The sequence below is a fragment of the Streptomyces sp. NPDC038213 genome (assembly GCF_055600495.1).
Genome location: NZ_JBVJYM010000037.1, coordinates 1 through 55,490, shown reverse-complemented (window position 1 = coordinate 55,490; position 55,490 = coordinate 1). Strand labels below are relative to the sequence as shown.

Here is a 55,490-nt window from a genome sequence, read left to right as displayed (position 1 = left end):
GACGGCCGTTCCCTTCACGGGGGTCTCTGCGTGCTTGATCCAGGCGGGTGCCACTTCGATGGTGACCGTTCCCTCGCCGTGGCGCACCGCATTTTCCAGGAGGTTGCCGAGCACCTGGTCGATCTTGTCCGGATCGGCCCACAGGTCGGGCAGGGGGCTCAGGACGCGGACGAGGAAGCGCTCGGGCGCCTGCCCGTTGGCGGTGAGGGCCTGGACGTGCCGGCCGACGGCGGTGGCGACGTCCACGGGCTGGCGGCGCAGCTCCAGGCGGCCGGAGTCGATGCGGGAGATGTCGAGGAGTTCGGCGATCAGCCGGGTGACGCGGTTGGCGTCGGCGTCGACGGTCTCCAGCATGAGCCGCTTCTGGTCGTCCGTGAACCGCTCCCATTTGGCGAGGAGCGTGGCGGTGAAGCCCTTCACGGAGGTCAGCGGGGAGCGCAGCTCGTGGGCGACGGTGGCGATCAGCTCGGCGTGGCTGCGCTCGGTGCGGCGGCGGGCCTCGGTGCCGCGCAGGGTGACGACGAGCCGGCGGACGGGGCCGGTGGGGTGCTCGCGCACGTAGCGGGCGGAGACGAGCACCTCGCGGCCGCCGGGCAGCAGGAGGTTGCGCTCGGGCTGGCCGCGGCGGGTGGCGAGGCCGCCGTACGGGTCGGTCAGGGTCCACCAGCGGCGGCCGTCGAGGTCCTCCAGGGGCAGGGCGCTGTCGATCCGGGTGCCGAGGGCGGCGGCGGGGTCCACGGCGGTGATCCGGGCGGCGGCGCGGTTGAAGCACACGACGCGGCCGTGCTGGTCGGCGACGACGAGGCCGTCGGGCAGGTCGTCGGGGTCGACCGCGGAGTAGGCGGAGCGGGCGGGCTCCGCGGGGGCCGGTGCGGGGGCCGGATCCGCGGCCGCGGGTCTCTCCGCTCCCGCCGGCACGGCGGCCGCGGCGGGCGGCGGGGCCGCCGGGGAGCCGGCGGCCTGGTACCCGGCGTCGGGGCGCCCGGCGGCCGGGGCGGCGCCCGGCCGGGGCGCGCCCGGCGCCGGGGCCGGTCTGGCCTGGGAGGGGCCCGGCTGGGCGGGCACGGGTCCCGGCACGCCGGGGGGCACGGCCGCGGCCTCGTGCAGCTGCGGCGTGCTGTTCGTACCGACGGTCATGTCCCCGTACCCCACATCTCCGGTAGCGCCGTGGGCCCCCGGGCGGCCACATTACTAGCTGGGGGTCACGGAGCGGCACCCTCCGGGCGCCCGCTGTGCACGCGCGGATGCGTAGAGGCACACTGCGGCGGCCGTGGCGAGGTTCAGGCTCTCGGCCCTGCCGTGGATGGGGACGCGGACGACGGCGTCGGCCAGGGCCCGGGTCTCCTCGGGCAGGCCCCAGGCCTCGTTGCCGAAGACCCATGCGGTGGGGCCGCCCATGGTGCCCGCGTCGAGCTCGGCGTCGAGGTCGTCGGTGCCCGCGCCGTCGGCTGCCAGGATCCGCACGCCCGCGGCCCGCAGCCCCTCGACGGCCTGCTCGACGGGGACGCCCACGGCCACCGGCAGGTGGAAGAGGGAGCCCACGGAGGCCCGGACGGACTTGGGGTTGTACAGGTCCACGGAGGCGTCGGTGAGGATCACGGCGTCGGCCCCGGCGGCGTCGGCGCAGCGCAGCACCGTGCCGGCGTTCCCGGGGTCGCGGACGTGCGCGAGGACGGCGACGAGCCGGGGGCGGGCGGCGAGGACGGCCTCGAAGGGCGAGTCGAGGAAGTTGCAGACGCCGACGAGCCCCTGCGGGGTGACGGTCTGGGAGACCTCGGCGAGCACCTCGTCGGAGGCGTGGTGCACGCGGGCGCCCGCCTCGCGCGCCGCAGCGACGATGTCGGCGTACCGCTCGGCCGCCTCGACGGTCGCGAAGAGCTCCAGCAGCGTGGCGCCCTGCTCCCCGCGGTGGGCGACGGCCTCGCGGACGGCCTGCGGGCCCTCGGCGAGGAAGCGGCGCTCCTTCGTGCGGAAGTTGCGGCGCGCCAGTCGCCTGGCGGCCGCCACCCTGGGCGAACGGGGGGAGATCGGCTCGGCGGGGGTGGACATGTCTCGGCGGCTCGCTTCCGTGCGTACAGCGGGGTGCAGCGGTGGTGACGGGGTCCCAACGCACCGGACCCGCAGGCGCGTGGCCTGCGGGTCCGGGCTCCGGCTCGGAAGAGCCGGGGGGTTCGGCGCCTGGATACGGGATCAGGCTCCGGGAAGGTCGGGCCTGATCAGGCGGCGGCCTTCGGGGCGTTCACGTCGGCCGGGAGGGCCTTCTGCGCGACCTCGACCAGCGCGGCGAACGCGTTGCTGTCGTTGACGGCCAGCTCGGCCAGCATCTTGCGGTCCACCTCGATGTTGGCGGCCTTCAGACCCTGGATGAGGCGGTTGTACGTCATGCCGTTCTGGCGGGCAGCGGCGTTGATGCGCTGGATCCACAGCTGACGGAAGTCGCCCTTGCGCTTCTTGCGGTCGTTGAAGTTGTAGACCAGCGAGTGGGTGACCTGCTCCTTGGCCTTGCGGTACAGGCGCGAACGCTGACCGCGGTAGCCGGAGGCCGCCTCGAGGATCGCCCGGCGCTTCTTGTGGGCGTTTACTGCCCGCTTGACGCGTGCCACTTGTTAACTCCTTGTAGCGGGGCCGTGGTTGTCTTCACACGACCCGAAAATTCGATGGGGTCCCGGTCTCGACGTCCCGCTCCGCGCAGTGTGCGGGAGCGGAAGGACGTCACTTGCCGAGAAGCTTCTTGATCTTCGCGGCGTCGCCCGGGGCCATCTCGGCGTTGCCGGTGAGGCGACGCGTCAGCTTGGACGACTTGTGCTCGAGCAGGTGGCGCTTGCCGGCGCGCTCGCGGAGCACCTTGCCGGAGCCGGTGATCTTGAAGCGCTTCTTGGAACCGCTGTGCGTCTTGTTCTTCGGCATGGCGCCGTTTTCTCCTCGTCGGTGGCGCTCCCGCCGGTCCGTGGGGACCGGCGCCGGGAGCGTCAGTTGTGTCGGTGACCCGGGGCAGGCTGCTCCGGGATCAGGCCTCGGCGTTTTCCTCGGCGGTTTCCTCAGCAGCGTCCACGGCCTCGGCCGCAGCCTCGGCCTCCGCCCCGGCGGGGGCGTCCGTGGAGAGCGCCTGGCGCTCGGCCTTGCGGGCCGCCTGCGCCTCGCGGGCTTCGGCCATCGCCTCGGTCTTCTTCTTGTGAGGACCGAGAACCATGATCATGTTGCGGCCGTCCTGCTTCGGGTTCGACTCGACGAAACCGAGGTCCTGGACGTCCTCCGCCAGACGCTGCAGCAGTCGGTAGCCGAGCTCCGGCCGGGACTGCTCGCGACCACGGAACATGATCGTGATCTTGACCTTGTCGCCCTGCTTGAGGAACCGGACGACGTGACCCTTCTTGGTGTCATAGTCGTGCGGGTCGATCTTCGGCCGGAGCTTCATCTCCTTGATGACCGTGTGCGCCTGGTTCTTGCGCGCCTCACGGGCCTTCATGGCCGACTCGTACTTGAACTTGCCGTAGTCCATGAGCTTGCAGACCGGAGGCCGTGCAGAGGCCGCGACCTCGACCAGGTCCAGGTCGTACTCCTGCGCAAGCTCGAGCGCCTTGGCAAGGGGAACAATCCCGACCTGCTCGCCGCTCGGACCGACAAGTCGCACCTCGGGAACGCGAATCCGGTCGTTGATGCGGGGCTCGGTGCTGATGGATCCTCCTCGGTTGCACCAACGGCTGCCTGGAGGACAGCCGCGTGACGTCTGTGTCAGTCCGACCAACCGCGGGGAGGCATGAAAAATGCCCCGCTACGGTACACAGGCGGGAGCTCCATGGAACCGGAGCACCGCCGCATGAACCTCACGGGGCGCACTTCGGGCTGCTTTCCATCGTCCGTACGGAACGATGGATGCCGCCTGACCGGTGACCCGCCGTCCCTGGGGGCGGTCGGGTGGGAGTACGGAGCCTCCACTTGTGGGCCGGGGACACAGGTCTCCGGCCGGTCGTCACACAAGGTTAGCAGGAGGGCGGCGGTGGCGCTAACCGGGTGGCGGCGGGAGCGCAAGCACCGGGCGGGTGGGACGCGCGGGAGTCCCGCCGGGCGGGCGGATCCGGGGCGGCTTCGTCCGCTTCCCCCGCCCGGCTTATCGTGGGGGCATGACTGACGCGACGCCCCCCACCGGCACCGCGGCCGACCAGGCCCCGGACGCCCCCGACTACGACACCCTCACCCGCGATATCGCGGAGGTGCCCGCGGTCGAGGTGATCACGACGGTGGCCGTCCACCTGCTGAGCGCCGCCGCGGTCAACCTCGGCCTCGACAAGCCGGACTCCGAGTACAAGGACCTCGACGAGGCCCGCAAGCTGATCACGGCCCTGGCCGGCCTGGTCACCGCGAGCGCCACCGAGATCAGCTCCTTCCACGCGGCCCCGCTGCGGGACGGCCTCAAATCCCTCCAGCTGGCCTTCCGCGAGGCCTCGCTGGTCCCGGACGAGCCGGGCCAGGGGCCGGGCGAGAAGTTCACGGGCCCCGTCTACGCCTGACACCGGCCGGCTGCCGCCGACCGCTGAGCGGAACACCGAAGGGCCCCGGGGCGTACCCCGGGGCCCTTCGCGCTGCGCGGGCCCGCGTCCGCCTCAGGCCCGGGTGAAGAGGGGTTCGGCGGGGGGCTCGGGGGTGCCCGCCGGGAGCAGGGCCAGGTTCAGCCCGCGGACCAGGCGGGCCCGCAGCGTCTCGTCGGCGGCCAGGGCCTGCGCGACCCGGCGCGCGGCGGCCGGGCCGTCCGCCGGGGCGGCCCCGGCCTGCGGGGTCAGGACCACGGCCAGCACTCCGTCGGCCGCGGGGCCGCCCGGCAGCAGGTGCGCCCGCAGCACCGCGGGCTCCGCGGCCACGGCGGCCCGTACGGCCTCCCGTACGGCGGGGTCGGCCAGCGGGTCGGCGGTGGTGCGGCCCTCGGCCAGGGCGAGCAGGGCGGGGCCGGTCAGCTGGTACGCCACCGGGCCGGCCATGTCCAGGACGACGGTGTCGGCCTTCTCGTGGGCGGCGGCCGCGAGGGCCTGGTGCAGCGGGACCGCCACCGGGCGGGCCGCGGGGTCCCAGCGGGCGAGCGACTCCGTCGACGTGAACGCGGGCAGGGCCCGGCGGTCCCCGGCGCGGAGGGTGGGCACGGCCATGTCGCTGGTCTTCTCGCGGCGCAGCCCGGTCTCCGGGTCCTCCTCCACCTCGCCGAGCACGGCGACCACGGGGACCAGGAGGCGGGCGTCCTTGAGGGCCGCGAGGACCTCCGGTTCTGCGGACCGGTCCGCGGACCAGGCGGCCAGGGCGGCCGTCAGGCGGGGGTCGGCGGAGCCGTCGTCTTCGGCGAAACCGGGGTCGGGAATGTTCTTGAGGGCCACATTCCCGACCTTATCCCGCCGACCGGCACCCGCTGCGCGGGGCCTGTTCCCCACCCCGCCCCTTCCCGAAGCGGGGGCTCCGCCCCCACACCCCCGCGCCTCAAACTCCCCCAGACTTCGTCCGGGGGGACCCCCTGGCGAGGCTGGAGGTATCCAGCCCGCGCGGCGTTTGAGCGCACCGGGCGCGCAGCGCACGGAACGGGGTCCGGGGCGGAGCCCCGGTTTCGGGAAGGGGCGGGTCGGGGAACAGGCCCCGCGCAGCGGAGGGCCCGGTCAGGGCCGCGGTCGGCGGCGGACGGTCAGGGCCGCAGCGGCGGCCAGCAGCGCCAGACCCGTACCGCCCACCCCCCACGCCACCGCCGAAACCCCGTCCCCACCGGCCCGCACCACCGCCGGCCCCGGCCCGAAGTACCGCCCCGCATGCGCCGCAGGCACAGGCACCGCCGCCTCCCCCCGCAGCCGCCCCGCCGCCCGCAGCGCCGCCGCCGGGTCGACCAGGCCGTGTCCGCGCGCGTCGTTGCGGCCGCCGGCCGGCCGGTCCCGCGCCGTGTCCGCGAGGAGCTGCTTCACCTGCGCCGGCGAGAGCCCCGGGTACGCGGCCCGCACCAGCGCGGCCGTGCCCGATACGAAGGCCGCCGCGGCACTGGTCCCCCAGCCCTCGTAGTAGCTGCGGTCGGGGTCGGCGATCACGATGTCGACGCCGGGTGCGCTGACGGTCGCGTACCAGTGGCGGGTGGAGAAGGGGGCCCGGTTGCCCTGCCGGTCCACGGCGGTGACGGCGATGACCCCGGGGTACGCGGCCGGGTACGAGACCCGGTTGCCCTGCGCCCCGCCGTTGCCCGCGGAGGCGACGACCACGATGCCCTTGGACAGCGCGTACTGCACGGCCTCGTCCTCGGCCGCCTCGTGGTGCGCGGAGGCGCTGTCGTCGCCGAGCGAGAGGTTGATGACGTCGGCGCCGTGGTCGGCGGCCCAGCGGATGCCCTCCGCGAGGGCGCCGCCCTTGTGCCGGCGGGCCTTGGCCCGGCCGGGATCGCCCTCTTCGAGGATCACCCGCACCGGCAGGATCCGGGCGCCGGGCGCGATGCCGAGCACCCCCTTCCCGCGGCCGGTGCCGTGGCCCCGGCCCGCGATGATCCCGGCCATCGCGGTGCCGTGCCGGGCCCAGGAACGGTCCCCGCGGCCGGCGCCGAAACCGACGGCGTCCCTGCCTTCGAGTACCTGTCCGCGCAGGTCGGGGTGGGTGGCGTCGACCCCGGTGTCGAGGACGGCGACGGTGGTGCCGGTGCCGTCGGTGGTGCGCCAGGCCTCTTCGGCGTGCAGGGCCTCCAGGGCCCACTGCCGGTCGCGGATCGCGTCGGCGTGCGCGGGCGCGGCGGCGGCGCCCGCGGAGGCGGCGAGCCCGAGTACCAGGACGAGGGAGAGCCCGCGGCGGCTGCGGCCCCGGCGGGGCACGGGCCTGCGGGAGGGGCGGGGCGCGGGGCGGGCGGTGCTCACCGGGCGGCTCCCGGTGCGGGCGGGGGCGCTGCCGCGGCGGTACGGCGCAGGGCCCGCTCGATGCGGTCGGCGACGGCCTGCGCCTCGTGCCCGAGCCCGGCCCGGGCCACGGCCAGCGGACCGGCCCCGGCACCGAGGGCGGCACTGCCGGAGCTCGTACCTCCGGAGGATCCGCCCGCACCGGAGTCAGCGCCACCGTCGCCGGGCGCTGCGGTCGCGGTCGCTGCGGCGGTGGCCGAGGCGGCGGGCTGCGGCCGCTCGACCGGGCGCCCGTCGGCGAAGGCGGACACGGCGTAGACGACGACCGGCGCGTCGGGGAGGACGGACACCGTCCAGCTGGCGCGCCGGCGGTCGGCGATGCCGTAGGCCGCGGGCGCCGGGGCGGTCGGCTCGAAGCCCGTGCGCAGGGCGGCCATCGCCGGGGCCCCTGCCGGGGTGAACACCATGCCGACGCTGACCAGCGAGCTGCGGGTGGCGTCCGTGTAGGTGGCGCGCAGCAGCCGGGTGCAGCCGACCGCGGCCAGGGCGGTGTTCCAGGCCGGGCCGAGCGGGGTGCAGGCGCCGTCGGGTGCGACGCCGGTGCGGATCCAGCGGCGGTCGGCCCCGCCGGGACCGGCCCCGTCGCCGAGCAGGACGGGCGGGAAGAGGGAGTCGACGGGCTGTTCCCGCCAGAGTCCGGCGGCGCGGGCGTACGCCGCCTCGGCCGCGGGGACCTCCTGCGCCCGGCGCGCGGCCCAGCTCCCGCTGACCGCCCCGGCGAGCAGCCCGCCCCCGAGCACCCAGCACACCGCGGCCGCCACCCGCCGCCGCCGACGCGGTACGGACACCCCGGCGCCCGGATCTGCGCCGGCCCCCGCGCCACCCGGGGCGTCATCCACCCCGGACGCACCGGAGAAACCGGCCGGTCCGGGCTGAGGAACCGGGCCGGGCCGGGCAACCGGGCCGGCCTGAGCGGACGGGTAGGGCGCCGCGGGTTGAGCGGGCGGGCCGGGCGGGTCGGGCGGGCCAGGCGGGCCTGACGCCGTCTGCGGTTCGGCGGTCACGGCCCGGGGGTCTGGCGGAGGGGCCGGGGCGGTGGGGGTGTCCTCACCGACCGTCATGCGCATCCGCCCCCGTTCCACTGCACCGCACCGCGCGCGTACGCCCTGCGCCGCGTTCGCCGCGTACTCTACGGTGCTCCGCCGGGCCCGCGCCTCCCGCACGCACGTGCCGGACCCTCCCGCACACCCGAGCCGCACCCGCCCGTCGGCCCCCGCCCCGGCCCCGCCCTCCCGTCGCATCGCGTCGCATCCCGCCCCGCGGAACGCTCTACCCACAAGTAGCCGTATCTGGCACGCTGCGCGCATGACTTCGCCTGCCGCCGACAGGGCCCGTTACGACCGGGCCACCGCGCACCTCGACGCCCCGCTCGCGATCGTCGATCTGGAGGCCTTCGACGCCAACGCCGACGATCTGGTGCGGCGGGCGGCCGGGAAGCCGGTGCGGGTGGCGAGCAAGTCCGTGCGCTGCCGGGCCCTGCTGGAGCGGGTGCTCGCGCGCGACGGGTTCGCCGGGATCATGTCGTACACCCTCGCCGAGTCGCTGTGGCTGGCCCGCTCCGGTTTCGAGGACGTGCTGCTCGCCTACCCCTCGGCGGACCGGGCCGCGTTCGCCGAGCTGGCGGCCGATCCCAAGCTCGCCGCCGCCGTGACGGTGATGGTCGACGACCCCGCGCAGTTGGACCTGATCGACGCGGCCCGCGGCGACGGCCGGGAGGAGGTGCGGGTCTGTCTGGAGCTGGACACCTCGCTGCACCTCATGGGCGGCCGGGTGCGGGTCGGCGCGCGCCGCTCGCCGCTGCGCGAGCCGGCCCAGCTGGCGGCCGTCGCGCGCACGGTGGCCCGGCGGCCGGGGTTCCGGCTCGTGGGGCTGATGGCGTACGAGGGGCACATCGCCGGGGTCGGCGACGCGGTCGCGGGGCGCCCCCTGCGCTCGCGCGCGGTGCGGCTGATGCAGGGTGCGGCCCGCCGGGAGCTGGCGGTGCGCCGGGCGGCGGTGGTGCGGGCGGTGGAGGAGGCGGCCGGTCCGCTGGAGTTCGTCAACGGCGGCGGCACGGGCAGCGTGCAGAGCACGGCGGCCGAGGAGTGCGTCACCGAGATCGCGGCCGGCTCGGGGCTGTACGTACCGCGCCTGTTCGACAACTACACCTCCTTCCGCGGCCGTCCGGCGGCGCTGTTCGCGCAGCCGGTGGTGCGCCGGCCGGGGGTGGGCGTGGTGACCGTGCTCGGCGGCGGGTACCCGGCCTCGGGCGCCGCGGGCGCCGACCGGCTTCCGCAGCCGTACCTGCCGCAGGGGCTGCGGTACGACCCCCAGGAGGGGGCCGGCGAGGTGCAGACCCCGCTGCTGGGCGGCCCGGCGGACGACCTGCTGATCGGCGACCGGGTGTGGTTCCGGCACGCGAAGGCGGGCGAGCTGTGCGAGCGGTTCGAGGAGCTGCACCTGGTCGGGGGGGACCGGATCACGGCCACCGTGCCGACGTACCGCGGGGAGGGCAGGACCTTCCTGTAGGTCCGCGGGTCCCCCCTCCCCGTCGTCAGAGGCGTCGGCGCGGCCTAGTACACCGTGTCCTGCTGGTCCGGGACCGTGCTGCCGTCTCCGCGCAGCACGGGGCCCGGGGTTCCGTCGGCTCCGGTGTAGCCGCTGGTGGCGCACGGGTACGGGGCCGTGCGCTGCTTCTTCGGCTCGATGAACATGGGGTTGACGATCCAGCGGCCGTCGGCGTCGTCGTAGGCCCGGCACATCAGCTCGTTCTTGTTGCGGTTCACGGCCAGCCGCAGGAAGGTCGCGTCGCGCAGGAACGAGATGTCGGTGTCGGAGTCGCCCGCGGCGAACACCTGACGGCGGGCGGGCGGCTGCACCTTCTCGGCGGCGGCGCCCCGTACCCCGAAGACCTCCTGGTTGAGCCAGCACCGCTTGCCGTCGATGTACGTGATCATCGTGTCCTGGCCGTCGCGGACGCTCCCGCAGCCCTTGAGGTGCGCGGTGAGCCTGCCGTCGTACGCGAGGACGTTGCGGATGCCGATCACCCGGTCCGGGCGGATCCCGGTGCCCGCCGCCCAGACCTCGACCACGGGCTGGGGTGAGGCGGAGCTGATCCAGACGTCGAAGCCGGCCCGCTGGAGGGTGCGTACGAGGTCCTGCTGCTGCGTGTAGTAGCGGACCCAGCCGGTGGCGGTGGTGGTGCCGACCCGCTGGACGGCGCCGACGGGGGCGGCGAGGTTCTCGGCGCGCGCGGCGGCGGCGAAGGCGCGGATCTCGCGGGCGGTCCAGCCCTGGAGCAGCTGGGCGAGCCATGCGTAGCCCGGTTCGGTGGTGCGGCGGTTCCAGCCCGCGAAGGCGGGGGCGGCCGCAGTGGTGGCTCCGGTGCCGTAGACGGCGGCTATCTCGTCGGCGCAGCGGTCGGCGGCCGGGGTCGCGGCACCGGTGGGCAGGGGGGCGCCGGGGCGGGCGAGCGGGCCGCAGGCGGCGGCGAGGGCGCGGGCCGCGGGGGCGGTGAGGTGGCGGCTGGTGGTGGTCCAGTCCCCGCGCGCGGGCTGGCGGATCCGGCCGTGGCGCAGCATCCAGAACAGGGTGGCGTCGCCGACGTCGTTCTTGACGACGGTGTTGTCCCAGTCGAAGACGGCGACGGGCCGCGGGCTGCCGGGGCGGTACGGCGTGCAGCGCGCGTAGGTGTCGACGAGCTCCTGGAGGCGGGCGCGGTTGTCCCCGTACCAGCCGCCGCCGAGGCGGGGGGCGGCCGGGCAGCCGGCCCGCCCGGCGGCGGGGCCGGGCGCTGCGGCACCGGGGACGGCGGCTGCGGGGGCGGGTGCCGCCCCCGCGGACGGGGCCGCGAGGAGGCCGGCCGCGGCGGCCGCGGCGAGGGAGGCGGCGAGGGAGGCGCGCCGCCGGGCGGGCGGGGTGTGCTGACCGTGCATCGTGCGTGCTCCTTCGGGACGGCCCCCGGACGCGGACAGCCGGGCGTCGTGGGGTGACGCCCGGCTGTCCTGTGGGGGGTGGAGGTGGCTTCGGGGTGTGGGTACTGCGGTGGGGTGTCGGGGATCCGGCGGGGGTACGGGCCGGGGGCCGGCGGCTACAGCGGGGTGACGTACGCCCCCGAGATGCCCCCGTCGACGAGGAAGTCGGTGGCGTTGACGAAGGAGGAGTCGTCGCTGGCGAGGAAGGCCACGGCGGCGGCGATCTCGTCGGCCTCGGCGAACCGGCCGACGGGGATGTGCACCAGGCGGCGGGCGGCCCGCTCCGGGTCCTTGGCGAACAGCTCCTGGAGCAGCGGGGTGTTCACCGGCCCGGGGCACAGGGCGTTGACGCGGATGCCCTCGCGGGCGAACTGCACGCCCAGCTCCCGGGACATGGCGAGGACCCCGCCCTTGGAGGCGGTGTACGAGATCTGGGAGGTGGCCGCGCCCATGACCGCGACGAAGGAGGCCGTGTTGATGATGGAGCCGCGGCCCTGGCGCTGCATGTACGGCAGGGCGGCCTTGCAGCACAGGTATACGGAGGTGAGGTTGACCTCCTGGACGCGGCGCCAGGCGTCGAGGCCGGTGGTGAGGATGGAGTCGTCGTCGGGCGGGGAGATGCCGGCGTTGTTGAAGGCGATGTCGACGGACCCGTAGGTGTCGTAGGCGACCTTGAAGAGGTTCTCGACCTCGGCCTGGTCGGTGACGTCCACCTTGACGAAGGTGCCGCCGACGGCCTCGGCCGCGGCCTTGCCGGCGGTCTCGTCGACGTCCCCGCAGACGACGTTGGCGCCCTCGGAGGCCAGGCGGCGCGCGGTGGCCAGGCCGATGCCGCTGCCGGCGCCGGTGATGACGGCGGTGCGGCCGACGAGGCGGCGGCAGACGGACTCGGCGGTTGCTTCGGTGCTCATGGGTCAGGCCTCCGTGCTGATGAAGACGTTCTTGGTTTCGGTGAAGGCGGTGAGGGCGTCGGGGCCCAGTTCGCGGCCCAGGCCCGACTGCTTGAACCCGCCGAAGGGGGTCCAGTAGCGGACGCTGCTGTGGGAGTTGACGGACAGGTTGCCCGCGCTGACGGCCCGGGAGACCCGGACGGCGCGGCCCACGTCCCGGGTCCAGATCGAGCCGGACAGTCCGTACTCGGTGGCGTTGGCGAGCCGTACGGCCTCCTCCTCGTCCTCGAAGGGGAGCAGGACGGCGACGGGGCCGAAGACCTCCTCGGCCGCGACGGGGGCGGTGGGGTCCACCCCGGTGACCAGGGTGGGCGGGTACCAGAAGCCGGGGCCCCCGGGGGCGCTGCCGCGGACGGCCTCGAGGTCGTCGGTGACGTAGCCGCGGACCCGCTCCAGCTGGGCGCGCGAGATCAGCGGGCCCATCTGGGTGCGCTCGTCGGCGGGGTCGCCGACGACGATCTCCTTGAGGGCCGGTTCGACGAGCTCCAGGAAGCGGTCGTAGACGCTGCGCTGGACCAGGATGCGGGTGCGGGCGCAGCAGTCCTGGCCGCTGTTGTCGAGGTAGGCCATGGGGGCGGCGGCGGCCGCCGCTTCGACGTCCGCGTCGGCGAAGACGATGTTGGGGCTCTTGCCGCCGAGTTCGAGGGTGAGGCGCTTCACGCGGTCGGCGCACTTGGCCATGATCCGCTTGCCGACCCCGGTGGAGCCGGTGAAGACGATCTTCGCCACGCCGGGGTGTTCGACCAGGGCGTCCCCGGCCACCGGGCCGGTGCCGGGGAGCACCTGGAAGAGGTGCTCGGGGAGCCCGGCCTCCAAGGCGAGTGCGGCCAGCCGCAGGGCGGTGAGGGGGGTGGTCTCGGCCGGCTTGAGGATCACCGCGTTGCCCGCCGCGAGGGCGGGGGCGGTGCCCCAGCCGGCGATGGGCATGGGGAAGTTCCAGGGGGCGATGACCCCGATGACGCCGAGGGGTTCGAGGAAGGTGACGTCGAGGCCGCCGGGTACGGGGATCTGGCGGCCGGAGAGCCGCTCCACCCCCCCGGCGGAGAACTCCAGCAGGTCGCGGAAGTTCCCCGCCTCCCAGCGGGCGTTGCCGAGGGTGTGGCCGGCCTCGCGGACCTCCAGGAGGGCCAGCTCCTCGACGTGCGCGTCGACGGCGTCGGCGAAGCGGCGCAGCAGCCGGGCCCGGTCGGCGGGGGCGAGGGCGGCCCACTGCCGCTGGGCGGCGGTGGCGCGGGCCACGGCGGCGTCCACGTCTGCGCGGGAGGCGGCGGGGACGGTGGCGACCACTTCCTCGGTGGCCGGGTTGAGCACGGTGAGCGGGGCGGACCCCTCTGCGGTTTCGGGTGACACCTGTTGCCTCACATGCGTTCGAAGGAGCGGCGCAGTTCCCAGTCGGTGACCGCGGAGTCGTAGGCGTCGAGCTCGACGCGGGCCATGTTGCGGTAGTGGGCGACCACTTCGGAGCCGAAGGCGGCCTTGGCGATGGCGCTGTTCTCCCAGAGCTCGGCGGCCTCGCGGAGGGTGCCGGGGACGTGCTCGTAGTCGCCGGTGTAGGCGTTGCCGGGGCAGGCCTCGGGCAGCTCCAGGCGGTTCTCGATGCCGTACAGGCCGGCCGCGACGAGTCCGGCGACGGCGAGGTACGGGTTGACGTCCCCGCCGGGGAGGCGGTTCTCGAAGCGCATGGACCGGCCGTGGCCGACCACGCGCAGGGCGCAGGTGCGGTTGTCGACCCCCCAGGCGACGGCGGTGGGGGCGAAGGATCCCGGCCGGAAGCGCTTGTACGAGTTGATGTTCGGGGCGTAGAGAAGGGAGAACTCGCGCAGGGCGGCCAGTTGTCCGGCGAGGAAGTGCCGCATGAGGGGCGACATGTCCTGCGGCCGGTCCGGGTCGGCGCCCGCCATGGCGTTGCGGCCGTCGGCGTCGGTGAGCGAGAGGTGGATGTGGCAGGAGTTGCCCTCGCGCTCGTCGTACTTGGCCATGAAGGTGAGCGAGACGCCTTCCTGGGAGGCGATCTCCTTGGCTCCGGTCTTGTAGACGGAGTGCTGGTCGCAGGTGGTGAGCGCCTCGTCGTAGCGGAAGGCGATCTCGTGCTGCCCGAGGTTGCACTCGCCCTTGGCGGACTCCACGGTGAGCCCGGCGGCGGCCATCTCGTTGCGGATGCGGCGCAGCAGGGGCTCGATGCGGCCGGTGCCGAGGACGGAGTAGTCGATGTTGTACTGGTTGGCGGGGGTCAGGCCGCGGTAGTTGGCGTTCCAGGCCTGCTCGTAGGTGTCCTTGAAGACGATGAACTCGAGCTCCGTGCCGACCTGGGCGGTGTACCCGTGCCCGGCGAGGCGCTCGAGCTGGCGGCGCAGGATCTGGCGGGGGGCGGGGACGACGGGCGAGCCGTCGTGCCAGGCGAGGTCGGCCATGAGCAGGGCGGTGCCGGCGTTCCAGGGCACCCGGCGCAGGGTGGCGAGGTCGGGGATCATCGCGAAGTCGCCGTACCCGCGGTCCCAGGAGGACATCTCGTACCCGTCGACGGTGTTCATGTCGGCGTCGACGGCGAGCAGGTAGTTGCAGCCCTCGGTGCCGTGGGCGAGGACGTCGTCGAGGAAGAACTGTGCGGCGAACCGCTTGCCCTGGAGCCGCCCCTGCATATCGGGGAAGGCCAGGACGACTGTGTCGATCTCGCCGCTCGCGACCAGGGAGCGGAGCTCCTGCTCGCCGAGCGGCGGTGTGCGGTCTACCACGGGATTCTCTCCTTCGGTGCGCCGAGAAGCCATAAGGTATGGGTAACGACCATTGCTTGGGAAGAGGGAGGGCCCACGTGGCGGGCGAAAGCGTGAACGGCGGGGGTGCGGAGCGGCTGACCCCCGTCCTGCGGCAGGTCCGGGCGGGCAACGGCTTCGAGGAGGCCCTGGAGCAGATCCTCCAGGTGGTCCGCCTGGGCCTGGTGCCCGGCGGTGAACGCCTGCCCCCGGAGCGGGAGCTGGCCGAGCGGATGGGCATCAGCCGGGTCACCCTGCGCGAGGTGCTGAAGGTCCTCCAGGACCAGGGCCTGGTGGAGAGCAGGCGCGGGCGGTACGGCGGGACGTTCGTGCGCCAGCGCCCCGACACCCCCGCGGACGGGGCCGAGCAGGAGCTGCGCCGGCGGGTGGCGGGGGTGGACATCGAGGACGTGCTGCGCTTCCGCGAGGTGCTGGAGACGGGGGCCGCCGGGCTGTGCGCCGCCCAGGGGCTGACCGGCGCGGATGCGGAGCGGCTGCGGGCGGCCCTGCGGGCCACGCACGACGCCCCGCTGGCCGACTACCGGCGGCTCGACACGCTGTTCCACCTGACCCTGGCGGAGCTGGCGGGCTCGCCGACCCTGACGGCCCAGTACGCGGCGGTCCGGGCCACGGTCAACGACCTGCTGGACTGCATCCCGCTGCTGGTGCGCAACCTGGAGCACTCGCAGCGCCAGCACGAGGTGCTCGTCGGCGCGGTGCTGGAGCGGGACGCGGACGCGGCGCGCGAGGTGATGCGCGAGCACTGCTGCGGTACGGCGGCCCTGCTGCGCGGGTTCCTGGCCTGAACCCGCGCGAGCGGACCCGCGCAACCGGACCCGCGGGCCGGGACGCGCCCGGGCCCCCGGCCGCTGCCGGCCGCTTCCGGCCGCGGTGAGGTCCCCGTAACGCCTGTTTAACGCAGGGGGCTTGCGCCTGGCCGGATCCGAGCGCAAAGGTGTGCGCCTAAACCATTGTCCGGGGTCGGTGGGCCCGCGGCGCGGACGCCCCCTGCGGTCCGGCGCGGCCCGCCCGGACCCGGGCCCCCGAGGCAGGAGTGCTCATGGCCGACTTCGCGAAGGACGCGGACCCCGTGCCCGTACCCGCCGGCGGCTCGCCCCAATCCCCGCAGGGCCCCCCGGCGCAGTCCGGTACGCAGCCCGGCTACCTGGAGCGCCGCACCCTGCGCCGGGGCAGCGCGGGCTGGGTGATGCTCACCGGCCTCGGCGTCGCGTACGTGGTCTCCGGGGACTTCTCCGGCTGGAACCTCGGCCTGGAGAAGGGCGGGTTCGGCGGCCTCGGCATCGCCATGGTCCTGATGGGCGCGATGTACGCCTGCCTGGTCTTCTCCCTCGCGGAGCTGTCCGCGATCCTGCCGACGGCCGGCGGCGGCTACGGCTTCGCCCGCCGGGCCCTCGGCACCTGGGGCGGCTTCCTGACCGGCACCGCCATCCTCATCGAGTACATCCTCGCGCCCGCCGCCATCGTGATCTTCATCGGCGACTACGTCGAATCCCTCGGCCTGTTCGGCCTGACCTCGGGCTGGCCGGTGTACCTGGTCTGCTTCGCGGTGTTCATCGGCATCCACCTGTGGGGCGTGGGCGAGGCGCTCAGCTTCAGCATGGTCGTGACGGCCATCGCCGTGGCGGCCCTGCTGATCTTCGCGCTGGCCGCGTTCACGGAGTTCAGCGCGGGCGGACTGACCGACATCCCCGTGGACACCTCGGCCGCCGGGGCCGGTTCGTGGCTGCCGTTCGGACTCCTCGGCATCTGGGCGGCCTTCCCCTTCGCCATGTGGTTCTTCCTCGGGGTCGAGGGGGTGCCGCTGGCGGCCGAGGAGGCCACCGACCCGGTGCGCTCCATGCCGAAGGCCCTCGCCTGCTCGATGGGCGTGCTCGTCCTGCTGGCAGTGGTCACCTTCTTCGCCGCGACCGGCGCCCAGGGCGCCGACGCGATCAAGTCCGCGGGCAACCCGCTCGTCGTGGCCCTGGAGGGCGACGGCGGCCCGACCACCCTCAGCCGGCTCGTCAACTACGCGGGCCTGGCCGGTCTCGTGGCCTCGTTCTTCTCCCTCATCTACGCGGGCTCGCGGCAGCTGTTCGCCCTCTCCCGGGCGGGCTACCTGCCCCGCTTCCTGTCCCTGACCAGCCGCCGCAAGGCCCCGTACCTGGGGCTGCTGGTGCCCGGCGCGATCGGCTTCGCGCTCGCCGCGGCCACCGGGGACGGCGCCCGGATGCTCAACATCGCCGTCTTCGGCGCCACCATCTCGTACGCGCTGATGGCCCTGTCCCACATCGTGCTGCGGCGCCGCGAGCCGGGACTCCACCGCCCGTACCGCACCCCCGGCGGCACCGCCACCTCGTCCGCCGCCTTCGCCCTGGCCCTGTCGGCCCTGGTCGCCACCTTCCTGGTGGACAAGGACGCGGCATTCATCGCACTCGCCGTGTACGCCGTCGCCCTGGCCTACTTCGCCCTCTACAGTCGGCACCGGCTGGTGGCCACGGCCCCCGAGGAGGAGTTCGCCGCGCTCGCGGCGGCCGAGGCGGAACTCGGCCGCGACTGACGTCGGCCGCGGCCGACGCGCCCGCCCGGGAGCCCCCCTCCCGGGTGCCCCCTCCTCCCGCACCGCTCCCCCGCAGCCCCTCGCCCAGACCAGCGCACCCGCCCAGCTCCCCGGAGGTACCGAACGTGCCCAGGCCGCTCATCGGCATCACCACCTATCTGGAGGCGTCCACCCGCTACGGCCCCTGGGACGTCCCCGCGGCCCTCGCGCCCTCCGGGTACCACGAGTACGTCCAGGCCGCGGGCGGTACGGCCGTCCTGCTGCCGCCGGACGACCCGGGCACGGCCGCAGGGCTGCTGCGCCGGCTGGACGGCCTCATCATCGCGGGCGGCCCGGATGTGGACCCGGACCGCTACGGGGCCGAGCGCGACCCCCGCACCGGACCCCGGGCCGCCGAGCGCGACGCCTGGGAGCTGGCCCTCGTACGGGCGGCCCTGGCCGCGGGCGACATCCCGCTGCTGGGCATCTGCCGGGGGATGCAGGTGCTGAACGTGGCGCTGGGCGGCACGCTGGTGCAGCACCTCGACGGCCACGCGAAGGCCCCCGGGGTGATGTCCCTGCACCCCGTCACCCCGGTCCCCGGGACCCGGTACGGCTCCCTGGCTCCCGAGCGGACGGACGTGCCGACGTACCACCACCAGGCGGTGGCGCGGCTCGGGGAGGGGCTGCTCGTCTCCGCCCGGGCCGACGACGGGACGGTCGAGGCCGTCGAGCTCCCCGGCGCGCAGTGGGTGCTGGGCGTGCAGTGGCACCCCGAGCGCGGCACGGACACCCGCGTGGTCCGCTCCCTGATCGCCGCGGCCCGGACCCCGGCCCCGGCCTCCGTACCCGTACGGATCGCCGAGCCGGCCCCCGTCGGCTAGGACGTCACCCCAGGACCCGCCGACGGTCGTACGGCTGTCTGCGACCGCCGGCGGGTCAGGGACAGCAGGTCGCGGGCCGGCCCCGCCGGGCGGGAGCCGGCGGGCCACACCGCCCGCAGCGCCCGCCCCAGGGACGCGTCCGGAACCGGCACCTCCACCAGCCGCCGGGCCCCCAGCTCGTCCCCCACGGCCAGCTCGGACAGCACGCACGGGCCCGCCCCGCCCAGCGCGGCCGCCTTCACCGCGGTCGTCGAGGCCAGTTCCAGCAGCGGTACGGCGAGCCCGCCGGAGCCCGCCAGGGCCGCGTCCAGCACCTGCCGGGTCCCCGAGCCCCGCTCCCGCAGGATCAGCTGCGTGGCGGCCAGCTCGGCGGCCGGAACCCCCCTCGAGCGCCGGGCCCACGGGTGCCCCGGGGCCACCGCCACCACCAGCCGGTCCTGGGCGATCACCGCGGAGTCCAGGCCGTCCGGCACCGAGAGCCCCTCCACGAACCCGAGGTCGGCCTCGTGCGCGAGCACCTGCGCGGCCACCGCGGCGGAGTTCCCCGCGTGCAGCGAGACCGCCGTGTCCGGCCGCTGCCCCCGCAGGGCGATCAGCCAGCCCGGCAGCAGGTATTCGGCGATGGTCATGCTCGCGGCCACCCGCAGCCGCGAGTCCCGCCGGCCGCGCAGGGCCTGCGCCCCCGCGTCGAAGGCCTCGGCGGCCGCCACCACCTGCCGGGCCCAGTCCGTGACGAGCGCGCCCTCCGCGGTCAGCGTGGAGCCGCGCGGGGAGCGGTCCACCAGCGCCACCCCGAGCCGGGCCTCCATGGCCCGGATCCGGCTGCTCGCCGCGGGCTGGGTGATGCCCAGCTCCCGGGCCGCCGCGCCCAGGCTGCCGTGCCGGGCCACGGCCAGCAGGAGCTCCAGGGCCCCCAGGTCGGGCACGCGGTGGGCGAGGGGGAGGGGCGGCGGTTCCTTGCTCATAAGGGCAGTTTATGAGGACATAGGAAGATCAGCTCTACTGGCCGGTTCCCGCCGGGCGGAACCTGGGTCCATGGCCTCCCTCGTACAGCCCCTCACCCCCGCCCGCACCACCGGCACCGGCACCCGCCGCCTGCCGGCCCTGCGCCACCTCGGCCCCAACTGGTACGCCTCCGTGATGGGCACGGCCATCGTCGCCAACGCCGGCGCCTCCCTCCCGTACTCCCTCCCGGGCCTGCGCGGGGCCTGCGAGGCCGTCTGGGCCCTGTCCGCCCTCGCCCTCGCCGTGCTCCTCACCGCCCGCGCCGGCCACTGGCTGCACCACCGCGACCAGGCCCGCGCCCACCTGCTCGACCCCGCCGTCGCCCCCTTCTACGGCTGCCTGTCCATGGCCCTCCTCGCGGTCGGCGCGGGCACCCTGACCGTCGGCAGCGAGGTCATAGGCCCCCGGGCGGCGCTGGCCGCGGACGCGGTGCTGTTCACCGCGGGCACCGCCGTCGGACTCGCCGCCGCCGTGGCCGTCCCCTACCTGATGGTCGTCCGGCACAGGGTCGAGGCCTCCTCGGCCAGCCCCGTCTGGCTGCTGCCCGTGGTCGCCCCCATGGTCTCCGCGGCCGTGGGCCCCCTGCTCATCCCCCACCTGCCCGCCGGACAGGCCCGCGAGGCCCTGCTGCTCGCCTGCTACGCCATGTTCGGGATCAGCCTGCTGGCCACCCTGCTGATGCTGCCCATGATCTTCGGACGGCTGATCGTCAGCGGCCCCCTGCCCCTGGCGCTGACCCCCACCCTGTTCCTGGTCCTGGGCCCCATGGGCCAGTCGGTCACCGCCGTCAACCAGCTCGCCGACCAGGCCGCCGCGTCCATCGGGAGCCCCTACGCCGAGGGACTGGGCGCCTTCGCCGTGATCTACGGCGTGCCCGTCATCGGCTTCGCCCTGCTGTGGGCCGCGCTGGCCGTGGCCATGGTCGTGCGCGCCGCCCGCTCCGGCATGGGCTTCGCGATGACCTGGTGGGCCTTCACCTTCCCCGTCGGCACCTGCGTCACCGGCGCCGAGGGCCTGGCCCGGCACACCGGGCTCACCGCCTTCCAGTGGCTGGCCGCGGCCCTGTTCGCCGCCCTGGTCGCCGCCTGGCTGACCGCCGCCTTCCACACCCTGCGCGGACTGGCCGCCGGCCGGCTGCTCGCCGCCCCCGCCCCCGCCCGCACCGCCGCCTGAGGGAGGGCACCGCCCCCCGGACAGGACCCGCCTCAGCCGGCCGACGGCCCGGGCGGGTCCTCCAGGTTCCAGGCCTCGTGCGGTACGCCGCTCAGCGAGGGGGCGGGCTCCGCGGGGCCGGAGGAGCCGGCGGGATCCGGGGCGCAGCCCGCGGCCCCCAGCACGGCAGCCCCCAGCAGCAGCGCGGCCGCGATCCGGCGGCGGGCGGCCGGGAGCCGCGTATGCGCGCCTGCGCCCGTGTGCACGCTCGTGCCCGTATTCGTGTTCGTGTTCGCGTTCACCTTCACGCAGCCACCCTACGGAAGGCCCCGCGGGCCTCAGCGGGCCGCGTCCAGTGCGGCGCCGAGTACCGCCGGGGCCTCGGTCAGCGAGGGCCCGTACCAGGTCAGGTGGCGGCCGCTGACGAGGGCGGCGGGGATCCCGGGGAAGGCCTCGGGGCCGTCGTCCGCGGCGAAGGCGTACGGCTCGTCGGGCAGCACCGCCAGATCGCAGCCCGCGGCGGCCAGTTCGGCCGCGGGCACCCGCGGGTACCGCTCGGCATGGCCCGCGTACGCGTTGCGCACGCCCAGGCGGGCCAGCAGGTCCCCCGCGAAGGTGTCGCGGCCCAGCACCATCCAGGGCCGCCGCCACACGGGCACGAAGGCCGTGCGCAGCCCGCCCGGCCGGTCCGCCGGGCCGGGCAGCCCCGCCCAGGCGGCCTCCGCCTCCGCCAGCCAGCCGGGCCGGGGCAGCCCGCAGCCGCGGACGAGGACCCGCTCCAGCTCCCGGAAGGCCTGCGGCAGGCTCCGCACCTCGGTGACCAGCACCTCCAGGCCCGCGGCCCGCAGCGCCGCGAGGTCGGCGGGCCGGTTCTCCTCCTCGTTGGCGAGGACGAGCCCGGGGCGCAGGGCGGTGACGGCCCGCACGTCGGGGTTCTTGGTCCCGCCGATGCGTACGGCGTCCAGGCCCGTCGGGTGGGTGCACCAGTCGGTGGCGCCCACCAGCAGTTCGGGGGCCGTGGCGGCCACGGCCTCCGTCAGCGAGGGGACCAGCGAGACCACCCGCGGGCCGCGGCGGGTCACCGGCCGGGGGGTTCGGCGGTCGCGGCGATGTGGTCGCCGACGGCCACGACGAGGATGCGGGTGTCCTCGGACACGGCCCGCCAGCGGTGGCGCACCCCGCCCGAGAGGAAGAGCGCGTCCCCGCTCTCCAGGCGGTGGGCCCGGCCCTCGGCCTCGACCTGGCAGGCCCCGGCGACCACGTACATCAGCTCGTCGTTGCGGTGCTGGTACTCGCGGCCGGCGTCCTGCTCGCCGGTGAACTCCAAGGCGTGCAGCTGGTGGTGGCCGCGGACCAGGGCGCGGACACCCTCGACGGTGCCGGGGCCGGAGTCCCCGGCGCGGACCAGGTCGACCGTGCGCGTGGTGTCGGAGGCGGCGAGCAGTTCGACGGCGGTGGTCTCCAGGGCGGCCGCGACCCGCTCCAGGGAGCGCATGCTGGGCCGGGCCCGCTCGTTCTCTATCTGGCTGAGGAAGGGGACCGACAGGCCGCTGCGCGCCGAGACCGCGGCGAGGGTGAGCTGCAGGGCCCGGCGCCGCTTGCGCACCGCCGTGCCGACCCGGAGCGGCTCCTTCGCGTCCTTCTCCCGGTCCTTCTGCTTCTCGTCGCTGTCCTCGCGGCGTACCCGGTCTTCCCTGGCGTCCATGGCGGGGCTGCCCTCCCCTTGTCCGATCGCACATCGGTGTGCTGTAAGCACCTTACGCAGCTTCGGGTCCAGGTTTCGCGCCCACGGCCCACCCGGCCCGCACCCGGTGGCGAAGTCGTCCGGAACTCCCGCCTCCGGAGCCCTTCCCGTGTATGGCCTGCCGCCCCTGCCGTGCACGGCCCGTCACTGTCGGTGGGGTGAGGCATCATCGTCAGCGTGACCCGACGCCTGATGCTCCTCGACACCGCCTCCCTCTACTACCGCGCGTACTTCGGCGTGCCGGACTCCGTCCGCGCACCCGACGGCACTCCGGTCAACGCCGTGCGCGGGCTCCTCGACTTCATCGGCCGGCTGGTCCAGGACCACCGCCCGGACGATCTCGTGGCCTGCATGGACGCCGACTGGCGGCCGCACTGGCGGGTCGAGCTGATCCCGACGTACAAGGCGCACCGCGTGGCGGTGGAGTCCCCCTCGGGCCCGGACGAGGAGGAGACCCCGGACACGCTGGGCCCGCAGGTCCCGGTGATCGAGGCCGTGCTGGACGCCTTCGGCATTGCGCGCGTCGGCGCGGAGGGGTACGAGGCGGACGACGTGATCGGCACGCTGGCGACCCGGGCCCGGGGCCCGGTGGACATCGTCACGGGCGACCGGGACCTGTACCAGCTCGTGGACGACGCCCGCGGGGTGCGGGTGCTCTACCCCCTGAAGGGGGTGGGCACGCTCCAGCTGACGGACGAAGCCGTGCTCCGCGAGAAGTACGGGGTGGACGGGCCCGGTTACGTGGACCTGGCGCTGCTGCGCGGGGACCCGAGCGACGGCCTGCCGGGGGTCCCGGGCATCGGCGAGAAGACGGCGGCGAAGCTGCTCGACGCCTTCGGGAGCCTGGACGGGATCATGGCCGCCGTGGACGACCCGGCGGCGAAGCTCACCCCCTCGCAGCGCCGGAAGCTGGACGAGGCGCGGGCGTACGTGGCGGTGGCCCCGAAGGTGGTCCGCGTGGCCTCGGACGTCCCCCTGGCCCCCTTCGACCCGGCGCTGCCGGCCTCCCCGGCCGATCCGGCGGCCCTCGACGAGCTGGCCCGGCGCTGGGGTCTGGGCGGAGCCGTCGGCAGGCTGATCTCCACTCTCGGCTCCTGAAGTGCTAACTTAGGCTTGCCTAAGTGGTTGACCGGGCGGCGCGGAGCACCCGCATGGCTGCGCGCCCGCCGGTCGTCCTGCACATCAGGGGATCAGGGAGACGTCGTGGCTGAAGGACCCGCCCGCAAGGTCGGCACCGCCGTAGTCGTGCGCACCGAGCGGCTCACGCGGCACATGGTGCGTGTGGTGCTGGGCGGTGAGGAGCTGGCCGGTTTCGACGCGGGCGAGTACACCGACCACTACATCAAGATCCTCTTCGCGGCCGAGGGCGCCGTCTACCCCGAGCCCTGGGACATGGAGCAGATCCGCGCGGACTTCCCGCGCGACCAGTGGCCGCGCAACCGCGCCTACACCGTCCGCAGCTGGGACCCGGCCCACCGGGAGCTCAGCGTCGACTTCGTCGTCCACGGCGACGAGGGCATCGGCGGCCCCTGGGCCGCCCGCGTCCAGCCCGGCGAGCACGTCTACTTCCTCGGCCCCGGCGGCGGGTACGCCCCGGACCCGGAGGCCGACTGGCACCTCCTGGCGGGCGACGAGTCCGCGCTGCCCGCCATCGCCGCGGCCATGGAGCGCATCCCGGCCGGCGCCACCGTCCACGCCTTCGTCGAGGTGGACGGGGAGCAGGACGAGGTCAAGATCATCACCCCGGACGGGGACGGCCCGGTCTGGCTGCACCGGGGCGGCCGCCCGGTGGGCGAGGCACTGGTCGAGGCCGTCACCTCGCTGGAGTTCCCGGCCGGCACCCCGCACGTGTTCGTCCACGGCGAGGCCGGTTTCGTCCGCGACCTGCGCCGCTTCCTGCGCCTGGAGCGCGGGATCCCGCGGGAGCGGCTGTCGGTCTCGGGCTATTGGCGGGCGGGCCAGACCGACGAGGGCTGGCGCTCGATCAAGCAGGAGTGGAACGCCGCGGTGGAGGCCGAGCAGGAGTCCTGAGCCCGCAGGGCCGGGACCGCTCCCGCGGCGGACTTAGGGTGGTGCGGTGAGACGCCGCACCGCACCGCCCCCCTCGCCCCTCCCCCAGCGGGACGGCATCGACCCCGTCCGCCTGCGCCTGCCGCCGGACGGCACGTGGGAGACCGTCGGCGGGTACCTCGCCGAGCGCTACAGCGGCGGGCCCGGCGCCCTGGCCGTGGTCGGGCTGCTGGAGCGGGGCGAGGTGTTCGGGGAGCAGGGCCGGCCCGTGGCGGCCGGCGACCCGTACGTCCCCGGCGGGAACCTGTGGTTCCACCGGGAGCCGGCCCCCGAGGCCCCCGTGCCCTTCCGGGTGGCGGTCCTGTACCGCGACGCGCACCTCGTGGTGGCCGACAAGCCGCACTTCCTCGCCACCACCCCGCGCGGCAGCCACGTGCGCGAGACCGTCCTCGCCCGGCTGCGCCGGGAGCTGGAGCTGCCCGAACTGAGCCCGGCGCACCGGCTGGACCGGCTGACGGCCGGGCTGGTGATGCTGACGGTCCGCCGCGAGGACCGCGGGGCCTACCAGGCGCTGTTCCAGCGCAGGGAGGTCCACAAGGAGTACGAGGCCCTCGCCCCGTACGATCCGCAGCTCGCGGCCACCCTGCCGCGCACGGTCCGCAGCCGCATCGAGAAGGTCCGCGGGGTGATCGCCGCCGCGGAGGTCCCGGGCCCGCCCAACAGCGAGAGCCGCGTCGAACTCCTCGAGCACCGCGGCGCGCTGGGCCGCTACCGGCTGACCCCCGCCACCGGCCGCACCCACCAGCTGCGCGTGCACATGAACGCGCTCGGCCTGCCGATCCTCGGCGATCCGGTCTACCCGCAGGTCACCGACCCGGCCCCCGACGACTACCGCGACCCGCTGCAACTGCTCGCGCGGCGGCTGGAGTTCACCGACCCGGTGACCGGCCGGGACCGCCGCTTCGAAAGCACCCGCACCCTGGCGGCCTGGCCGGCCTGAGCACCCGGCCCGCGGAGCCCGCACGCACGGCTCAGCCCGCCCGCACGCCCACCCCGGCCGGGCCCCCGCCCAGGCCCGCGATCCGCAGGGCCGCGTCGGCCGCCGCGTCCGCGAACTCGGCCAGCGGCCGCAGCGGTTCGTCACCGCGGATCAGGATCGTCCCCTCGACCAGCCCGAAGACCAGGCCGGCGCGCAGGTCGAGCTCCGTCCGCGGCAGCCGCGCCCCCGCCGCGGTCAGCGCCAGCAGGGACCGGTAGGCGCCCTTCAGTTCGGCGCGCACCCGGCGGAACTCCGCGAACCGCTCCCCGCGGACCTCGGGGAGCAGGTACAGCGCCCCCGGGTTGTGCGGCCCGCCGCACAGCAGCAGCACATCGGCGCGGCACAGCTCCCACAGCCTGCGCCCGGCCGGCCGGTCGGCCGCGGCGAGCAGCCGCCGCGCCAGCTCCAGGGAGGGCGCGACCGTCGACTCCAGCAGTTCCGCGAGCAGCTGCTCCTTGCCGCCGAAGTAGTGGTACATCGTGGCCTGCCGCATCCCGGCCCGGCCCGCCACGGCACGCGTGGTCGTCGCGGCGTACCCGCGGACGGTGAACAGCTCGGCCGCCGCCCCCAGGAGCTCCTCCCGGGGCGACAGCCCGCTGTCCGGCCGCCGGTCGGCCCGCGGACGGCCGACCCGACGACCCGTTGGTTCCATGAACCGATCGTCGCACAGCGCGACGTCCGCGATCACGGCCGGAAGACCAGAGCGGAGCCGCCCCCTCCTCGGAGGAAGGCCCAAAGGCCCGGGCCCCGGGCCCGGTCCCGCCTCAGCCCACCGAGCTGTACGCCACCACCCCGCGCAGCAGCCCGTCCACGGCCTTGCGGGCGTTGCGCGCGACCGTGGAGCCGGCCTCCCCGGAGGAGGCGGGGGCCGCCGCCGCGATCTGCCCGAGCACGTCGATGACCTGCTTGCACCAGCGCACGAAGTCGCCCGCCGGCATCTCCGCCTCGCGCAGCACCTCGTCCAGCCCCTTGCCCGAGGCCCACTGGTACGCGGCCCAGGCGAACCCGAGGTCGGGCTCCCGCTGGCCCACGCCCTCGGCCCCGTTGATCCGGTGCTGCTCCTCCAGGGCGTCCAGCCGGCCCCAGATGTGCACCATCTCGGCCAGGGCGGCCTTCACCGGCCCGCCCGGCACCTTCGGCGCCACGGCGTCGTCGGACTGCCGCGCCTCGAAGACCAGCGCCGAGACGCACGCGGCCAGTTCGGCGGGGGCGAGCCCCTCCCAGACCCCGGCCCGCAGGCACTCCGAGGCGAGCAGGTCCAGCTCGCCGTAGAGCCGCGCCAGCCGCTTCCCGTGCTCGGTGACCTCGTCCTCGCGCAGGTAGTCCAGCTCGGTCAGCAGGGCGTGGATCCGGTCGAAGGTCCGCGCGATCGTGTTGGTGCGGCCCTCGATCCGCCGCTCCAGCTGCCTGGTGTCCCGCTGGAGCCGGTGGTAGCGCTCCGCCCAGCGGGCGTGGTCCTCCCGCTCGTCGCAGCCGTGGCAGGGGTGCGCCCGCAGCTCGGACCGCAGCCGGGCGATCTGCCGGTCGTCCGCGGCGGCGGCCCGGCCGCGCCGCTGGCGGTCCGGCACGATGTGCCCGGCCTTCGTGCGCAGCGCCGAGGCCAGGTCCCGGCGGGACTGCGGCGAGCGCGCGTTGAAGGACTTCGGGATCCGCATCCGCTCCAGCGCCTCGACGGGCACCGGGAAGTCGATCGCGGCCAGCCGCTTGACCTGCCGCTCCGCCGTCAGCACCAGGGGGCGCGGGCCCTCCTGGTACTCGTACCCGCGGTGCCCGTTGGACCGGCCCGCCGGCACGCCCGGGTCCAGCACCAGCGCCAGCCCGGCGAACTTGCCCGTCGGCACGTGGATCACATCGCCCGGCTTCAGCTTCTCCAGCGAGGCCGCGGCCTGCACCCGGCGCTGCGCCGCGCCCTGCTTGGCGAGGTCGGTCTCCCGGTCCTTGAGGTCGCGGCGCAGCTGCGCGTACTCCTCGAAGTCCCCCAGGTGGCAGGTCATGCCCTCGCGGTAGCCCTCCAGGCCCTCCTCGTTGCGCTGCACCTGGCGGGAGATGCCCACCACCGAGCGGTCCGCCTGGAACTGGGCGAAGGAGGTCTCCAGCAGCTCGCGCGAGCGGTGCCGCCCGAACTGCTGGACCAGGTTGACGGCCATGTTGTACGAGGGCTTGAAGCTGGAGCGCAGCGGGTACGTGCGCGTGCCGGCGAGGCCGGCCAGGGCCTCGGGGTCCATCCCGCGCTGCCACAGCACCACCGCGTGGCCCTCGACGTCGATGCCGCGGCGCCCGGCCCGGCCGGTGAGCTGCGTGTACTCGCCGGGGGTGATGTCGGCGTGCTGCTCGCCGTTCCACTTGACCAGCTTCTCCAGGATCACCGTGCGCGCGGGCATGTTGATGCCCAGCGCCAGGGTCTCCGTGGCGAACACGGCCTTGACCAGGCCGCGGACGAACAGCTCCTCCACGACCTCCTTGAAGGTGGGCAGCATGCCCGCGTGGTGCGCGGCGACCCCGCGCTCCAGGCCTTCCAGCCACTCGTAGTACCCGAGCACGTGGAGGTCCTCGGCGGGGATCGACGCCGTGCGCTCCTCGACGATCTCGCGGACCTTCAGGCGGGCCTCGTCGTCGTTGAGCCGCAGGCCCGCGTACAGGCACTGCTGGACGGCGGCCTCGCAGCCGGCCCGGCTGAAGATGAACGTGATCGCGGGCAGCAGGCCCTCGTTGTCGAGGCGGTCGATGACCTCCGGGCGGCCCGGGGTCCAGATCCGGTTGCGCGAGCGGCGCTCCCGCTCCCGGTCGGCCTCGCGGACCATCTTGCCGCGGCGCCGGTCGCGCGGGTTGTACGTGCGGCTGTTCTCCATGCGCGCCATGCGCAGCAGGTCGGGGTTGACCTCCCGGCGGGCGGAGCCGCGGCCCCCGTGGTCGCTCTCCTCCTCGAAGAGGTCGTAGACCCGGCGGCCGGCCATCACGTGCTGCCACAGCGGGACGGGCCGCTCCTCGGAGACGATCACCTCGGTGTCCCCGCGGACGGTGTCCAGCCAGTCGCCGAACTCCTCGGCGTTCGACACCGTCGCCGAGAGCGACACCAGGGTCACCGACTCCGGCAGGTGGATGATCACCTCCTCCCAGACGGCACCGCGGAAGCGGTCGGAGAGGTAGTGCACCTCGTCCATGACCACGTACCCGAGTCCCAGGAGGGACTGCGAGCCCGCGTACAGCATGTTCCGCAGCACCTCGGTGGTCATGACCACGACCGGGGCCTCGGAGTTGACGCTGTTGTCGCCGGTGAGCAGGCCGACCTTGTCGGCGCCGTAGCGCTTGACCAGGTCGGCGTACTTCTGGTTCGACAGCGCCTTGATGGGGGTGGTGTAGAAGCACTTGCGGCCCTGCGCCAGGGCCAGGTGCACGGCGAACTCGCCGACGATCGTCTTGCCGGATCCGGTCGGCGCGGCCACGAGCACGCCCTTGCCGGCCTCCAGCGCACGGCACGCCTCGATCTGGAAGGGGTCCAGGCCGAACTCGTACATCTCGCGGAAGGGGGCCAGGGCAGTGGCCTCCTCTGCGGCACGGATCCGGGCGGCGGCGTACGCCTCGGCGGGGGAGAAGTCCTCTGTCATCTTGCCTCCGAGCCTACCCGGCGCCTCCGACAGCGGGCGCGATCTTTATCTACCCCCGGCACCGGCCGCTTGCACCCCGGGCGGACCCGTCAGCACCCGCACCGCCCCGGGCACGCACTGCGCGTCCACCGGCAGAGCCCCCAGCGGCTCCCCGTCGGCGTACGCCGTGATCCCCGGCGCCTCCAGCCGCACCCGGGCCGCCCGGTACACGGTCACCTTCGGATGGGACAGGTGCGTGCCCTTGTACACGCGCGGGAACACCCTCAGCAGCGTGGCCCGGCTGCAGTCCCCGACCACCGTCACGTCGAACAGCCCGTCGTCGGTCCGCGCGTCCGCGCAGATCCGCATCCCCCCGCCGTACGAGCTGCCGTTGCCCACCGCGACCAGCGCGGCCTCGGTCTCGACCACCCGGCCGTCCAGCTCGATCCGGTACGGGAACGGCCGGAAGGCGGCCAGCTCGGCCAGGATCGCCAGGTCGTACTTGAACCGGCCCGCGGGCAGCCGCATCCGGTTGCCGCGGTCGTTGACCCGCGAGTCGAAGCCCGAGCACAGCACCGTCCCGTACCAGCGCTCCGCGGCCCCCGGCGCGCCCGTGCGGACCCGGCCCAGGTCCACCTCGCGCACCCACGCCCCCTTCAGCGCCCCGGCCGCCAGCCGGCCCGCGGCCGCCGGGTCCCCGACGGGCAGGCCCAGGGCGCGGGCGAAGTCGTTGCCGGTGCCGACGGCCACCACGCCCAGCGGGACCAGGGTCCCGGCGAGCACCTGGAGGGCCAGCGAGACCATGCCGTCCCCGCCCACGGCGACCACCGCACCGGTACCGCCCGCGACCGCCTCCTCCAGCCGCCGCCGCGCATCGACCGCGTCCGTGCCGACGACGCTGCGCACCGAGAAGCCGGCCGCCCGCAATGCGGAAGCGGCCGGCTGCGCGGCGTGCGCGCCCCGGCCGCGGCCCGCGGTGGGATTGACGAAAAGGGTGATCTCCGAGGTCACCGCCCGGACACTACCCGTCAGGTCGCGTCGTCGTAACCGGTAGCGCGGGACCGGCCGCCGTCGGCCTGCTCGGGGAGCGCCGCCGGGGCGGGCACGGGCTCGATCCCGCCGAGCGCCGCCGGGGTGAGGTCCAGCTCCGAGGCCTCGTCGTCGCCGAGCTCCGCGTCGGGGTCCCTGCGCCGCCTGCGGCGGTCGTTCAGCAGGCAGATCCCCACCGCGATGAAGTACAGGGCGATGATCGGCGCGGCCAGGGCCAGCATGGTCGGCGGGTCGCCGGTGGGCGTGGCGAAGGCCGAGAACAGCGTGATGCCCAGCACGAACCCGCGCCACCAGCCCGCCATCCGCCTGCCGGTGAGCACCCCGGTGAAGTTGAGCAGGACCAGCAGCAGCGGCAGCTCGAAGGCCAGGCCGAAGACCACGATCAGGCGGCTGACCAGGTCGAGGTAGTCGTCGACCGGCAGCAGGTTGCGGGCGTGCTCGGGCGTGAAGTCGAGCAGGATCTCCGCGGTCTGCGGAAGGATGTTGTACGCGAGGACCGCACCCGACATGAACAGCGGGGCACCGACCACGACGAAGCTGATCGCGTACTTCTTCTCGTGCCCGTGCAGACCCGGGGCGACGAAGGCCCACAGCTGGTACAGCCACACCGGCGCCGAGAGCACCACGCCGGCGGCGAGCGCCACCTTCATGGCGATCGAGAACGGCGCGATCAGACCGTTCACGGTCATGTCCGCACAGGGCCGCCCGTTGATCTGCCGGACCACGCCCTCCGTGCAGCCCACCGAGTCCAGCATCGGCCTCAGCATGAAGTCGATCAGCTCGCGGTAGAAGAACAGCGAGACGATGGTGACGACGAGGATCGCCAGCACCGACTTCAGCAGGCGGTTTCTCAGCTCACGCAGGTGCTCCGCGAGGGGCATGCGCCCCTCGACGTCCTTCTCCTGCTTGCGGGCAGACTTGAGCAACCCACGTCCCTTGTCTCGTGCAGTGGTCAACAGCGGGGTGGAACGTGCCGGATCAGCCCTGGGTCGTGCGGTCCGGCTCGCTCACCGGGCGGGCGCTGGAGACGTCGCCGGGGGCGGCCTGGATGGTCTTGGGAGCGGTGGACGACGGGGCCGGGTCGGCGGGGGCACCCCCGGCCGCCGCAGCACCCTCGTCGTCCTTCTTCATCGCCTTCGCCTCGCTCTTGAGGATCCGGGCGGACTTGCCGAGGGAGCGCGCCATGTCGGGGAGCTTCTTCGCACCGAAGAGCAGGATGATGACCCCGAGAATGACGAAGATCTCCCAACCCCTGAGGTTGCCAAGCATAAGTCTCTTCCTTTTCACGGAGGATTGGTGCACGCCCCCGGACGGCTGCCCTGGAGTCGCTCCAAGGATCGTAACCCGCGGGTGTGAACGCCCGGCAATCCCCCGGCGTCGTCAGGATTGCGGAGCGCCCGGGCGCAGGGCGCCCCCCGTACGCGCCAGACCCTCCGCCGCATCCTCCAGCTCCCCCGCCGCCCGCCCGATCCGGACACTGGCGTCGGCCACCTGGAGCGAGAGCCTGCGCACCTCCAGGAACACCCGCACCGCCAGGACGGCGAGCACCATCAGCCCGAGGAAACCCAGCGCAATCGCGATCATCGGCCACAGCATGGGCACGAGCCTAGACGCTGCGCAGGGTGCGCACGCCACCACCCGTGAGGAGCTCCACGATCCGCTCCCCGGCCGGCTTGCGCACGGACACCCCGCACTCGGGGCAGGTGAACGAGTAGAAGGTGGAGCGCCTGCTGCCGCCGATCGCCAGCCGCAGGGCCCCCGCCGCCAGCTCGAAGCGCGCCCGGCAGTCCGGGCAGGCCGCCTTGAACAGCACCTCCCCCACCGCGCACAGCGCCGACTTCCCCGGCCGACCCGGCCTGCCCGGAACCCCCGGGCCTCCCACCGTCATCCCCGCGCTCCCCCTCAGCCCTGGACCTCGTACCTGTCCCGCCCCTGGCCCTGCGCCCCCGGCAGCCCGGCCGCGGCCGCGGGGCCCACGGGCGCGTCCTCGCGCCCGTACGCCTCCAGCGCCTCGCGCGCCGCCTGCCGGGCGCTGTCGGCCAGCTCCTGCGGGGAGGTGATCCGCCCGTCCCGGCCCAGGCGCAGCGCCAGCCGGCGCAGGGAGGCCGGGTCCGGGGTGCGCAGCACGATCCGCAGCCCGCCGTCGGGCAGCTCGCGCGCACTGTCGTGCGGGTAGTACTCGGCCACCCACCGGCCGCCGGGGCCGACCTCGACCACGACCTCCGGATCCTCGGCGGCCGGCTGCACCAGACCCTCGGACAGGTCCCGCGGCTCGATCGCCGGGGGCTCCGCCCGCTCGTCGAGCAGCCGGATCTCCGCCACCCGGTCCAGCCGGAAGGTGCGGCGCGCCTCGGAGAGGTGGCACCAGCCCTCCAGGTACGTGTGGCCCACGGCGAACAGCCGGATCGGGTCCACGGTCCGCTCGGTGAGCTCGTCGCGCGCCGGCGAGTAGTAGCGCAGCCACAGCCGGCGCCGCTCCGAGATCGCCCGGTCGACGTCCGCGAAGACCCCGCCCTCCGACTCGAAGGTCACCGACAGCCGCGCACTGGCGCCCGCGGCCTCGCCGGCCGCCGCCTCCAGCTTCGCGGTGGCCCGCAGCAGGGCGTCCCGGTCGCTCTCCCGCAGCCCCGGCAGGGTGGCCACGGCCCGCGCCGCCACGAGCAGCGCGGTGGCCTCGTCGGCGGCAAGCCGCAGCGGCTCCGCCGTGGACTCCCCCGACGCGTCCGGATTGCGCCACCAGATGCGCTCCCCGTCGGTGTCGATGTCGAGCAGGTCCCCGCCGCGGAAGCTCGTCCCGCACATCGGCAGCACGTCCAGGTCCGAGATCAGCTCGTCCTGGGTGATCCCGAAGGCGCGCGCGACGTCCGCGATCCGCGCCCCGGGGCGCTCCCGCAGGTACGTCACGAGCGACAGCATCCGCCGGGTCTGGTCAATGGCATTCGCAGCCATGCTGGTACGCGTCCCCTCAGCCCTTGGCCACGGCTCGCAGCCGGTCCACCACATCGGCCCGCAGATCCGCGGGCTCCAGCACCACCACGTCCGGCCCGAACTCGACGAGCCAGGCGTCCAGTCCATGCCCGTACGGGATCTCCAGCTCGTCCCAGCCGCCGTCCAGCTCGCGCACGGCGCTCGCCCGGGCCCGCAGCGGGTACCCGGCACCCGACCGCAGCCGGATCCGCGCGGACCGGTCGGCGGTCTCCCCCGCCCACCCGGCCACGGTCTCCCGCACCGTCACCACGTCCGGCACCTCGGCGGTGTACGCACCCGCGCGGGACTTCACCTTGCCGGTGATCCGCGACAGCCGGAACACCCGCTCCGCACCCCGCTCCCGGTCGAACCCGGCCAGGTACCACTGCCCGCGCCAGCACTCCAGCGCCCAGGGCTCCACCTGCCGCTGCCCGGGCCGCGCCGCATTGGACCTGCGGTAGTCGAAGGTCACCGGCCGCCGGTCCCGGCAGGCCAGCATGAGCGGCTCGAACGCCGCCTCGTGCACGGGGATCCGCGGCTCGATCGCACTGTGCTGGCCCCCGTACGGATCACCCGCCTCCGGCATCCCGGCCGCGCGCAGCTTCTGCAGGGCCCCGCTGGCCGCCCCGGCGAGCCGGGCCTGCTGCCAGACCTTCGCGGCCAGGCCCAGCGCGGCGGCCTCCTCGGCGTCCAGGGAGACCGGGGGCAGCCGGTTGCGGTCCCGGCGGGCCAGGTACCCGGTCTCGCCGTCGAGGTTCTCGACGGTCTCGATGACCAGGCCCAGCTCCCGCAGGTCGTCCTTGTCCCGCTCGAACATGCGGTTGAAGGAGTCGTCGTTGCCCGCTTCGAGGTACGCCTCGATGGAACCGCGCAGCTCGCGCTTGCTGAGCGGCCGCCGGGTCCCCAGCAGGCACAGTGCCAGGTTCATCAGCCGCTCGGCCTTGGCAATCGCCATCGACGCCCTTCCCCGCGTAACCAGTCGTGACCGTTGACCGTACCGCCCCCGCGCGTCCGGGCAAAAGCGAGGGGCCCCCGCCGTCCGGCAGGGGCCCCTTACTGATCACGGGTGTCCGGATCAGACGCCCATCAGGTCGCACACGAAGATGAGGGTCTCGCCCGGGGCGATCACGCCGCCGCCCGCGCCGCGGTCGCCGTACGCGAGGTGCGCCGGGATGACCAGCTGGCGGCGGCCGCCGACCTTCATGCCCTGGATGCCCTTGTCCCAGCCCTGGATGACCTGGCCCGCGCCCAGCTGGAACTGGAGCGGGGCGCCGCGGTTCCAGGAGGCGTCGAACTCCTCGCCCGTGGACAGGGCCACGCCGACGTAGTGGACCTTGACGGAGTCGCCCGCCTTGGCCTCGGCGCCGTCGCCCTCCCAGATCTCCTTGATCACCAGGTCGGCGGGGACGCCGTCCTCGTAGAAGTCGATCTCGGGCTTCTCGAGCTTGTCGCTCACTGCACTGCTCCTCAGATGTACGTCGGGTCGACCGGAACAGTCTTACATCGCGCCGACGATGTCGACGACGAACACCAGGGTGGAGTTGGCCGGCAGCTCCGGACCCTTGTCCTGGTCCTTGTACGCCTGCGCCGCCGGGATCACCAGCAGGACGCGGTCGCCGACCTTCTTGCCGACGAGGCCCTTGTCCCAGCCCTCGATGACCTGGCCCTGGCCGATGACCGTGCTGAACGGCGCACCGGTCTTCCAGGAGTTGTCGAACAGCGTGGCCTTCGCCTTGCCCTCGTTGATCTTCCAGGCGGCGCCGCTGTACTGCATGTACACGGTCTGGCCGCTCTTGACCACGGGGCCCTTGCCCTCGATCAGCACCTTGGAGACGAGCTCCTTCGGCGGGTCGTTCTTGGGAACGGCGATCTCGGCGGCCTCCGGCTTGTCCGCCTTGACCTGCGGCAGGTCCGACGGGATCGGGGCCTGCTTGCCCTCGGCCATCTTCGGCATGACCTGCTCCAGGTCCATCACGAAGACCAGGTTGTCCGTGCCCGAGATGCCCAGCTGCTGGTTGCCGCCGGCACCGAAGGCCGCGGCCGGCGGGGCCACGACCAGCAGGCGGCTGCCCGCCTTCTTGCCCAGCACCGCGTCGCTGAACATCGGGAGGATCTTCGCCGAGCCCGCCGGGACCACCAGCGCCTGGCCGCCCTGGTCGTACGAGCCCTGCAGCTCCTTGCCCGACTTCCAGACCTTGCCGGCGAACTTCGTCACCACCAGGTCGTCCTTCTTCACCTCCGGACCCGTGCCCTCGGAGACCACCTTCACCACGAACTTGCCGCTCGGGTTGCCCTTGGGCACCGTGATCACCGGCTTCTTGCCCGCGTCACCCGCGACCGTCGGCATCGGCTCGGCCTCGGCGACCGGCTTGGGCGCACCCGCGCCCGGCGACTGCGACGCCGCGGCATCGTCCTTCTTCTTCTCGGCATCGTTGTCGCCCCCACCGCAGGCCGCAGTGAGCATCAGGGCCGGCACGATGAGCGCGGCAGCAAGTCGGCGTCGCACAGTGGTCCTCGGGGTAGGTGGGATGGTCCGTAGGTCACGGCCACTCTACGGCCAAGTAGCCTCCCGCCAAGCCCCCGGGCAGCACAGGGGCCCCGTACGCCACGCGCACGGGGCCCGAGCGGCCGCTCCCTCCGGCCCCCCGCGGGGCACCGGACGATCCGGTCACATTCCGGCGATCAGCTTCTCCACCCGGTCGTCCACCGACCGGAACGGGTCCTTGCACAGCACGGTCCGCTGCGCCTGGTCGTTCAGCTTCAGGTGCACCCAGTCCACCGTGAAGTCCCGGCGCTGCTCCTGCGCCCGCCGGATGAAGTCCCCGCGCAGCCGCGCCCGCGTCGTCTGCGGGGGCACCGACTTGCCCTCGAAGATCTTGAGGTCGTTGCAGATCCGCGCCGCCTGGCCCTTGCGCTCCAGCAGGTAGTACAGCCCCCGCCGGCGGTGGATGTCGTGGTACGCGAGGTCTATCTGCGCCACGCGCGGATTCGACATGGTCATGTTGTGCTTGGCGCGGTACCGCTCGATCAGCCGGTACTTCATCACCCAGTCGATCTCGGTCTCGATCCGGCCGAGGTCCTCCGCATCCACCGCGTCGAGGGTGCGGCCCCACAGCTCCAGGACCTGCGCCACCGTGCCCGTACGGATCCCGCGGCGCTCCGCGAAGTCCACGGCCTTGTCGAAGTACTCCCGCTGGATCTCCAGCGCCGAGGCCTCCCGTCCGCTGGCCAGCCGCACCTTGCGCTGACCCGTGATGTCGTGGCTGACCTCGCGGATGGCCCGGATCGGGTTCTCCAGGGTCAGGTCCCGCATCACCGTGCCCGCCTCGATCATGCGCAGCACCAGGTCGGTCGCCCCGACCTTCAGCAGCATGGTCGTCTCGGACATGTTCGAGTCACCGACGATCACGTGCAGCCGCCGGTAGCGCTCCGCGTCCGCGTGCGGCTCGTCGCGGGTGTTGATGATGGGCCGCGAGCGGGTGGTCGCCGAGCTGACGCCCTCCCAGATGTGCTCCGCCCGCTGGCTCACGCAGTACACCGCTCCGCGCGGGGTCTGCAGCACCTTTCCCGCACCGCAGATCAGCTGCCGCGTCACGAGGAACGGGATCAGGATGTCGGCGAGCCGGGAGAATTCCCCGTGCCGCGCCACGAGGTAGTTCTCATGGCAGCCGTACGAGTTTCCCGCCGAGTCGGTGTTGTTCTTGAAGAGATAGACGTCCCCCGCGATTCCCTCCTCGTGGAGACGTCGTTCTGCGTCGACGAGCAGGCCTTCCAGAATGCGCTCGCCCGCCTTGTCGTGCGTGACCAGTTCGGTCACGTTGTCACATTCGGGAGTTGCATATTCCGGATGTGAACCCACGTCGAGGTACAACCGGGCTCCGTTCCGCAGGAAGACATTGCTGCTGCGGCCCCATGACACGACACGGCGGAAGAGGTAGCGCGCCACTTCGTCAGGAGACAGTCGGCGCTGTCCCCTGAACGTGCACGTGACGCCGTACTCGTTCTCCAGCCCGAAAATGCGGCGGTCCATGACTGAACATTACGCCTTCTGCCCTGTCCCCAAACCGGGTTCGACGCCGCCGTTCCGATCATTTTCAGATCAGCGCGCGGAAACCCCCGCTTCCGGACCGGCCGCGACCCGCCCGGCGGAGCCCGCAGCGCCGCCCGGCGCACCCGCCGGCGCGTGCGCCCCCGGCGCGCTGCCCGCGACCTTCTGCGCCCGCCCCGGACCCGACAGGGCCCGCTGAGTAGCCGTCAGGACCACGAACGCCGCAGCCCCTCCGGCCACCGCCACCCCGAACCCGGCCGCCGTGCCGACCCCTTCCACCACCGGACCCGCCGCAGCCGTACCGATCGCCGCACCCACACCGAAGAAGGTGACCAGCCAGGAGAAGGCCTCCGTCACCGTCCCCGCCGGAGCGTGCCGGTCGACCACCAGGAAGGCACAGGCCAGCGAAGGCGCCAGGAACACACCCGCGACAGCGCACAGCGCGGCCATCGGCACCGGCCCCGGGATCAGCAGCAGCGGTACGTACCCCAGCGCCAGCAGCCCCACCAGGACCGTGAGCCGCCGCTCCGCAGGACCCGCCCACTGCCGGGCCCCGTACGTCACACCGCCCACCAGCGCACCCAGACCCAGCGCCGCCATCAGCCAGCCGTACACCGCCTCGCCGCCGTGCAGATCGGCGTACGCCACACCCGCCACACTGATCGAGCCCAGCGCCGAACCCACGAAGAAGAAGGCGGCGAGCAGCGCCAGCAGCCCCCGCGAGCGCAGCGCGCCCAGCCAGTGCGCCTCGCGCGGCTCCGAACGCCACGCCCGGGCAGGCTCCGAGGTCACCACGGCCAGCGCACCCAGCACACCGAGCGCGTTGATCACCATCAGCGCGGCCGCCGGGGACCACAGGGCGACCAGCAGGGTCACCATCAGCGGACCGACCGTGTACATGATCTCCTGGGCCACGGCGTCCATCGCGTACGCCGCGTGCACCTTGTCCTGGCGCCCGCCGAGCACGCTGGGCCACAGGGCCCGCAGACCGCCCTCCAGCGGGGGCGTGAACAGCCCCGCGACCACCGCCGCCGCGTACGCCAGCACCAGGTGGCCCGTACCGGCCACGGCCAGCACCGCCATCGCCGCGGCCGAGACCACGGCCGCGGGCAGCTGGATGCGCGGCTGCCCGTACAGGTCCACGGCCCGGCCCAGGAGCGGCTGCCCCACCGCCGTCGCCAGACCGTAGGCGGCGGCGAGGGCTCCGGCCAGCGTGTAGCTGCCGCCCTCGGCCCGGATGAACAGCACGATCGCGATGTTCGCCGTGGCCGTGGGCAGCCGCCCCACCAGCGTGCCCGCCAGCAGCCGGGCGGCGTGCCGCGTCCTGAGCAGTTCCGCGTATCCCGCGGCCATGAGCATCCCTTCCGCCCGGAACAGCCGGGGGTTTTACGTATAACGTCCGGCGTTATACGTACCATGTCCCCAGCCGCGGGTCCACTCCCCGCACACCCGCAGAACCGGAACCCCCGGGAACGCCCAGCCCACAGCGGAGGCACTGTGACAAGGCCCACCAGCCGGGACGTGGCCGCCGCCGCCGGGGTCTCCCAGGCCACCGTCTCCCTCGTCCTCGGCGACAAGTGGACCGGCCGCGTCTCCCCCCGCACCGCCGCCCTCGTCCGCACCGCCGCCGAGGAACTCGGCTACCGCCCCAACCTCGCCGCCCGCAGCCTGCGCCTCGGCAGCACCCGCACCGCCCTCCTCGTCGTCCCCGCCCTCACCAACGAGTTCTTCGCCCGCGTCTACACCGGCGCCGCCGACGTCGCCGCCGCACACGGCTTCGGCGTCGTCCTCTACCCCTCCCCCGACGGCACCGGACCCGCCCGCGACCCCTTCGCCTCCGCCCGCGCCGCCCTCGACGGGGTCATCGCCTCCTCCATGGCCGTCGACGCCCTCGAAGCCATCAAAGGCGCCGACCTCCCCCTCGTCATGCTCGACAGCGACCCCCGCGCCGGCGGCGCCTCCGCCTGCGTCAACCCCGCCATCGACGACGGCATCCGCCAGGCCGCCCGCCACCTCCTCGGCCTCGGCCACCGCCACCTGCTCCACCTGGCCTCCGCCGTGGACACCTGGACCTTCCGCGTCCGCGCCCGCGCCCTCGCCGAAACCCTCCGCGAAACCCCCGGCACCACCCTGGAGACCACCACCGCCCCCCTCACCGTGGACGCCGCCCGCGCCGCCGCCGAACACGCCCTCGGCCCCGGCCGCAGCCCGGACACCCCCCGGCCCACCGCCGTCGTCTGCGACGACGACATCCTCGCCGCCGGCGCCTGCAAAGCCGCCCGCCGCCTCGGCCTGCGCATCCCCGACGACCTCTCCGTCACCGGCTTCGACGACCTGGCCCTCGCCACCGCCGTCGAACCCGAGCTCACCACCGTCCGCCTGCCCGCCGAAGAGGTCGGAGCCGACGGCATGCGCGCCCTGCTCGCCGTCCTCGAAGGCCGCCCCTGGGACGGCCCCGAACTCCCCGTCACCCTGGTCGTCCGCGGCTCCACCGCCCCGCCGCCCGCCCCCTGAACCCGAACCGGCCGCAAACACGGCAGCGCCCCGGCCCGTGAAACCACGGACCGGGGCGCCACACGCCTCGGGACTACACGGAACGACCGGGGACTACTCGGAGTCCTCCGGAGCCTCGTCGTTCGACACGGCGTCGGCCTGGGCCTCCGCCGCCACCACCGGCTCCAGCAGCCGCTCCAGCTGCCGGCCCCGGATCCGCTTGAACTTCCGCTGCTGAGCGCGCGTGCGGTCCAGCACGGCGACCTCCAGACGGTCCGCGGGGATCTCCCGGTCCGCACCGTTGGCCTGGCTCGACAGGGCCTGTACGGCCAGCTTCAGCGCCTCCGAGAGGCCCATGCCGTCCCGGTGCCGCTGGTCGAGGAAGGTGCTGATCTGCTCGGCGTTCCCGCCGACCGCGACCGAGCCGTGCTCGTCCACGATCGAGCCGTCGTGCGGCAGCCGGTAGATCTGGTCGCCCGCAGCGGACTCCCCGACCTCCGCCACCACCAGCTCCACCTCGTACGGCTTCTCGCCGGCCGAGGAGAAGATGGTGCCCAGCGTCTGGGCGTACACGTTCGCCAGGCCGCGGGCGGTCACGTCGTCGCGGTCGTACGTGTAGCCGCGCAGGTCCGCGTAACGCACCCCGCCGATGCGGAGGTTCTCGTACTCGTTGTACTTGCCGGCGGCCGCGAAGCCGATCCGGTCGTAGATCTCGCTGAACTTGTGCAGCGCGCGGGACGGGTTCTCACCGACGAACACGATGCCGTCGTCGTACTGCAGCACGACGAGGCTGCGGCCGCGTGCGATGCCCTTGCGGGCGTACTCCGCCCGGTCGGCCATGGCCTGCTGAGGGGAAACGTAGAACGGCGTCGACACCGGCTATCCGTCCCTTTCTTCTCGGGTGACGAGGGGTCAGAGGAGGGCCGCGCGCGGCCCGTCGGGCTGCTCCAGGCGGCGCTCGGTGACCGAGCGCGCCAGGCCCGAGGACTCCTCCTCGGACAGCCTGCGGTACCCCTCTTCGGTGATGACCGCGACGATCGGGAAGATCCGCCGGGCCATGTCCGGGCCGCCGGTCGCCGAGTCGTCGTCCGCGGCGTCGTACAGGGCCTGGACGACCAGGGTCGTGGCCTGCTGCTCCGTCAGGTCGTTCCGGTACAGCTTCTTCAGCGACCCGCGGGCGAAGATGGAGCCGGAGCCGGTGGCCGCGAAGCCGTGCTCCTCGGACCGGCCGCCCGTCACGTCGTACGAGAAGATCCGGCCCTTCTCCCTGCCCTCGTCCCAGCCGGCGAACAGCGGGACCACGGCGAGGCCCTGCATGGCCATGCCGAGATTTGCGCGGATCATGGTGGAGAGGCGGTTCGCCTTGCCCTCCAGCGAGAGCGTGGCGCCCTCCACCTTCTCGAAGTGCTCCAGCTCCAGCTGGAACAGCTTGACCATCTCCACGGCGAGGCCGGCGGTACCGGCGATGCCGACCGCGGAGTACTCGTCCGCCGGGAACACCTTCTCGATGTCCCGCTGGGCGATCATGTTCCCCATCGTCGCCCGCCGGTCACCGGCGAGCACGACCCCGCCGGGGAAGGTCGCGGCCACGATGGTCGTGCCGTGCGGCGCCTCGACGATCCCCGGGGGCAGCGTCCGGTTCCCCGGCAGCAGCTCGGGCGAGTGCGCGCCCAGGAAGTCCATGAAGGACGAGGACCCCGGCGTCAGGAAGGCTGCCGGCAGACGCCCTGTGCTTGGAGTATTGGCTTCCACAGGTTTCCTTCCACGTATGCGGCTGCACGCCTTATGACGTCCGGCCGGTCTTTGAACTGCCCCAGGGCTGCGTTACAGCTGAAGCACAGTACGCCCCGGACCTTACCCGTCTGGTGATCGTGATCCACGTGCTCTGCCGGACCCGCTTGGCAAATCACGCAGACCCCTTGCTGGGCCGCGATTTCCTGGTCGCGCTGAGCTTCCGTGATGCCGTACATGCGCTTCAGATGCCCGGCACGCCCCCGGGCCGCCTTGCAGGGCTTGCAGCAGGTAGCCAGGCCGTCGGACGCAGTAGCGTTCCTGTGCCAGTCACTGTGCGGCTTCACCTCACCGCAGCTGCGGCACCGCTTCCAGCCCTGCGGCACGACCACCTTCGCGGGAACGAACTTGCCCTTCGCCTCCTGGCGGCGCCGGTAGTGCTGCGCCCCGTAGGCCGCGACGCACTCCCGGCACCTCGCCTGGAGACCATCCTTGGTGCAGCGGTTGGCTGCGAAAGAGCTCAGAGGTAGACCCCGGTCGCATCCACGACACCACTTGGTTTCGGTTGCCATGGCCCCACCCCACCAAGGCGCCTTCGATTCGAAGGCAAAAAGAGCTTACTGACCACCCTTTTGAACGAAGCTTCGAACAAAATCCTCGGCGTTCTCTTCGAGCACATCATCGATTTCGTCGAGTACCGAGTCCACGTCGTCCGAGAGCTTCTCCTGACGCTCCTTGAGGTCGGAGCTCGCCTCGACGGTGGTCTCCTCGACCTCCTCCGTGGAGTGCGTGGCCTTCTGCTGTCCGCCGCCGGTGTCCTTGGTCGCCATGTCTCCCTCACCCCGCTCGGTTCACGCTCGTAGGCGGGATTCCGTGTCGGAATCCCAAGATCAGACCCTGGTCAGACCCTACATTCAGGGCCCCGATTTCGGGCCGGTCATTTCAGAACGCCCGGGTCTCAGGTTCATGATTCCCGGGCGGAGGGCATTTCAGCCGCCCGAGAGGACCCGGACCAGGTCCTCCGCCGTACGGCAGCGGTCCAGGAGGTCCTTGACGTGGCTCCTCGTGCCCCGCAGCGGCTCCAGGGTGGGGACGCGCTGGAGCGAGTCCCGGCCCGGAAGGTCGAAGATGACCGAGTCCCAGGAGGCCGCGGCCACGTCGTCCGCGTACTGCTCCAGGCAGCGGCCGCGGAAGTAGGCCCTGGTGTCCTCCGGGGGCTTGCTCTCGGCCCGCTCCACCCCCGGCTCGTCCAGGAGCCGCTTCATCTTCCCGCGGGCCACCAGGCGGTTGTACAGCCCCTTGTCGGGCCGCACGTCCGAGTACTGCAGGTCGACCAGGTGCAGACGGGCCGCGTCCCAGTCGAGTCCGTCGCGCCTGCGGTAGCCCTCCAGGATCTCCCGCTTGGCGATCCAGTCGAGCTCCCCCGACAGGCTCATGGGGTCGCTCTCCAGCCTCCCCAGCACGTCCTCCCAGCGGCTGAGCACGTCCATGGTCTGCTCGTCCGCGTCGGACCCGAAACGCTCCTCCACGTACTTCCTGGCCAGCTCGTAGTACTCCATCTGCAGCTGCACCGCCGTGAGGCTGCGGCCGCTGCGGAGGGTGATGAGCCGTCGCAGGTCGGGGTCGTGCGAGATCTGGTGGAGGGTGCGCACCGGCTGCTCGACGGCGAGGTCGACCGTGATGAACCCGTCCTCGATCATCGACAGGACCAGGGCCGTGGTGCCGAGCTTGAGGTACGTGGAGATCTCGGAGAGGTTGGCGTCGCCGATGATCACGTGCAGGCGGCGGTACTTCTCCGCGTCGGAGTGCGGTTCGTCGCGGGTGTTGATGATGGGGCGCTTGAGGGTGGTCTCGAGGCCGACCTCGACCTCGAAGTAGTCCGCGCGCTGGCTGATCTGGAAGCCGTGCTCCCGGCCGTCCTGGCCGATGCCGACCCGGCCGGCGCCGGTGACCACCTGGCGGCAGACGAAGAAGGGCGTGAGGTGGCGCACGATGTCCGAGAAGGGGGTCTCCCGCTTCATCAGGTAGTTCTCGTGCGTGCCGTACGAGGCGCCCTTGTTGTCGGTGTTGTTCTTGTAGAGGTGGATGGGCTGGGCCCCGGGCAGCTGCGCCGCCCGCTCGGCCGCCTCGGCCATGATCCGCTCGCCGGCCTTGTCCCAGAGGACGGCGTCGCGGGGGTTGGTGACCTCCGGCGAGCTGTACTCGGGGTGGGCGTGGTCGACGTAGAGGCGGGCGCCGTTGGTGAGGATCACGTTGGCGAGGCCGATGTCCTCGTCCGTCAGCTGGCTGGTGTCGGCGGCCTCGCGGGCGAGGTCGAAGCCGCGGGCGTCCCGCAGCGGGTTCTCCTCCTCGAAGTCCCAGCGGGCGCGGCGCGCCCGGTGCATCGCCGCCGCGTAGGCGTTGACGATCTGGGACGAGGTGAGCATGGCATTGGCGTTCGGGTGCCCGGGGACGGAGATCCCGTACTCCGTCTCGATCCCCATTACTCGCCGTACGGTCATGCGGCCCTCCTTGCCCGGCGGCGCTCCCCTTCGGGAGCGGCGCTCAAGTACCGCTGGTGCTGCGGTGCATGTGCGTGCGGTGCCCGTCACCGCACTGCGGATGCGGCGGTACGGATGAGCCTAGAACGGCTCCGCGCTGCTGGGGAGATCATTTCAGTCATTGCCTCGGCGGCGTGGGCGGCCGAAAAGCAGTCGGCTGCGGATGCCCCGGATGGGGCATCCGCAGCCGCCCCGGTGGATCAGAGGTACTGACCGGTGTTGGCCACCGTGTCGATGGAGCGCCCGGTGTCCGCGCCCTGCTTTCCGGTGACGAGGGTGCGGATGAAGACGATCCGCTCGCCCTTCTTGCCGGAGATGCGGGCCCAGTCGTCGGGGTTGGTGGTGTTGGGCAGGTCCTCGTTCTCCTTGAACTCGTCCACGCAGGCCTGGAGGAGGTGGGAGACGCGCAGACCCTTCTGGTTCTGGTCGAGGAAGGCCTTGATGGCCATCTTCTTGGCCCGGTCCACGATGTTCTGGATCATGGCGCCGGAGTTGAAGTCCTTGAAGTAGAGGACTTCCTTGTCGCCGTTGGCGTACGTGACCTCGAGGAAGCGGTTCTCCTCGGACTCGGCGTACATCTGCTCGACCACGGTCTGGATCATGCTGTGGACGGCGGCCGCGGGCGATCCCTGGTGCTCGCCGAGGTCGTCGGCGTGCAGCGGGAGGGTGGCCTTGAGGTACTTGGCGAAGATGTCCTTGGCCGCTTCGGCGTCCGGACGCTCGATCTTGATCTTCACGTCGAGCCGGCCGGGGCGCAGGATGGCCGGGTCGATCATGTCCTCGCGGTTGGAGGCGCCGATCACGATCACGTTCTCGAGGCCTTCCACGCCGTCGATCTCGGCGAGGAGCTGCGGGACGATGGTGTTCTCCACGTCCGAGCTGACGCCGGATCCGCGGGTGCGGAAGAGGGATTCCATCTCGTCGAAGAAGACGATGACGGGGGTGCCCTCGCTGGCCTTCTCGCGGGCACGCTGGAAGACGAGGCGGATGTGCCGCTCGGTCTCGCCGACGTACTTGTTGAGGAGCTCGGGGCCCTTGATGTTCAGGAAGTACGACTTCCCGGCTGCCTTTCCGGTCACCTCGGCGACCTTCTTGGCAAGGGAGTTGGCGACGGCCTTGGCGATGAGCGTCTTGCCGCAGCCGGGCGGGCCGTAGAGCAGGATGCCCTTCGGGGGCCGCAGTTCGTGCTCCTTGAACAGGTCCGGGTAGAGGTAGGGGAGCTCGACGGCGTCGCGGATCAGCTCGATCTGGTCGCCCAGGCCGCCGATCTTCTCGTAGTCGATGTCCGGGACCTCTTCGAGGACGAGTTCCTCGACCTCGCTCTTGGGGACCACTTCGTACACGTAGCCGGAGCGGGGTTCGAGCAGGAGGGCGTCGCCGGGGCGGATGGTGACGTCCAGCAGGGGCTCGGCGAGCCTCACCACCCTCTCCTCGTCGGTGTGCCCGACGACCAGGGCGCGCTCGCCGTCCTCGAGGATCTCCTTGAGGGTGACGATGTCCCCGGCCCGTTCGAACTCCATGGCCTCGACCACGTTGAGGGCCTCGTTGAGCATGACCTCCTGGCCGCGCCGGAGGTCCTGGGGGTCGACGCTCGGGCTGACGTTCACCCTGAGCTTGCGGCCGCCGGTGAAGATGTCGACGGTGTCGTCCTCATTGGCTTGCAGGAAGACACCGAAGCCGGCCGGCGGCTGTGCGAGCCGGTCGACTTCCTCCTTGAGGGCCACGATCTGGTCGCGGGCCTCACGGAGGGTATTGGCGAGCCGCTCATTCTGTGCGGATACGCCCGCCAGATTCGTCTGGAGCTCGACGATCCGCTCTTCGAGAATCCTCGTGTGTCGCGGAGAGTCGGCGAGCTTGCGGCGCAGGACGGCGATTTCCTGCTCGAGATAGGCAACCTGGCCGGCGGGGTCATCAGACCCCCGCCCCGGCCGGATGCCGCGGTTGATGTCGTCGTCGTGGGCTGCCACGGTCCTCACCTCCTCCATGGGGAGCTGGACGCTTCCTGACCCTACCTGGGCTGGCAGTGATTGAAACCCCTAGATCACTAAGTCGGTAGGAGTGTGTCCGATCTTCACCCTTGCGTACTCCCCCTCGCCAGGGAAATACCCACCCATCAACATCGGAAAGCAGGCGGTTGTAAGGTCGAGTCGTTCAACACCCGTCAGGGGCGGCGCGACTTGCGCCGTGTTGTTTCTGAGAGTGCAGGGATCGGCAGGGGATATGACCGTGCAGCAGGAGGCTCCGGAAGTGGGCGCGAGCGAGGGCCGGGAGCCGCTGGAGGTCTGGATCGACCAGGATCTGTGTACTGGCGACGGGATCTGCGTGCAGTACGCGCCGGAGGTGTTCGAGCTCGACATCGACGGGCTGGCGTACGTGAAGGGCGCGGAGGACGAGCTGCTGCAGGATGCGGGGGCGACGACGCCGGTGCCGCTGACGCTGCTGCAGGACGTGGTGGATTCGGCGAAGGAGTGCCCGGGTGAGTGCATCCATGTGCGCCGGGTCGCGGACGGCGTGGAGGTTTACGGTCCGGATGCGGACTGACGCGGTGCGTTGACGTGGGGTGTGTCGGTGAGGGGTCCCGCGACGTGCGGTGACCCCTCAGACACGTTCCGCTTCGCCGGTCTGCTGGAGGAACTTGCCGCCGGTCCAGTGCCACTTGGCGGTGCGGCGGGTGTCGGGGCAGCAGCTGGGTGTCTGCGGGCTGGAGTAGCCGAGCAGGGTGGCGGTGACGGCTCCTGCGCGGACGGTGAGCTCGGGCACGTTCTGCCGCTGCCGGGGGTCGAGGAGGGTGGCGACGACCCGGGGCGGGGTTCCGCTCGTGCCGGCGGTGAGGACGTAGATGCCGTTGGGCGGGGTGCCGGAGCCGGCTGCGCAGCGGACGGCTGCGACGGTTTCGGGGGTGCCGTCGCCGTCGAGGTCGCCGCTGGCGCTGGCGGTGACGGCGGTGGGCAGTCCGCGGCAGTCGAGGGGGTAGCGGGCGGTTGCGGCGTCGGGGGCGGCGGTGCTGCCGGGGTGCGTGCCGGTGCGGCCGTGGGGGCCGGGGGTGGCGGTGCCGTGGGCTCCGGAGGGCTGGAGGAGGCCTGCTGCGGCCGTGACGGCGGCGATGGCGAGCGCGGTGGCGGCCCAGTGGAGCGGCCGGGTGCGGGTGTGGGCCTGTTCCGGGGCGGCGGGGGTGTGCACGCGGGGTGTCTCCTGGGGTGCGGCCGGCGCTTCTGAGGGGGAGCCAGCATCGTGCCACACCTCACATCGGGGCGGAACGGGCGGGTCCCGCGGCTGTGGCGGGCCCGGTGGCTGCCCGCGGGGGCGGTTCCGGGGCAACGAGAGGGCGCCGGAGCCCCGTTCCCCGCGTGCGGGTCGAACGGGGCCGCGGCGCCGTGGTGTTGTTGCGGGTCAGCCGCGCTGGCCGGAGCCGGAGCCGGGGCCCTCGTAGTCCTCGCCGTAGGCGCCCTTGGCGGGGCGGCGGCGGCGGAGCGGGGGCTCCACGCCGTCGGCGAGGCGGCGGGCGGTGACGAGGAAGCCGGTGTGGCCGATCATCCGGTGGTCGGGGCGGACGGCGAGGCCTTCCACGTGCCAGTTGCGGATCATCGACTCCCACGGCTGCGGTTCGGCGAAGCAGCCGATCTCGCGGATGGACTCGACGGTCTTGGAGAGCTGGGTGGTGGTGGCCACGTAGCAGCAGAGGATGCCGCCGGGGACGAGCGCCTTCTTGACGGCGTCCAGGCACTCCCAGGGGGCGAGCATGTCGAGGATCACGCGGTCGACGTCGGTGTCGGTCAGGTTGTCCTGGAGGTCGCCGACGGTCAGCTGCCAGGCGGGGTGCGGGCCGCCGAAGTAGCGCTCGACGTTGTCCTTCGCGATCTCCGCGAAGTCCGCCCGGCGCTCGTAGCTGTGCAGCATTCCCTGGTCGCCGATGGCGCGCAGGAGGAAGCTGCTCAGGGAGCCGGAGCCCACCCCGGCCTCCACGACGCGGGCGCCGGGGAAGATGTCGGCGAAGGCCAGGATCTGGCCCGCGTCCTTGGGGTAGACCACGGCGGCGCCGCGGGGCATGGACAGGACGTAGTCGGGGAGCAGGGGGCGCAGCGCGAGGTAGGCGACGTTCCCCGTGGTACGGACAACACTGCCCTCGGGGGCACCGATCAGCTCGTCGTGGGGGAAGGAACCCTTGTGGGTGTGGAAGTTCTTCCCTGCTTCGAGCGTGAACGTGTAGTGGCGGCCCTTGGGGTCGGTGAGCTGAACCTGGTCCCCGACCTTGAAGGGCCCGCGTCGGCGGGCGGCACCGGTCGGTTCGGACATGTGACCAGTGTATTGGGTTCAGGAGTGGGGCCGCGCCATGGCCTTCACGAAGGCCTTCTCGACGTCGAGGGTGGAGAGGACCCCGTAGATCTCGCCGGTGGGTTCGAGGACGAGGTATTCGGTGGCGGGGGTGGTGCGGAGGGTGTCGAGGAGTTCTTCGCCGGCGAGCTCTGCGGAAACCTTCATGCCGTCGGTGAGGTCCTGGGCGAGGCTGGCGACGTCGATCCAGGGGCGGCGGTGTTCGGGTACGGAGGCGATGGCGCTCTCGCGGACGAGGGCGGTGGGGTCTCCGTGGGGGTCGACGACGACGAGGGCGCGGGCTCCGGCTTCGTCGGCGCGGCGGAGGGCCTCGGAGAGGGGGGTGGCGGGTTCGACGGGGATGGCGCGGCGGGTGAGGGCGCGGGCGCGCAGTTGCGGGAGGTGTTCGCGCAGGCGGGCCATGCGGAGGCTGTTGCCGGCGCCGGTCCAGATGATGGCGGCGAGGATGGCGGCGAGGAGGGCGTCGGTGACGGTGTCCATGCCGCTGAGGTCGTCGGCGTTGTTGCCGAGGATCTCGCTGTGGGTGAGCCAGGGCAGGCCGACGAGGACGGCGAGGGCGAGGGCGCGGCCGGTCCAGGCGGCGGCGATGGTGCCGGTCATGGGTTTGCCGGTGATGCCCCAGACGACGGCGCGGAGCATCCGGCCGCCGTCGAGGGGGAGGCCGGGCAGGAGGTTGAAGGCGGCGACGATGAGGTTGGAGATCATCAGGCCGGCGAGGAGGACGCCGGGGATGCTGCCGGAGTCGGTGGCCTGCATGCCGGCGTAGAAGACTCCGGCGAGGACGAGGGAGAGGAGGGGGCCGACGAAGGCGAGGACGAACTCGCGGGCGGCGGTCTCGGACTCCTTCTCGATCTCGGAGACTCCGCCGAAGAACTGGAGGCGGATGCGCCGCACGGGGAGTTTGTAGCGGAGGGCGGCGACGGTGTGGGCCAGTTCGTGGACGAGTACGGAGGCGTAGAAGGCCACGGCGAAGAAGAGGGCGACCAGGTAGCGGGCGGCGCCGAGGTCGGGGAGGACGGTTTCGAGCCGGTCGCCGAAGACCCAGGTGATGAGGGCGGCGACGAGGAACCAGCTGGGCGAGACGTAGACGGGCACGCCGAAGGGGCGGCCCATGAGGAGTCCGCCGCCCGGTTCGGAGGGCCTGTGTCCGGTGTTCCCGTTCCGGCCGGGGCCTTCCGGTGTGTCGGTGTCGGCCACTGCTGTCCTTCTGTCGGCTGGTGGGGGTCCCTCGATCATGCAGGTCGAGGGCGGCTGCCGTCGATGGTATGCGCGTGCTGTCGGCGGCGGGTCGTAGGGTCTGTGTCATGACGACGATCCCCGGTCCGGGCGGCGGCGAAGCCGTGGCGCCCTCTTCGCTGTCGCCTTCGCGGGCGAGTGACTTCATGCAGTGTCCCCTGCTGTACCGGTTCCGGGTGATCGACAAGCTGCCGGAGAAGCCGAGTGCGGCGGCGACGAAGGGCACGCTGGTGCACGCGGTGCTGGAGCGGCTCTTCGACCATCCGGCGGCGGAGCGGACGGCGGTGCGGGCGAAGTCGCTGGTGCCGGGGCAGTGGGACCGGCTGCTGGAGGCGAGGCCGGAGCTGGCGGAGCTGTTCCGGGCGGAGCCGGGCGGGGAGGGCGGTGCCGGTGGGGACGGCGGGGGCGGGGCGGCGGCTGCGGAGGGTGAGCGGCTGGCGCGCTGGCTGACGGAGGCGGAGGCGCTGGTGGAGCGCTGGTTCACGCTGGAGGACCCGACGCGGCTGGAGCCGGTGGAGCGGGAGTTCTTCGTGGAGACGGAGCTGGAGTCGGGGCTGCGGCTGCGCGGGATCATCGACCGGGTGGACGTGGCGCCGACGGGCGAGGTGCGGATCGTCGACTACAAGACGGGCAAGGCGCCGCGGCCGGAGTACGCGGAGGGCGCCCTGTTCCAGATGAAGTTCTACGCGCTGGTGGTGTGGCGGCTGAAGGGGGTGCTGCCGCGGCGGCTGCAGCTGGTGTACCTGGGCAGTGGGGACGTGCTGACGTACGACCCGGTGCCGGGGGACCTGGAGCGGGTGGAGCGCAAGCTGCTGGCGCTGTGGGAGGCGATCCGGGAGGCCACCGAAACGGGTGAGTGGCGGCCGCGTCCGACGAAGCTGTGCGGCTGGTGCGACCACCGGTCGGTGTGTCCGGAGTTCGGGGGCACTCCCCCGGTGTACCCGCTGGTCGTCCCGGCGCGGCGGCCGGCCGAGGGGGAGGCTGCCGGGGAGGGGGGTCTCCCGGCCTCGGGCTGAGGTGCGGGGTCAGGGCAGAATGGGGCGGACCGGCGTCCCCGCCCGATGATGTGAGGTTTCCCGTGACGATCCGTGTCCTCCTGGTCGACGACCAGCCGCTGCTGCGCACCGGTTTCCGGATGATCCTGGAGGCGGAGGGGGACCTCGCGGTGGTGGGTGAGGCGGGGGACGGGCTGCAGGCCCTGGACCAGGTGCGCGCGCTGCAGCCGGACGTGGTGCTGATGGACATCCGGATGCCGCGGATGGACGGGGTGGAGGCCACCCGGCAGATCACGGGTCCGGACCGCAACGGTCCGGCGAAGGTGCTGGTGCTGACCACGTTCGACCTGGACGAGTACGTGGTGGAGGCGCTGCGCGCCGGGGCCAGCGGTTTCCTGCTGAAGGACGCGCCGGCGGCGGAGCTGGTGCAGGCGATCCGGGTGGTGGCGGGCGGCGAGGCGATGCTCGCGCCGAGCATCACGCGGCGGCTGCTGGACAAGTACGCGGGGCATCTGCCCTCGGGTGAGGAGCCGGTCCCGGATTCGCTGGGGACGCTCACGGAGCGCGAGGTCGAGGTGCTGAAGCTGGTGGCCCGGGGGCTGTCGAACGCGGAGATCGCAGCGGACCTGTTCGTGAGCGAGACCACGGTCAAGACCCATGTGGGGCACGTGCTGACCAAGCTGGGGCTGCGGGACCGGGTGCAGGCGGCGGTGTACGCGTACGAGAGCGGACTGGTGCGCCCCGGGGCCCAGTGAGCGGGCGCCGGGGCGGCGGTCCGGGCGGCCCCGGGGTCCTCGCGGATCCCCGGGGCGGCCGGGTCAGCCCTTGCTGATCTCCCAGAAGCGGAAGACGGTGGAGGAGTCGAGGGACCACTGGAGTCCGGTGACGTCCTCGCGGGCGACGGCGTACTGCTTGCTCTGCCACAGGGGCAGCAGCGGGATGTCCTCGGCGACGATCGCCTGGAGCCTGGTGTAGTCGGCGGTGCTGACGGAGCGCTCGGTGGCGGCGGCCGTCTTGGGGATGATCTTCCCGGTGATGGTCTCGTTCTCGTAGTTGTTGCCGAGGACGTTGCCCTCGCCGAAGAAGGGCTGGGTGAAGCTGTCCGGGTCCGGGTAGTCCGGGATCCAGCCCTTGACGTACACGCCGTACTTGCCGGCCTTGATGTCCTTCTCGTACTGCTCGTAGTCGACGGACTTCACGTCGGCCTCGAAGAGGCCGCTGGCGTTGAGCTGCTTGGCGATGGTCTGGAGCTCGGAGTCCGTGGCCGGGCCGAAGCGGGCCGGGGTGGACCAGAGGGTGAGCTTGACCTTGTCGGTGACCCCGGCCTTGCGCAGGACCTGGCGGGCCTTGTCGGGCTGCGGGGAGCCGCCGTAGAGGTCGAAGAAGGCGGTGGTGTGGGCGGCGATGCCCGAGGGGATCAGCGAGTAGAGCGGCAGCGCGGTGCTGTCGTGCACGTCGCGGACGAGGGCCTCGCGGTCGACGAGGTAGGCGATGGCCTTGCGGATGTGGGCCTTGCCGGCGATCGGGTCGTCCATGTTGAAGACGAGGTGCTGGACCTCGGCCCCGGTGCCCTGGACCACGTCGAACTGGCCGGAGCCGGCGGCGCCGCCGCTGAGGCCGGCGATGTCCTTGGCGGCGAGGCCGCGGAAGGCGAAGTCGATCTCGCCGCTCTCCAGGGCGCTCTTGAGGGCGCCCTGGTCGTCGTTGAAGAACTTCATGGTGACGCCGGAGTTCTTCGGCTTGGCTTCGCCGCCGTAGTTGTCGTTCACCGAGAACTTGGCGGTCTTGCCGTCGATGGAGTCCAGGGTGTAGACGCCGGAGCCGACGGCCTTGTCGTCGGTGCGGAGCTTGTCGGCGGGGTACTCGCGGTGGTCCACGATGGAGCCGGCGCCGGCGGCGATCTTGCTGGGGAAGGTCGCGTCGTCGGTCTTGAGGCGGAAGACGACGTTCTTCTCGTCGGGGGTCTCGATGGAATCGATCGAGGACAGCAGGACCGCGGGCCCGTTGGGGTCGTTGATCTTCAGCGTGCGCTCGAAGGAGAACTTGACGTCCTTCGAGGTCAGCGCGTTGCCGTTGCTGAACTTGAGGCCGGGCTTGAGGGTGCAGCGGTAGACGCGGCTGCCGCCGCCCTCGAAGGTGCACTCCTCGGCGGCGTCCGGCTCGGGGACGGTGTTGTCCTTGGGGAAGGACAGCAGGGTCTGGAAGACGTTGTTGAACAGGAGCCAGGAGCCGGCGTCGTATCCCGAGGCGGGATCCGTCGCCGTGACCTTGTCGGACATGCCCATGACCACGCTGCCGCCGCCGGCCTCCGAACCGCCCTCCTGCGAACCGCAACCGCTGAGCAGGGCGGCGGCGGTCGCCGCGCCGAGCGGGGCCGCCAACCACTGGTTACGTCTCTTCACGCGAACGTGCCTCACTGTCTTGACTCTGGTGTCCGCCGGCCCGCGCCTGCCGCTGCCGGTTGCTGCCCGTACCGGGGTGCCCCGCCGCTGGTTCAGCGGCCGAGCTCCCACAGCTGGAGGTCGGAGATGGAGTTGACCGACCACTCCACACCGGTGATTCCGTCGCGTGCGGCGACGTACTGCTTGGCCTGCCACAGGGGCAGGACGGGCACGTCCTCGGCGACGATGTCCTGCATCTCGCCGAAGCTCTGGGCGGCGATGGTGCGGTCTCCCGCGCGCCGGGACTCGGGGATCAGCTTTCCGCGCACCGTGCTGTTCGCGTACGGAGTGTTGAGGAAGTTGCCCTCCTCCAGGAACGGCGCGGTGAAGTTGTCGGCGTCGGGGAAGTCCGGGAACCAGCCCAGGCCGTAGACCGCGTAGTCGCCCTTCTTCTGGGCGGGGCGGAACTCGGCCCAGGGGGTGCCCTGGACGGTGACGTCGAACAGCTTCGTGGCGTTCAGCTGGGTCCTGAGGGCCTCGAACTCCTCGGCGGTGCCCTCGCCGTAGTGGTCCGTGGTGTAGTTCAGGGTCAGCTTGACGGGGGTGCGGACGCCGCCCTCGCGCAGCAGCTCCGCGGCCTTGGCCCGGTCGGCCTCGCCGTACTTGTTGAAGAACGAGTTCACGTGGCCGCCCACGTCGGAGGGCACCAGCGAGTACAGGGGCTCCGCCGCCTTGCCGTAGACCTGGTCGACCAGGGCGTGGCGGTCGACGACGGCGGCGAGCGCCTGCCGGACGGCCTTGTTCTTCACGGCGGGGGCGTTGGTGTTGAAGCCCAGGTAGCGGATCTCCAGGCCGGGCATCGGGACGATCTTGACGCCCTTCGGCGGCTGGTCGTTCAGCTTCCGGATCTGCTCCGGCGAGAGGCTGCGGGACATCATGTGGATGCCGCCGTCCTCCAGGGCCCGGCCCATGGCGCCGGAGTCCTCGAAGGAGCGCAGCTCGACCTTGTCGTTCTTGGGCTCGATATCGCCCTTGTAGTGCTCGTTGCGGGTGAAGACGGCGCGGACCATGCGGTTGCCGTCCACCTCGGCCTTCATGGTGTACGGACCGGAGCCGTCCACCTCGAAGCCGGCGCGCAGCTTCTTCGCCTCGTACTTCTTCTTGCTGACGATCCCCGCGGCGGGGGTGGACAGCTTGTACGGGAAGGTCGCGTCGGGCGTCTTGAGGTGGAAGACGACGGTGTCGGCGCCCTGGGTCTCGACGGTGTCGAGGGTGGACAGCAGGCCCACGGGGCCGTTGTCGTCGCTGATGGCCAGGACGCGCTCGATGGAGTACTTGACGTCCGCGGCGGTGAGCGGGTCGCCGTCGGCGAACTTGAGGCCGGGGCGCAGGGTGCAGCGGTAGCTCTCGCTGCCCTTGTCGGTGAAGCGGCAGTCGGAGGCCGCCTCGGGGACGGGGTCGCCGCCGCCGCGCGGTATGTGCATCAGGGTCTGCACCGTCTGGCGCAGGACGTTCCAGGTGCCCGCGTCGTAGGCGTAGGCGGGATCGAAGGGGGCGGGAGCGTAGTCCGCTGCCTCGAACCTGTCCGTGGTGCCGACGACGATCGCCCCTCCGCCCGCTCCCCCGCCGGTGGCGCTGCCGCAGGCGGCGAGGCCGGGGGTGAGCAGGACGGCGGCGGCCGCCAGCACCAGGTTCTTGCGGTTCATGCTCGGAGTTCTCCCTCGACCGGCACTTGTCACAGCGGTGGAAGGGCACTACGCGGCGGCCGCCCGTTCGGGGCGGAAACGATCGGGCCGGGTCTGTAGACGATCGGTTCCACGCAGCCCGGACACAGGGGTGTGTGTGCGGTCCGCGGAGGTGCGGCGAAGTGCCTGCGCTGACGATAGTGGGCGCGGAAGGCATGGCTGGAACTGGCCGGGGGGCGTGCGTAATCGCACGGTGATGGCCGCGCACTGATTGCGTACGGTGACGGCCGGTCGGATTCGGTCAGGAGGAGATCAATGCGGACACAAGGGAAGCCCTGAGCGGGTACGGAGGCTCCCGATGGGGCGAAATCGGGTGACAAAGGTCACCCGGCTCCGCGGCGGCACCGGGAAGGAATTTCAGCCTCCGCACCCTTGGCTGCGAGATGTCGCAATCGGCCCCGGCGGGGCGGATGGACCCGACCGTTACCCAGAGTTAGCGGATTAATTCATTCCGGTCATGAGGGACCGGAGGAAGGACAGGTCCACGTCCTCCAGCGAGGAGACCACGGTCCGGCCCGGTGCGGGCGCGATCGCACCCACGGACGGGACGGCGACGACCCGGCAGCCGGCCGCCTCGGCGGCGGCCACGCCGGTGGCGGTGTCCTCGATGACGGCGCAGCGGGTCGGGTGGGCCCCGAGCTGCGCGGCGGCGAGCAGGTAGGGGTCGGGGTGCGGCTTGGTACGGGGCACCTCGTCGCCCGCGATGCTCAGGGCGAAGCGCTCCGGGCCCAGGGAGTGCATGATCCGGTCGATGACCCGCCGGTGGGAGGCGGAGACCAGGGCGGTGGGGATGTTGTGCCTGGCCAGTTCGGCCAGCAGCCGCTCGGCGCCGGGCATCAGCGGTACCTCCTCCGCGATCCGGGCCTCGAAGCGCTCGTTGAGGAGCACGGTGAGCTCGGCGATGTCGATCGCGGCGCCGGTGGACTCGATCAGGAAGCCGCCGCTGCGGCTCATCGGGCCGCCCACGACGACGTGCTTCCAGCTCTCCTCGAGACGGTGGCCGAGCTCGGCGAAGACGGCGACCTCCGCGTCCCACCAGAACCCCTCGGTGTCCACCAGGGTGCCGTCCATGTCGAGCAGCACGGCCTGGAGGGCCGATCCGTCGGCGGTCCGGGGGACGGCTGCGGGGACCGTACTCGTCATACGGCGCACCTCCTGTAAGGGACGAGAAGGCCGGCCGCCGGCCCGGGGCTCACCCCCGGTGCAGGCGACCGGCCTGTATGGGACCGACCAGTGTACGTCGCGTCCGCTCAGCGTGCGTTGAAGTACTTGGCCTCGGGGTGGTGGATGACGATCGCGTCAGTGGACTGTTCCGGGTGCAGCTGGAACTCCTCGGACAGGTGGACCCCGATCCGCTCCGGCTGGAGGAGGTCCGCGATCTTGGCGCGGTCCTCGAGGTCGGGGCAGGCGCCGTAGCCGAGGGAGAAGCGGGCGCCGCGGTACTTGAGGTCGAACATGTCCTCGAC

Annotated in this window: 55 protein-coding genes (1 of these 55 running past the window's edge); 13 read left to right on the top strand and 42 right to left on the bottom strand. The window is 73.0% G+C overall.

The features are described from left to right. The 5 genes from ACZ7JZ_RS32290 to infC form a co-directional block, all read right to left on the bottom strand. Nucleotides 1–1,137, bottom strand: partial view of a sensor histidine kinase gene (locus ACZ7JZ_RS32290; RefSeq protein WP_470945711.1) — the 5' portion only. Its footprint begins 222 nt before the window's first position; only the first 1,137 of its 1,359 coding nucleotides appear in the window; it begins with the start codon at nt 1,135–1,137; the stop codon falls past the left edge of the window. 54 nt (nt 1,138–1,191) lie between these two features. Continuing rightward, complete coding sequence (locus ACZ7JZ_RS32285) at nt 1,192–2,049, bottom strand: TrmH family RNA methyltransferase (RefSeq protein ID WP_470945709.1); 858 nt, start codon at nt 2,047–2,049, stop codon at nt 1,192–1,194. Between the two features lie 167 nt (nt 2,050–2,216). Continuing rightward, on the bottom strand, nt 2,217–2,603 hold the full coding sequence (rplT, locus tag ACZ7JZ_RS32280) for a 50S ribosomal protein L20 (RefSeq protein ID WP_470945707.1): 387 nt from the start codon (nt 2,601–2,603) through the stop codon (nt 2,217–2,219). Between the two features lie 109 nt (nt 2,604–2,712). Further along, nucleotides 2,713–2,907, bottom strand: coding sequence for a 50S ribosomal protein L35 (gene rpmI / locus ACZ7JZ_RS32275; RefSeq protein ID WP_030192941.1), 195 nt, complete (start codon nt 2,905–2,907; stop codon nt 2,713–2,715). 100 nt (nt 2,908–3,007) lie between these two features. Continuing rightward, complete coding sequence (gene infC / locus ACZ7JZ_RS32270) at nt 3,008–3,736, bottom strand: translation initiation factor IF-3 (protein ID WP_470945758.1); 729 nt, start codon at nt 3,734–3,736, stop codon at nt 3,008–3,010. Between the two features lie 385 nt (nt 3,737–4,121). Between infC and ACZ7JZ_RS32265 the strand changes: the two genes are divergently transcribed. Beyond that, on the top strand, nt 4,122–4,508 hold the full coding sequence (locus tag ACZ7JZ_RS32265; protein WP_470945704.1) for a DUF1844 domain-containing protein: 387 nt from the start codon (nt 4,122–4,124) through the stop codon (nt 4,506–4,508). Nucleotides 4,509–4,601: 93 nt separating this feature from the next. On the opposite strand, the gene ACZ7JZ_RS32260 is transcribed toward ACZ7JZ_RS32265, so the two are convergent. From ACZ7JZ_RS32260 to ACZ7JZ_RS32250, 3 genes are all read right to left on the bottom strand, one after another. Beyond that, entirely contained in the window at nt 4,602–5,360 is a 759-nt protein-coding gene (locus ACZ7JZ_RS32260; RefSeq protein ID WP_470945702.1) for an SseB family protein, read from the bottom strand. 273 nt (nt 5,361–5,633) lie between these two features. Beyond that, nucleotides 5,634–6,815 carry a type VII secretion-associated serine protease mycosin gene (gene mycP / locus ACZ7JZ_RS32255; protein WP_470945756.1) on the bottom strand — a complete coding sequence of 394 codons (1,182 nt, stop codon included), beginning with the start codon at nt 6,813–6,815 and terminating at the stop codon, nt 5,634–5,636. Between the two features lie 38 nt (nt 6,816–6,853). Next, nucleotides 6,854–7,684 (bottom strand): hypothetical protein, encoded by an 831-nt coding sequence (locus tag ACZ7JZ_RS32250; protein WP_470945700.1) that lies wholly within the window; start codon nt 7,682–7,684, stop codon nt 6,854–6,856. Nucleotides 7,685–8,201: 517 nt separating this feature from the next. On the opposite strand from ACZ7JZ_RS32250, the gene ACZ7JZ_RS32245 reads away from it, so the two are divergent. Then, nucleotides 8,202–9,404 carry an amino acid deaminase/aldolase gene (locus ACZ7JZ_RS32245; RefSeq protein ID WP_470945697.1) on the top strand — a complete coding sequence of 401 codons (1,203 nt, stop codon included), beginning with the start codon at nt 8,202–8,204 and terminating at the stop codon, nt 9,402–9,404. A 44-nt stretch (nt 9,405–9,448) separates the two neighbouring features. Here the strand turns inward: ACZ7JZ_RS32245 and ACZ7JZ_RS32240 are convergent, their stop codons facing one another. From ACZ7JZ_RS32240 to ACZ7JZ_RS32225, 4 genes are all read right to left on the bottom strand, one after another. Then, nucleotides 9,449–10,810: a haloacid dehalogenase-like hydrolase gene (locus ACZ7JZ_RS32240; RefSeq protein ID WP_470945695.1), complete on the bottom strand. Its 1,362-nt coding sequence runs from the start codon at nt 10,808–10,810 to the stop codon at nt 9,449–9,451. Between the two features lie 155 nt (nt 10,811–10,965). Next, on the bottom strand, nt 10,966–11,760 hold the full coding sequence (locus ACZ7JZ_RS32235) for a 3-oxoacyl-ACP reductase (protein WP_470945692.1): 795 nt from the start codon (nt 11,758–11,760) through the stop codon (nt 10,966–10,968). Nucleotides 11,761–11,763: 3 nt separating this feature from the next. Continuing rightward, complete coding sequence (locus tag ACZ7JZ_RS32230) at nt 11,764–13,149, bottom strand: aldehyde dehydrogenase family protein (RefSeq protein ID WP_470945690.1); 1,386 nt, start codon at nt 13,147–13,149, stop codon at nt 11,764–11,766. An 8-nt stretch (nt 13,150–13,157) separates the two neighbouring features. Further along, the gene (locus ACZ7JZ_RS32225) at nt 13,158–14,531 is read right to left on the bottom strand and encodes a glutamine synthetase family protein (RefSeq protein ID WP_470945688.1); all 1,374 of its coding nucleotides are present in this window, start codon (nt 14,529–14,531) and stop codon (nt 13,158–13,160) included. A gap of 38 nt (nt 14,532–14,569) precedes the next feature. Between ACZ7JZ_RS32225 and ACZ7JZ_RS32220 the strand changes: the two genes are divergently transcribed. The 3 genes from ACZ7JZ_RS32220 (at nt 14,570) to ACZ7JZ_RS32210 (ending at nt 17,972) form a co-directional block, all read left to right on the top strand. Beyond that, a complete protein-coding gene (locus ACZ7JZ_RS32220; protein WP_470945687.1) occupies nt 14,570–15,355 on the top strand; it encodes a FadR/GntR family transcriptional regulator in 786 nt (261 codons plus the stop codon). A 254-nt stretch (nt 15,356–15,609) separates the two neighbouring features. Then, nucleotides 15,610–17,109, top strand: coding sequence for an ethanolamine permease (eat, locus tag ACZ7JZ_RS32215; RefSeq protein ID WP_470945684.1), 1,500 nt, complete (start codon nt 15,610–15,612; stop codon nt 17,107–17,109). Nucleotides 17,110–17,234: 125 nt separating this feature from the next. Further along, complete coding sequence (locus ACZ7JZ_RS32210) at nt 17,235–17,972, top strand: gamma-glutamyl-gamma-aminobutyrate hydrolase family protein (RefSeq protein WP_470945683.1); 738 nt, start codon at nt 17,235–17,237, stop codon at nt 17,970–17,972. Here the strand turns inward: ACZ7JZ_RS32210 and ACZ7JZ_RS32205 are convergent. Continuing rightward, a complete protein-coding gene (locus tag ACZ7JZ_RS32205; protein ID WP_470945680.1) occupies nt 17,969–18,937 on the bottom strand; it encodes a LysR family transcriptional regulator in 969 nt (322 codons plus the stop codon). The two genes, ACZ7JZ_RS32210 and ACZ7JZ_RS32205, sit on opposite strands and share 4 nt — an antisense overlap. 70 nt (nt 18,938–19,007) lie before the next feature. Between ACZ7JZ_RS32205 and ACZ7JZ_RS32200 the strand changes: the two genes are divergently transcribed. Continuing rightward, complete coding sequence (locus ACZ7JZ_RS32200; protein ID WP_470945677.1) at nt 19,008–20,150, top strand: TDT family transporter; 1,143 nt, start codon at nt 19,008–19,010, stop codon at nt 20,148–20,150. Between the two features lie 32 nt (nt 20,151–20,182). On the opposite strand, the gene ACZ7JZ_RS32195 is transcribed toward ACZ7JZ_RS32200, so the two are convergent. The 3 genes from ACZ7JZ_RS32195 to ACZ7JZ_RS32185 are packed head-to-tail and all read right to left on the bottom strand — an operon-like array spanning nt 20,183 to nt 21,834. Beyond that, entirely contained in the window at nt 20,183–20,437 is a 255-nt protein-coding gene (locus ACZ7JZ_RS32195) for a hypothetical protein (protein WP_470945673.1), read from the bottom strand. A gap of 30 nt (nt 20,438–20,467) precedes the next feature. Then, entirely contained in the window at nt 20,468–21,211 is a 744-nt protein-coding gene (locus tag ACZ7JZ_RS32190; protein ID WP_470945671.1) for a helical backbone metal receptor, read from the bottom strand. Then, complete coding sequence (locus ACZ7JZ_RS32185) at nt 21,208–21,834, bottom strand: helix-turn-helix domain-containing protein (RefSeq protein WP_470945669.1); 627 nt, start codon at nt 21,832–21,834, stop codon at nt 21,208–21,210. Before ACZ7JZ_RS32185 ends, ACZ7JZ_RS32190 begins: the two co-directional genes overlap by 4 nt. Nucleotides 21,835–22,065: 231 nt before the next feature. On the opposite strand from ACZ7JZ_RS32185, the gene ACZ7JZ_RS32180 reads away from it, so the two are divergent. The 3 genes from ACZ7JZ_RS32180 (at nt 22,066) to ACZ7JZ_RS32170 (ending at nt 24,883) form a co-directional block, all read left to right on the top strand. Next, nucleotides 22,066–22,971, top strand: coding sequence for a 5'-3' exonuclease (locus ACZ7JZ_RS32180; RefSeq protein ID WP_470945754.1), 906 nt, complete (start codon nt 22,066–22,068; stop codon nt 22,969–22,971). Nucleotides 22,972–23,076: 105 nt separating this feature from the next. Then, the gene (locus tag ACZ7JZ_RS32175) at nt 23,077–23,904 is read left to right on the top strand and encodes a siderophore-interacting protein (protein WP_470945666.1); all 828 of its coding nucleotides are present in this window, start codon (nt 23,077–23,079) and stop codon (nt 23,902–23,904) included. A gap of 46 nt (nt 23,905–23,950) precedes the next feature. Beyond that, on the top strand, nt 23,951–24,883 hold the full coding sequence (locus tag ACZ7JZ_RS32170; protein WP_470945665.1) for an RluA family pseudouridine synthase: 933 nt from the start codon (nt 23,951–23,953) through the stop codon (nt 24,881–24,883). 31 nt (nt 24,884–24,914) lie between these two features. Here the strand turns inward: ACZ7JZ_RS32170 and ACZ7JZ_RS32165 are convergent, their stop codons facing one another. From ACZ7JZ_RS32165 to ACZ7JZ_RS32105, 13 genes are all read right to left on the bottom strand, one after another. After that, nucleotides 24,915–25,574, bottom strand: coding sequence for a TetR/AcrR family transcriptional regulator (locus tag ACZ7JZ_RS32165; RefSeq protein ID WP_470945663.1), 660 nt, complete (start codon nt 25,572–25,574; stop codon nt 24,915–24,917). Between the two features lie 112 nt (nt 25,575–25,686). Next, on the bottom strand, nt 25,687–28,527 hold the full coding sequence (locus ACZ7JZ_RS32160) for a DEAD/DEAH box helicase (protein WP_470945660.1): 2,841 nt from the start codon (nt 28,525–28,527) through the stop codon (nt 25,687–25,689). A 45-nt stretch (nt 28,528–28,572) separates the two neighbouring features. Continuing rightward, complete coding sequence (locus ACZ7JZ_RS32155; protein ID WP_470945657.1) at nt 28,573–29,517, bottom strand: diacylglycerol kinase; 945 nt, start codon at nt 29,515–29,517, stop codon at nt 28,573–28,575. 17 nt (nt 29,518–29,534) lie between these two features. Then, nucleotides 29,535–30,482 (bottom strand): twin-arginine translocase subunit TatC, encoded by a 948-nt coding sequence (gene tatC, locus ACZ7JZ_RS32150; RefSeq protein WP_470945654.1) that lies wholly within the window; start codon nt 30,480–30,482, stop codon nt 29,535–29,537. A gap of 52 nt (nt 30,483–30,534) precedes the next feature. Next, nucleotides 30,535–30,825, bottom strand: a complete 291-nt coding sequence (tatA, locus tag ACZ7JZ_RS32145) for a Sec-independent protein translocase subunit TatA (protein WP_470945652.1) — start codon at nt 30,823–30,825, stop codon at nt 30,535–30,537. A 111-nt stretch (nt 30,826–30,936) separates the two neighbouring features. Further along, a complete protein-coding gene (locus ACZ7JZ_RS32140; RefSeq protein ID WP_470945650.1) occupies nt 30,937–31,152 on the bottom strand; it encodes a hypothetical protein in 216 nt (71 codons plus the stop codon). Nucleotides 31,153–31,162: 10 nt separating this feature from the next. After that, entirely contained in the window at nt 31,163–31,444 is a 282-nt protein-coding gene (locus ACZ7JZ_RS32135; RefSeq protein WP_470945647.1) for a hypothetical protein, read from the bottom strand. 14 nt (nt 31,445–31,458) lie between these two features. Then, nucleotides 31,459–32,505: a helix-turn-helix transcriptional regulator gene (locus ACZ7JZ_RS32130; RefSeq protein WP_470945644.1), complete on the bottom strand. Its 1,047-nt coding sequence runs from the start codon at nt 32,503–32,505 to the stop codon at nt 31,459–31,461. 16 nt (nt 32,506–32,521) lie between these two features. Continuing rightward, nucleotides 32,522–33,478: a helix-turn-helix transcriptional regulator gene (locus ACZ7JZ_RS32125; RefSeq protein WP_470945641.1), complete on the bottom strand. Its 957-nt coding sequence runs from the start codon at nt 33,476–33,478 to the stop codon at nt 32,522–32,524. Between the two features lie 120 nt (nt 33,479–33,598). Further along, nucleotides 33,599–33,979: an FKBP-type peptidyl-prolyl cis-trans isomerase gene (locus tag ACZ7JZ_RS32120; protein WP_470945640.1), complete on the bottom strand. Its 381-nt coding sequence runs from the start codon at nt 33,977–33,979 to the stop codon at nt 33,599–33,601. 42 nt (nt 33,980–34,021) lie between these two features. Then, nucleotides 34,022–35,029, bottom strand: a complete 1,008-nt coding sequence (locus ACZ7JZ_RS32115; protein ID WP_470945638.1) for an FKBP-type peptidyl-prolyl cis-trans isomerase — start codon at nt 35,027–35,029, stop codon at nt 34,022–34,024. Nucleotides 35,030–35,191: 162 nt separating this feature from the next. Continuing rightward, nucleotides 35,192–36,553, bottom strand: a complete 1,362-nt coding sequence (gene pafA / locus ACZ7JZ_RS32110; RefSeq protein ID WP_470945636.1) for a Pup--protein ligase — start codon at nt 36,551–36,553, stop codon at nt 35,192–35,194. Between the two features lie 69 nt (nt 36,554–36,622). Continuing rightward, nucleotides 36,623–37,924 (bottom strand): MFS transporter, encoded by a 1,302-nt coding sequence (locus ACZ7JZ_RS32105; RefSeq protein WP_470945633.1) that lies wholly within the window; start codon nt 37,922–37,924, stop codon nt 36,623–36,625. A gap of 168 nt (nt 37,925–38,092) precedes the next feature. Here ACZ7JZ_RS32105 and ACZ7JZ_RS32100 point away from each other — a divergent pair, with 168 nt between their 5' ends. Next, nucleotides 38,093–39,085, top strand: a complete 993-nt coding sequence (locus ACZ7JZ_RS32100; protein ID WP_470945751.1) for a LacI family DNA-binding transcriptional regulator — start codon at nt 38,093–38,095, stop codon at nt 39,083–39,085. A gap of 93 nt (nt 39,086–39,178) precedes the next feature. Here ACZ7JZ_RS32100 and prcA read toward each other — a convergent pair whose 3' ends face one another. From prcA to arc, 6 genes are all read right to left on the bottom strand, one after another. Further along, nucleotides 39,179–39,940: a proteasome subunit alpha gene (prcA, locus tag ACZ7JZ_RS32095; protein ID WP_470945631.1), complete on the bottom strand. Its 762-nt coding sequence runs from the start codon at nt 39,938–39,940 to the stop codon at nt 39,179–39,181. A 36-nt stretch (nt 39,941–39,976) separates the two neighbouring features. Next, the gene (gene prcB, locus ACZ7JZ_RS32090) at nt 39,977–40,816 is read right to left on the bottom strand and encodes a proteasome subunit beta (RefSeq protein ID WP_470945629.1); all 840 of its coding nucleotides are present in this window, start codon (nt 40,814–40,816) and stop codon (nt 39,977–39,979) included. Further along, complete coding sequence (locus ACZ7JZ_RS32085; protein ID WP_470945748.1) at nt 40,768–41,034, bottom strand: endonuclease VII domain-containing protein; 267 nt, start codon at nt 41,032–41,034, stop codon at nt 40,768–40,770. The genes prcB and ACZ7JZ_RS32085 overlap by 49 nt, the downstream gene beginning before the upstream one ends. 378 nt (nt 41,035–41,412) lie before the next feature. Further along, complete coding sequence (locus ACZ7JZ_RS32080; protein WP_470945627.1) at nt 41,413–41,625, bottom strand: ubiquitin-like protein Pup; 213 nt, start codon at nt 41,623–41,625, stop codon at nt 41,413–41,415. 159 nt (nt 41,626–41,784) lie between these two features. Further along, complete coding sequence (dop, locus tag ACZ7JZ_RS32075; RefSeq protein WP_470945624.1) at nt 41,785–43,296, bottom strand: depupylase/deamidase Dop; 1,512 nt, start codon at nt 43,294–43,296, stop codon at nt 41,785–41,787. 239 nt (nt 43,297–43,535) lie between these two features. Then, complete coding sequence (gene arc / locus ACZ7JZ_RS32070; protein ID WP_470945623.1) at nt 43,536–45,302, bottom strand: proteasome ATPase; 1,767 nt, start codon at nt 45,300–45,302, stop codon at nt 43,536–43,538. Between the two features lie 253 nt (nt 45,303–45,555). Between arc and ACZ7JZ_RS32065 the strand changes: the two genes are divergently transcribed. Further along, on the top strand, nt 45,556–45,876 hold the full coding sequence (locus ACZ7JZ_RS32065) for a ferredoxin (protein ID WP_470945620.1): 321 nt from the start codon (nt 45,556–45,558) through the stop codon (nt 45,874–45,876). Between the two features lie 57 nt (nt 45,877–45,933). Here ACZ7JZ_RS32065 and ACZ7JZ_RS32060 read toward each other — a convergent pair whose 3' ends face one another. The 3 genes from ACZ7JZ_RS32060 to ACZ7JZ_RS32050 form a co-directional block, all read right to left on the bottom strand. After that, nucleotides 45,934–46,515: a hypothetical protein gene (locus ACZ7JZ_RS32060; RefSeq protein ID WP_470945619.1), complete on the bottom strand. Its 582-nt coding sequence runs from the start codon at nt 46,513–46,515 to the stop codon at nt 45,934–45,936. Nucleotides 46,516–46,725: 210 nt separating this feature from the next. After that, on the bottom strand, nt 46,726–47,628 hold the full coding sequence (locus ACZ7JZ_RS32055) for a tRNA (adenine-N1)-methyltransferase (RefSeq protein ID WP_470945617.1): 903 nt from the start codon (nt 47,626–47,628) through the stop codon (nt 46,726–46,728). A gap of 18 nt (nt 47,629–47,646) precedes the next feature. Then, entirely contained in the window at nt 47,647–48,903 is a 1,257-nt protein-coding gene (locus tag ACZ7JZ_RS32050) for a site-2 protease family protein (protein WP_470945615.1), read from the bottom strand. Between the two features lie 68 nt (nt 48,904–48,971). Between ACZ7JZ_RS32050 and ACZ7JZ_RS32045 the strand changes: the two genes are divergently transcribed. Both ACZ7JZ_RS32045 and ACZ7JZ_RS32040 read left to right on the top strand, forming a co-directional pair. After that, nucleotides 48,972–49,919 carry a RecB family exonuclease gene (locus tag ACZ7JZ_RS32045; RefSeq protein WP_470945614.1) on the top strand — a complete coding sequence of 316 codons (948 nt, stop codon included), beginning with the start codon at nt 48,972–48,974 and terminating at the stop codon, nt 49,917–49,919. Between the two features lie 62 nt (nt 49,920–49,981). Further along, a complete protein-coding gene (locus ACZ7JZ_RS32040; protein ID WP_470945612.1) occupies nt 49,982–50,653 on the top strand; it encodes a response regulator in 672 nt (223 codons plus the stop codon). Between the two features lie 63 nt (nt 50,654–50,716). Here ACZ7JZ_RS32040 and ACZ7JZ_RS32035 read toward each other — a convergent pair whose 3' ends face one another. The 4 genes from ACZ7JZ_RS32035 to ACZ7JZ_RS32020 form a co-directional block, all read right to left on the bottom strand. Next, entirely contained in the window at nt 50,717–52,300 is a 1,584-nt protein-coding gene (locus ACZ7JZ_RS32035) for an ABC transporter substrate-binding protein (RefSeq protein ID WP_470945611.1), read from the bottom strand. A 92-nt stretch (nt 52,301–52,392) separates the two neighbouring features. Continuing rightward, the gene (locus tag ACZ7JZ_RS32030) at nt 52,393–53,985 is read right to left on the bottom strand and encodes an ABC transporter substrate-binding protein (protein WP_470945608.1); all 1,593 of its coding nucleotides are present in this window, start codon (nt 53,983–53,985) and stop codon (nt 52,393–52,395) included. A gap of 480 nt (nt 53,986–54,465) precedes the next feature. Beyond that, nucleotides 54,466–55,167: an HAD family hydrolase gene (locus ACZ7JZ_RS32025; RefSeq protein WP_470945605.1), complete on the bottom strand. Its 702-nt coding sequence runs from the start codon at nt 55,165–55,167 to the stop codon at nt 54,466–54,468. A 107-nt stretch (nt 55,168–55,274) separates the two neighbouring features. After that, the coding region (locus ACZ7JZ_RS32020; protein WP_470945603.1) for a vitamin B12 dependent-methionine synthase activation domain-containing protein at nt 55,275–55,490 on the bottom strand (216 nt) is incomplete at its 5' end.

What these genes read in the sequence shown, in the direction of transcription:
- ACZ7JZ_RS32285 (WP_470945709.1), bottom strand. Translation starts at nt 2,049, where the DNA reads ATGTCCACCCCCGCCGAGCCGATCTCCCCCCGTTCGCCCAGGGTGGCG.
- rpmI (WP_030192941.1), bottom strand. Translation starts at nt 2,907, where the DNA reads ATGCCGAAGAACAAGACGCACAGCGGTTCCAAGAAGCGCTTCAAGATC.
- ACZ7JZ_RS32265 (WP_470945704.1), top strand. Translation starts at nt 4,122, where the DNA reads ATGACTGACGCGACGCCCCCCACCGGCACCGCGGCCGACCAGGCCCCG.
- ACZ7JZ_RS32245 (WP_470945697.1), top strand. Translation starts at nt 8,202, where the DNA reads ATGACTTCGCCTGCCGCCGACAGGGCCCGTTACGACCGGGCCACCGCG.
- ACZ7JZ_RS32240 (WP_470945695.1), bottom strand. Translation starts at nt 10,810, where the DNA reads ATGCACGGTCAGCACACCCCGCCCGCCCGGCGGCGCGCCTCCCTCGCC.
- ACZ7JZ_RS32235 (WP_470945692.1), bottom strand. Translation starts at nt 11,760, where the DNA reads ATGAGCACCGAAGCAACCGCCGAGTCCGTCTGCCGCCGCCTCGTCGGC.
- ACZ7JZ_RS32220 (WP_470945687.1), top strand. Translation starts at nt 14,570, where the DNA reads ATGGGTAACGACCATTGCTTGGGAAGAGGGAGGGCCCACGTGGCGGGC.
- eat (WP_470945684.1), top strand. Translation starts at nt 15,610, where the DNA reads ATGGCCGACTTCGCGAAGGACGCGGACCCCGTGCCCGTACCCGCCGGC.
- ACZ7JZ_RS32205 (WP_470945680.1), bottom strand. Translation starts at nt 18,937, where the DNA reads ATGAGCAAGGAACCGCCGCCCCTCCCCCTCGCCCACCGCGTGCCCGAC.
- ACZ7JZ_RS32200 (WP_470945677.1), top strand. Translation starts at nt 19,008, where the DNA reads ATGGCCTCCCTCGTACAGCCCCTCACCCCCGCCCGCACCACCGGCACC.
- ACZ7JZ_RS32185 (WP_470945669.1), bottom strand. Translation starts at nt 21,834, where the DNA reads ATGGACGCCAGGGAAGACCGGGTACGCCGCGAGGACAGCGACGAGAAG.
- ACZ7JZ_RS32180 (WP_470945754.1), top strand. Translation starts at nt 22,066, where the DNA reads ATGCTCCTCGACACCGCCTCCCTCTACTACCGCGCGTACTTCGGCGTG.
- ACZ7JZ_RS32165 (WP_470945663.1), bottom strand. Translation starts at nt 25,574, where the DNA reads ATGGAACCAACGGGTCGTCGGGTCGGCCGTCCGCGGGCCGACCGGCGG.
- ACZ7JZ_RS32160 (WP_470945660.1), bottom strand. Translation starts at nt 28,527, where the DNA reads ATGACAGAGGACTTCTCCCCCGCCGAGGCGTACGCCGCCGCCCGGATC.
- tatA (WP_470945652.1), bottom strand. Translation starts at nt 30,825, where the DNA reads ATGCTTGGCAACCTCAGGGGTTGGGAGATCTTCGTCATTCTCGGGGTC.
- ACZ7JZ_RS32140 (WP_470945650.1), bottom strand. Translation starts at nt 31,152, where the DNA reads ATGCTGTGGCCGATGATCGCGATTGCGCTGGGTTTCCTCGGGCTGATG.
- ACZ7JZ_RS32135 (WP_470945647.1), bottom strand. Translation starts at nt 31,444, where the DNA reads ATGACGGTGGGAGGCCCGGGGGTTCCGGGCAGGCCGGGTCGGCCGGGG.
- ACZ7JZ_RS32130 (WP_470945644.1), bottom strand. Translation starts at nt 32,505, where the DNA reads ATGGCTGCGAATGCCATTGACCAGACCCGGCGGATGCTGTCGCTCGTG.
- ACZ7JZ_RS32125 (WP_470945641.1), bottom strand. Translation starts at nt 33,478, where the DNA reads ATGGCGATTGCCAAGGCCGAGCGGCTGATGAACCTGGCACTGTGCCTG.
- pafA (WP_470945636.1), bottom strand. Translation starts at nt 36,553, where the DNA reads ATGGACCGCCGCATTTTCGGGCTGGAGAACGAGTACGGCGTCACGTGC.
- ACZ7JZ_RS32105 (WP_470945633.1), bottom strand. Translation starts at nt 37,924, where the DNA reads ATGGCCGCGGGATACGCGGAACTGCTCAGGACGCGGCACGCCGCCCGG.
- ACZ7JZ_RS32085 (WP_470945748.1), bottom strand. Translation starts at nt 41,034, where the DNA reads ATGTACGGCATCACGGAAGCTCAGCGCGACCAGGAAATCGCGGCCCAG.
- ACZ7JZ_RS32080 (WP_470945627.1), bottom strand. Translation starts at nt 41,625, where the DNA reads ATGGCGACCAAGGACACCGGCGGCGGACAGCAGAAGGCCACGCACTCC.
- dop (WP_470945624.1), bottom strand. Translation starts at nt 43,296, where the DNA reads ATGACCGTACGGCGAGTAATGGGGATCGAGACGGAGTACGGGATCTCC.
- ACZ7JZ_RS32065 (WP_470945620.1), top strand. Translation starts at nt 45,556, where the DNA reads ATGACCGTGCAGCAGGAGGCTCCGGAAGTGGGCGCGAGCGAGGGCCGG.
- ACZ7JZ_RS32055 (WP_470945617.1), bottom strand. Translation starts at nt 47,628, where the DNA reads ATGTCCGAACCGACCGGTGCCGCCCGCCGACGCGGGCCCTTCAAGGTC.
- ACZ7JZ_RS32050 (WP_470945615.1), bottom strand. Translation starts at nt 48,903, where the DNA reads ATGATCGAGGGACCCCCACCAGCCGACAGAAGGACAGCAGTGGCCGAC.
- ACZ7JZ_RS32045 (WP_470945614.1), top strand. Translation starts at nt 48,972, where the DNA reads ATGACGACGATCCCCGGTCCGGGCGGCGGCGAAGCCGTGGCGCCCTCT.
- ACZ7JZ_RS32030 (WP_470945608.1), bottom strand. Translation starts at nt 53,985, where the DNA reads ATGAACCGCAAGAACCTGGTGCTGGCGGCCGCCGCCGTCCTGCTCACC.
- ACZ7JZ_RS32025 (WP_470945605.1), bottom strand. Translation starts at nt 55,167, where the DNA reads ATGACGAGTACGGTCCCCGCAGCCGTCCCCCGGACCGCCGACGGATCG.